Consider the following 57,671-nt stretch of genomic DNA (forward strand, 5'->3'; position numbering starts at 1 on the left):
AGGTACTTCCATTTTACATTGAAAACGGTGGTCTTTTTTATGATTTTGATCTATTTACTACACTAGGCACCAACAAAAACACATTCGCCGCTTGCTCCAATCACAAAACTATTAATGAAAATTCATCTGCAGCTTTTGCTCTAACGAAATCACCTCTTCCTTCAATACAACTATTCGAAGGTTCAACGCTTCCCCTTCAAAATAGACAAGCTCGCAATTCAGTGCATACGCTGCTATCCTTTTCATCTCCTGAAGCTTCGCCTCAATCTCATCCAAAATGCGCGCACGCTCCATACTCCATAAAAGCTGCCCTTCAAGAAATCTTAACCTTTCGTGCTTGTCCAAGCAGATCCCTCCCTGTACTAATTCCCTCAAAAATACTTTCCTTCTTAAATATAACGTAATGGGCGGGAAGTGAAAAACGGGGAAAAAAACTTTATACTTTAGTGCTTTACAGATTGTGGGGTCAAGAATGTGGGGTCAGGCACTAGCTTTAGAGGGACATGATTCTGTCCCTCTTACTTAATTCTTCTTATCCAAAAACATTCCATCCTGCGGAGAAGTGTTATATGGATTTTCATATCTTATACTCTGATGCTTTTTAGCTTTTAATGAAACAATATCCCTCTTAATTTCGCCCATAACGTTTGATAGAAGAACATTTATTTTTTTATCATAAGAAAGGATCTCCTCACCCAGCCGTTTTTCTTCCTCTGTAAATGGAGGCTTAAAAAACTGAAGTGACTGCTGACGCTCTACTAGTAACGCATTGATTTGCCCGATTAGCTTATCTCGGTTTTCCTGCTTCGACTGCAGCAGGTTATAAAGTTTAGCGGTTTGCTGATGAACTTTTTGAACCACACTCATTAAGCTTTACCGTTTTGGACGCCTTTGCGGCTTTGCTGAATCATTTCTTTCCAGGCATCTCTGAATTCAACAAGGAAACCTTCCACTTCGACAAGCAGCTTGACATCGTTTTTGACATTCGCTTCGACAAGCTGGCGGAACATATAGTCATACATTCTCATTAAGTTATTGGATAGTTCAATGTCAGTATTTAATGTGATCATGAGCTCCTGAACAATGCTTTGCGTTTTCTGGATATTGGTGTTTTTCATCTCCATGTTTTGCTCTTCGATTCCCTGCTTAGCCAGCTTTATAAACTTAAGGGCCCCATTATAAAGCATAAGCGTCAATTCGGCAGGAGAAGCTTGGGTAACTGTATTTTCTTTATACGTTTTATATGGATTCGGTATAGCCATTTTATTCACTCCCGCTTTTACTGTTGTTGGAACACACCCAGCTGCTGCATCAGGTAAGATGATTGCTGGTTCATCTTTTGGACTGCCTGCTCCATGGCCGTGAACTGTTTGTAATATTGATCTTCATATTGTTTTAATCTGCTTTCAAAGCTTGTCATTCGTTCGTTTAAATCTTCGAGGTTTTTTCCTATCGTAAACTGGCTTTTTGTTTCGCTTCCCGCTGTATTTTCGATGTTTTGTATAGCAGTTGTCAGCGATTCACGCAGCCGTCTCGCAACCCCTTTTTGCGCGGACGTTGCACCATCTGCCGCAAAAATCTGATAAACAGCTTCAGGGTCTTCATTAATAGCTGCCTTTAATTTCTCTTCGTTGATTTCAAGCTTTCCTTTGTTGACATTATATAAATTGGTGGTGGTAATGCCGATGGCTGTCAACTGTTTATATTGATTTGCCCCTTTAAAATCAACTGAACCATAAAAATCCACACGCATTTTATCTAACACATTCATCAATGTCTGGTCCCGGCGAAGCAGGCCGCTTTTTGCCTTTTCTTCCCAGAGCTCGACTTCTTTTTCACTCATCGCTTCTTTTTGCTCGCTGTTGAGCGGAGTGAAATCACGGTAGCGGTCTTCACCAATTTTCTTATTAATCTTTTCAATTGTCTCATTGTATTTATCGATAAACCCTTTAATGTTTTCAAACACTCTTTCGGTGTCAGTGCTTGTACCAATTGTTACAGGAGATGCATCACCAAAGGTTTCTTTTAACGTAAAGGTAACACCATTAAGAGTAAAATCATTCGTATGACGGCCTGTGTCCAGTCCATTGATTGTGAACTTGGCATCTTCTCCGCCAGCTTCATTGCGCCCGTGAAGCTGCAAAATGTTTTTGAAGAAAGGATCGTTCATAAAATTCATTTCTGTGGTACGGGTGGCCAAAGTCCCGTCCGCATTATAGGCATTTGCATTGTAATCGCCTGTTTCCGTCCGGGTAAATGTAACTTTGTCAGCATATTCATCGTAAAAAGCTGTAACACCTAAATCCGATTTCGAGATTTTCGTTAAAATCGAATCAAATGAATCGCCAGCCTTATAATTAAATGTCTCGGTTACCTGTCCTTTTGAAGTATGCGAGGTCATTTTCGATTCGAACACAGAATAGCCGTATTCCGCTTCGATTTTTGTGCCTTCTGCCGGCTTGTCCGTAAAAATAATCTTACCACTAACTCCATCGAGAGTTACATTCCCATCATCACTCGAAAAAGTTCCATCCCCATTAGCAGTCAATTCTGCTGATGTATACGTCGTTTTGCCCGACTCGACCGCATTTCCGCTGGAATCTTTTTTCATGCTGCCATCTGCGTTTCGTTCATATGTCGTGACGGTAATTTTCACATTTTCTGTTCCGGTGATGCCAGGATGCTTTAGCTTGAACTCATTGCTCGAGCCTGCCGTAAAATTTTCCTTTTGCACATATTTATAAGAAAGGTCGAAACTGCTTCCGGCAGCCAATTGTTTTCCAAATGTCAGCTGGCCGGTCTCTTTGTTCACATATACCTGGTCTTCCGCAAGATTAGCCAGATCATCCGGATTTGTTGTGACCGAAAATGTATCACCAGCCGTTCCATCTGCCTTTTTCACCTGGATCACTGTATTGTCAATACTTTGAATGGTTCCCCCGGATAGGTCCTCTAGCTTTGCAGTTTTACTTGCTGCAGATAGTTTGACATTTTCCGTTATGCCATCTATGTCCGTCCTCTTCCAATTAAAATTGCCTATATCACCCGAAAACTTACCCTGCAAAGAGTAAATGCTGACCTTTGTGTCAATCTTCCCGCCGCTTCCGGAAATTGTATTTTCACTTGCATTCGTCGCCACAGTCGCAAGGCGCTCGACTTTATTAAATGTATAGGATGTGTTGCCTGCGGTTGAGTCTGCTTTTGCAGAAATTCTATTATCATTCGAAGAAGTGGCATTCTTCGCAAGGAAAGTTGTGCTTAAGCGCATTTTCAGCGTTTCTTCACGCAGTGAAAAAAGAAGTGTATTCATTTCACGGTAATTATCCCGCTTCCATTCCAATGTCTGCTTTTTCTGCGCCATTTTATCATATGGTACACGCTTTGCCCGTATCATGTCCTGGACGATGCTGTCAATGTCCATTCCAGTGGCCAGGCCGCTGATTCTTAATCCAGCCAATTGAGATCCTCCCTTTCATCATGGAGATTATCCTTTTCATCATATATCCTTTTTATCGGCAGGAAACTTCAGGTTTCAAGGTTTTCCGCAAAAGAAAAAGAAGAGTTTATCACCCTTCTCTCTCAAGCCTTTTTATCCATTAAAATACCTGTAAATTCAGTAATTCTTGCCATCAAGTCCAAAAATTCCTTTGGAGGGATTTCCTTTACGACTTCCTTTGTTTTCTGATCGACAACTTCGACATAATATCTGTCTGTTTCTTCATGAAGATTGAATTTTAATGAAGTTAAGTTTACTTCAAGGAGCTTGTTCATGCTGTCGACCTGTGTTTCTACTTTGTCTTTTGCTGGAAGAACGGATGCTTGGTCTTTCTCCTGCTCTCTTTTTTGAACTGTTTCATTCCCCGGCATACTTTCTGCTGACTTGCTTAGCTGTGTACTGACTGAAGGCTGGGCAGGGATTTTTTGTGTGATTTCCATTATTATTCCCTCCATAAATAACCCTTTTTTTTTATATCGTCAGTACAGTCTGTTTCTTTTAGAGCCTGTTCTTTTTAAGTTTTCGACAATTATTATCAATAAAATGATGTTTTTTCTATTCAATTTAGCCCGTTGATTTCCGCTGTGGGCACTTGCTTTCCGCGGGGAGGAACAGGAACCTCCTCGGCTTCGCCTGTGGGGTCTCCCGCTCCCTCTCCTCCCGCAGGACATTGAATAAGCTTCCTCGAATGAACACCGCACGAAGGAAATGCGTCAGCATTTTCGAGGATCAAGTGCCCTCCGCTCCAATCAACTCAGCATATTGAACTGAGTATATATAAGAAACAAACTAAAAAAAGGGCTAAAAAAAGCAACCTATCCCGGCTGCTCTTGTAAGTTACCCTTTGAAATCGATATTCCCCCCCAAATGCGGCTGGGCTATGTGCTGAAGGGCCGCGACATCTGCTGAGGCCATCATTTTGGTTAATCCATCAGCACCTTGCAGCGTCTGATCCATCGCTTGCTTCATGACTGAAAGAGAAGCCTGCTGCTGAACCTGGCCCTGACTGAGTGCCATGGAAAGTAGGGCAATGTCCATCCTAACACGTCCTTTTCTTTAATCGATTATGAAACTAAAAAAGGCTGGAATGCTTGCTCAAGTTCTGCTTTTAACTTTTTAAACTGGGGAACAAGCGTAAACTGAAGAACTTCCTGCACTTTCGCATCGTTCTTTTCCTCAAACACACTGACGACTAGCTCAGCTGCCTTGCTGACATCCGCTTGTCTAACCGGAATTGATTCATTGCCCAATTCACGAATGGCTGGTTCAATCGTTCTCCAAATAGTTGTGTACGCAAGCAGCACATCTTCAAACATGAGAATGGATTGCTCATGCTTTCCCTCCCCTATAAGCTTCTGGATATGCTGTAAACCTTCAAGAACCGTCTCAGCAAGTTCCTGAGACTTTTTCATCACTTCGATGTATTTTTCCATTATGTCGTCCTGCCTTTGTAAGATTTTCTATGTATCTTAAACTTAATATCGGTAGAAACTCAATGAAGTTTAGCATGATCAAATAGAAGAGTCCTATCAATCGAAGATGCAATGCTTCCCTTCAGAATATGAAAACTCGCCATCCAGCGCAACCTCCGCTATCCGTTTCATGTCCTGAAGCTTCGCCTCAATCTCATCCAAAACGCGGGCACGCTCCAGCTCCATAACAACTGATCCTCGAGGAATCTTAACCTTTCCTGATTCTCCTTGTCCATGCAGACTCCTCCTTGTACTAATATCAGAAAATATATGAAAACTGGGAAAGTGAACCACTATACTTTAGCGCTTTACAGATTGTGGGGTCAGGCACCAGCATTAAGGAAAGAAGGACTCCAACAATAATGCTGAAGTCCTTCTTATTAATTATATTGGTTTAATTATCCTAATAATTGTAGTACTGATTGTGGCTTTTGGTTAGCTTGAGCAAGCATAGCTTGAGAAGCTTGACCCAGGATGTTAGCACGAGTCATTTCCATTACTTCTTTAGCCATGTCTACGTCACGGATACGAGACTCAGCTGCTTGTAAGTTCTCAGAAGAGTTGCTTAAGTTAGAAATTGTGTGTTCTAAACGATTTTGGAATGCACCAAGGTTAGAACGTTGGCTAGAAATAGTCTCGATTGCATCATTAATAACACTAATTGCTGCTTGAGCCTTTTCATTGCTTGATACATCTAAAGCAAACTCAGTATTGGCAGAATCAGTACCATTTGTAACGTTAGCAATAGCAACAAAACTAGCTTCTGAACCATTACTAGCTTTTATAGTAGCACTTGCTTCATCGCCACTAATTTTTAAAGCTTTAGAACGCATATCATCAATTTCAATAGTCATACCTTGACCTGAGTTAGATCCAACTTGGAAAGTAGCTTGGAAATTGTCTTTTCCAAAATTATTTGTACTAATTTCTGGTCCTTCAATTGATTCTTCACCAGCTTTTTGTTCAAGGTACATTCTGCTACCTGAAATCGTAACATTATACTTGTCTTTTAAATCGCTGTTTGATTCAATTGCATTTTTAAGATTCAATGTTTGTTGCTCTAGTGAATCTGATTTTAGCATTGCTGTTCCATCGGCTAGTCCTGGGTCATTTAATTTATCAGTAACTTTGATATCTACTCCGTCAATAGTGTATTTCCCACCTACTGCAACCTCAGTTACATCAAATGCATATTGACCGGAAATAGCAGTGTTATTTGCTAACACAGCGTTTCCTACTACATCAGCTCCAGTACCAGTGTTTCCAGTAGCTTCACCTATTTTTTCAGTTAAACGAATCGTATCTCCGTCAACAGTTGCATCAAAACGCGTACCAAGAGCTGAATTAGCGTTAATAGCAGCTGCTAAACTAATTGCTTGCTCTTCAGGATTTGTCCCAATATTAAATTGACCATCGCTAGCATTAGCCCCATCAGCTACCGCAGTAAATGTTTCACCACCAATGGTAATTGTAGATCCAACTGCTTGAAATGCATCTTCAATTTTGTATTCATATGCACCACGTACTTCAGCAATACTGGCAGTACCTTGAGTAGTTCCAATGTCACCAGCACCAGTCAATGTATTGGATAATGTTGTTGCATTACCAGTAGCTTGACCTGTTTTTTCAGTTAAAATTACTGATCCTGCTGTAGTCGTAGTGTCTACACTATACCTTTCACTCAATTTATCGTTTGCTGCAATTGCTGCCCCCAAACTATTTGCTAAGTCTGTGGCATTTGCCCCTTTATTTACCTGTCCTAATGAAGCATCTGCACCACTGGCAACAATTGTAAATACTTCACCATCAACAGTAATTGTATCGTTAGCAGCAATTGCAGCATCCCAAGTCACTGCTAATGTTGCTTCCCCAGCTTGTTCTGCTACAGAACCTGTTATCGTAGACATCGCCGAAATAGAACCCGCTTGTGCTCCCGCAAGTCTCTCATTAACTGCAACTTCGTTAACTTCTCCGCCACCGTTTAGTAGTTTTTGTGTATTAAATTCAGTCGTATTACCAATACGGTTAATTTCAGAAGTTAAAGCATTCATTTCTTTCTGAATTTCTTTGCGGTCTACTTCTACGTTCGTATCGTTTGATGCTTGTGTAGCAAGCTCACGCATACGTTGAAGAATGTTATGAGTTTCTTGAAGCGCACCCTCAGCTGTTTGGATCATTGAGATACCATCTTGAGAGTTACGGCTTGCTTGGTCTAAACCACGAACTTGTGCACGCATTTTTTCAGAGATTGCTAGACCAGCAGCATCGTCTCCTGCACGGTTAATACGAAGTCCTGAAGATAGCTTCTCCATTGCCTTTGCACCTTGTGCATTGTTAGCGCCCATCTGACGGTAAGTATTCAACGCCGGAATATTGTTGTTAATAATCATTATTCATTTCCTCCTTGATTTCCATTTCCCCACATCCATGTGGTTCCAACAAAATAATCACAGCGGCCGTCTGCTTTTATTTTGTTTTACAATGATTATATCGGTCTTTTTTACTGGTTATTTAATAGATATTGTCATTTTTTTAATTGTTTTGTAAAACTTTCTAGAATGTTGATGGATAGCTCGGCTGCTTGCTTGTTTTCCTCCTGTATGGCGAGGTAGATTTCCTGGCGGTGGATGTCGATATTTTTTGGTGCATCTATGCCGATTTTGATTTGGTCGCCGTCGATGCTGAGGATTTTGATTGTGATATCATCCCCGATGCGGATGGCTTCGTTTGATTTTCTGGTTAGGACTAGCATGTTAGCGCCACTCCCCTACAGAGGATTTTTTCTGGAACAGTCCGTGTCTTGTGTGGTAATCAGCTTCGTTTAGGACGATTTGCTTTCCGAGTTTTTGCTTGCTGTTAATAATAACAGGGCCTTTTAGGTTGATGGTGGTTTGGTCGAACGGCTCTTTTACCGTCAGGATTCCGAAAATAACGACATCTTCTTTGTTTTCAATTTTCAATTTTTCAATAGCTGAATCTGATAACTCAATTTGATAATCCGGAAAAAAGGTGAATGGACTTGTGACTAAGAAAGCAACTGCTGGTGCAACGGTTGATTGAAGGACGAAGTAAGCTGAGTTTTCACCAAGTTCTAATAGGATAAATTTCTTTTCGTCTTCGAAGCTTGGAATGCCGTCTGCGAACGTGATGATGTTTTCCGGATTGATTTCTGTTTCTCCGTGATATTTCGTTTGTATGTTCATGGTTTCACCGTTCTTTCTATTTTTTATAATCGACATTTAAGCCGGGCATTGAAAAGGAGATGGAAGGTTTTTGCTGGAGATAAATTTTTGTGCTTCCTGTTCTCACCTTTATTTGCGGCTGGTTAGGATTTATTTGAATTTCTGCTCCTTTAGGAGCCGCGTTAACTTTAAATTCACCTGGGGTGTAGTGTATCTTTACTCTCGATGGTGAAGATGGGATAAAGCCGATATTAAATTCCCTCATTGGGTTTTCACTATTGGTTTTGGCAATCTGTTGGATAACTAAACCTTTGTTTTCGATTTTCATCATTTGGTCACCTTGACGTGCTGCTGTGGCCATTGCTTTTAACACCTGCTGCCTGCCTTTGGCCGCCCATTCCTGGATGTGCTGGCTGATTGGTTTTAATCCTGCATCTGCAAATGCTTCAGACTGGTCTATCTTTATTTCCGCATCTCTTTGGATATATTTCACATCCGCATGAGGCTGTCTGATTTTCATGTCCGCCATGGGCTGCTTCATTTCAATGGCAGTTGGGGTTTTCTGAATACCAATCTTCCCGCTGACGGCATTTATTTGTATCTGTGGCCATTTCAATCGTACCACTCCTTTTTTGATAGAAAAATAGCTATCTTACAGAGAAGATAGCTACTAAACTTATCGCAAGAAATCCATTAATGTTGGCTGAATGATTCGTGCTCCCACTGCAAGAGCTGCCCTGTGAATGGATTCTTGTATTTTCAGATCCGTTACCGCTTTTTCAAAATCAATGTCTTCATTTTCTGACATTGTTTTCTTGGCAATGGTGTCCTGTTGGCCCAATCGTTCCTGAATGAGTTCCACGCGGTTGTATCTGGCACCAAGGTCTGACCTTTCTGCTGTTACCTTATCAAAATGGTTTTCGATTTTATTAAGAAAGGCATTAATATCCGTTGCCTTATTGCTTGGTTCTTCAAGAGCCTTGATGAGGTCAGAAACATCTTTGAACATATCTGCTGAAAAGACAGTTTGCGGATCAATATTGACATTGATTTTAATGCCCTTCATTGCTTCAATTTCAAAATTTTCCTGGTTTGTTGAAATTGATTTCGCATCAGAAATAATGATCTCTTGTTCCTCAATTATGTCTCCATCAAGCGCTATTTGATCCGTATTATTATCAATTGTGATCTGATTATCACCATTTTTAAAGACAAATACATTGGAGCTTGTTTCATTATCAAACGAAAATTGCTTTCCGCCATGGTTGATCACAAAATTCCCGCCTGAATCTGCTGTGATATCCGCTGCCGTTTTGCCGATGTTCGCAATGTCTACCGGCTTTGTACTAGTGTTTGTGCCATTAAAAATATAGTTGTTATTAATCTTTGTATTTGCGAGTGCCTCCAGATGCTTTTGAAGTTCCTTAATTTCCTTCGCAATACCATTTCGCTGATCTGCCGTATAGGTTTCATTGGAAGCCTGGACAGTTAATTCTTTGATCCGGTGCAGTACTTGTGTTGTTTCATCAAGTGTTGCATCGGCATTATCCATCCAGCTGTACACTTCACCGAGATTCCGCTGAAACTGTTCTACCTCCACCACTTGAGATCGGTATTCCATCCCTTTAATTGCAATAACGGGATCCTGTGAAGGGCGGGTAATCTTCTTATTGGAGTTCACCTGATCAAGGATTTCACCGTATCGTTCATAATTATTGCTAATATAGGTAAGGTTATTTCGAATTAGCATATTTTGCGTAATACGCATTGTATTTCACCTGCCTTATCTGCCGACTAAGCCCATGCTATTAATAATTTTATCCAGCATTTCATCAACCATGGTAATATTCCGGGCTGCCGCATTATAGGCATGCTGGAATTTGATCATATTGGTCATTTCTTCATCAAGCGAAACAGAGGATACCGATTCCCGTCTTGTAAGCGCAGATTCAGCAAGCACCTGCGTATTTTTTGTCATTTGATTGGCCTGTGATGCTTTCACACCCATGTCTCCGATAATGGATTGATAAAAGCTTGTGACAGTAGAAGTGGCTCCACCGTATTCTAAGACTGCATCTTTCACATTTGCAAGTGCTCCTGCATTTGATCCGCTTCCTGCAAAGGCCTGGTCTGCTGGAATGATTCCATTTTCATCAGCAGCTGAGGAAGCTGCAATATGGTCGGTACTTTCCAAGATGTCCTTTGAAATTATTAATCCTTTTGCTGCACCTGACGGATCTAAATTTGTTGGTGCTGACTCACCTTCAAAAGCGAAGAAATCCTTCCCATCTTTTATTCCAGTTTCTAATTCTTTCGTACTCCAGCCAGTCCGGTGAATATCATTGAATTTCTGTGCAAAAGTAAAAGCCATTTCATCCAGCTTTTTCATCATATCCGGATAAAGACCTTTTGTTGTTCCATCATCGGATTTATACCCGTAGGATTCGATATGAGAAATCAAACTCCCGCTTGAACTATTTTTAAATTTTTCAAAGCTGCTTAAGGAATTAACGGCATTAGCAGGATCAGATGGGTCAAGTTCAAAGCCATCAAAACCTCCGCCATCTTGATGGAGCTTCAAAATTGCTATTTTGCTAACTGGATTATCGGACTGAGATGAATCATAATGAATACTAAAGCCGTAAGATTCTTTAGTTGTACCGTCAACTAGTTTGATAGGGTTTCCAGCGTCATCTTTAAGAACATTCCCATTATTGTCAGCCAAATAGATGTTAAACTTACCCTCTGCACCCGCATCTGCCAAACTACCGGATGGCTTAGCCTCTATTTTTATATTCATGTAGGTCGATAACTCATCTAATAATAGATCTCTTTTATCATATAAATCGTTAGGCAGATAACCATGAACTTCTGTGTCACCAATCTGCCCGTTCACATCATTAATCTGCTTAATAATGGAATTAACCGCCTTTTGAGTGACATCTATTTCGGTTTTATAATTTTCTTTTATGGCGGACAAACTGCTGCTCAGATAATTGAACGTATCAGCGACTGCCTGCCCCCGCTGGCGGACGACCGAGCGCGTCCCAGAATCTTGAGGTGTAACAGATAAGTCCTGAAGGGATTTCCAGAACTGATCCATTGTATTGGCAAGCCCCTGCTCTGTCGGCTCGTTCATAATGGTTTCCATTGAACTTAACGCCTGACTCTTCGCACTCCAATACCCTAGCTTATTATTCTCTCCGCGGAATTGGTTATCGATAAAGCTGTCCCTCATTCGTTGAATGGATCCTGCCTGAACACCTGTCCCCATTTGTCCTGGAATCTGCGGACGATTTAATGATGGAGCAGGATAAGGTTCGGTTTGGGAAAAATTAACCCTTTGTCTTGAGTAGCCTGGTGTATTGGCATTGGCAATATTATGTCCCGTGGTATATAAAGCTGCCTGTTGAGTGGACATGCCTCTTTTGGCAATCTCTAATCCATGAAAAGTAGAAGCCATGAATGTCTCCCCCGCTTATGCTTTCGAATCAAATATAGAGCGTTTGTCTTCACTAAGATCCTGCAAATGATTCGGAGGTTCATAATTAAAGGAATCGATTGCGGGCAAAAGCATATCCAGTGACATATTGACAAACTGTAATGATTGCTCTAACAATTGCTGATTTAGATTATTTTGCTGTTTTAATAAATTGACTTGTCCTGTTAAATCGTTTTTTAAATCAATAAGAGTCTGCTTTTCCTCGATAGAAGAATGCATGATGGAATCACTTAATGAGGGGGTTTCTACTGTCATTCCCTTTTTTAAGAGAAACTGCTTGGCATCGTCCATTAAAAGCTTTTCCCATTTGGTGATCCCTGTGATATGCTTTTGTTCTTCATTTATCAGCACATTTAAAGAATCTGCATTGCCCTTTTTAATCACTTCTGTTTTTTTCAAAGCAATTTGATTCAGACTTTTATATAGAAGCAATAAATTTTGAAGTGTTTTAATCATTTTTTCAGCAGACAAGGATGGTCCTCTCCATTCTGAACATTACTTATTCCAGAACTCATACATTTTTTTTGCAACTTCTTTTGCGTTAATTTCATACTTCCCTGATTGAACTTCTTCTTTTAGCTTCTCCACTTTTTGCTGGCGTTCCATTTCAAGCGGATTCCCTTTTTGAAGATTTAAGGCTTCTGAAGAAATTTCAATCTTATCTCTCTTAGTAACGTTTTGAGCTTTTTCCATTTTGTCCATTTGCTTATTGTACGGATTCATATTGGTGCGGCCGATGTTGTTAATCTTCATTCCCATCACCTCACTTGATTTATAAAATTATATTGTGTATCCTGCGTTCATTCTGTCGCTCTTTTCTTATATCGGTAAACTCTTTTAAAAAGTAAAGAAAAAGTTACAACTTTTTGAAGGCTTCCCTTAAATGAGAAAAAACTACTAGTCCAATCACTAGTAGCAGTCTTATGTGTATATATTGATTAAAAGACCTTTGATTTCCCCAATTTGATTCAAAATGTCGATGCCTTTTTTTTCTTTATCTAGAACGAAGTTGGTTAAGTCAATCAGCTTACGGTCTACCTCTTTGACAATTTTATATATCTTTGTTCTGCCGCGTCGGTTGAATCCGCGCTGTTCTTCAAGCTGTAAGCCGTTTTGAACAGCTTCTTCCATAAACTTTTTTACAAGCTTTTTATATTTCCGCAGCTCATCTACTGTTCGGTTTTCAGAAAGAGTTTTTCCCTGGTCTTCAATTTCCTGAACCATTTTTGTGAATTTATCATATAGCACTTGCTGGCGTCCTTTGGACATAACCTCTTGAAAAGAGATGCTCTCAGCTGGGACATTTTGTTTGCTCTGAATTTGATCAAGGCCAGCTTTACCGACTTTTTGAACGTCCATTTTCATGACCACCTTATGTTCCTGTGTACAATTATTTTAACACATTCTTGACAAAAAAGAGAGATGCGCCATAGTGGCACACCCCCAAAATGATTAACCTTGAAGCAGCTGCAGAACGCCCTGCGGCAATTGGTTTGCCTGGGCTAGCATCGCTTGAGCGGACTGGTTAAGAATATTATTTTTCGTAAAAGAAGTCATTTCAAGAGCCATATCAGCATCGCGAATACGAGATTCTGAAGATGATAGATTTTCATGAGTAACTTTCAAGTTGTTAATTGTATGCTCCAGACGGTTTTGAAGAGCACCAAGAGAAGCACGCTCTCCATTCACTCTTTCGATCGCTGTGTCAAACAGCTTGATCGCAGCAGAAGCTTTATCATGAGAAGTAACATCGATAGAATATTCCACCGCTCCATCATTCAGGCCATTGGTCACATTTTTGATCACGTTGAAAGCAGCACCATCGATCAGATCACCATTGATATCGACAATCTTTGTTCTAGGGTCTGTCGTGGAGATTCCTAGTTTTGGTGAACGAATATCGTTTAGTTCCACTGTCATGATTTGTGACTGGTTCGGTCCGATTTGCAGGTTGGACTTGAACACATCACCGTCTCCTGCATTGGATAGCATGATTTGCGGAAGGACAGCAGATTCATGGGCTGGTCTTTGCTTAAGGACGACTTCATTTCCAGTTCCTTCAACAAAGTATTTAGCTCCTAATACAGGGTTTCTTTCGATTGCATTTCTTAGATTATTAGCCTGTTCAGATAGGATATCACTGTGGCGCATGGCCGATCCTGTATTGACTTCATCATTATATTTAGTTGAGTCATTGACAACTTCGATTTCAATGCCGTCAATTGTGTAGGATTGACCAACTGTGGCACGTTCGATGCTGAAGCTAAATTCGCCTGGGATGGCTGCTACGAGATCAGTTTCTGGTTTTGTTAATGGTGCAGTTTCAGCTCCAAAACTCTTCTCTTCTAAAGTTATTCTTGAACCTGCAATTGAAACATTATAAGTCGAACCGAGTGAAGATGCTGAAATGGCTTGCATTAGACTATTTGCCTGGTCACGGGCATTCCCATCAACACTAAACTCACCTGCTGAGGATGAAGCTGCTCCAGTAACACCTTTTAACGTTTCTCCCCCTAAGTAAATTACTTCATTTTCTCTAAAGATATTTGTAATGTCGATTTCATATTTAGCTTTAATAGTAGAACCATTAGCTTCAGCTATTTGATTGAAGTAAAGGGTACCTTCTGTATTTCCTACTCTTCCGACCTGTGGATCTACTCCAGTTGCTTGCCCTGTTTTTTCTGTAAGCGTTATTTTATTGTCTACAACGCTAGCATCAAATCTACCATTTAAATCAGCATTTGCCTGAATAGCTGCTTTTATATTTGATGCTTGTTCAGATAGGGTATTTCCTACTTGAACTTGTCCAGTTTCGTTGCCGAATGTCAGGCTTTCACCAGCGATTTCGATTTGTTCGCCTTGGATGAACATTTCGGAAATTTCTATTGAATATTTCCCTGGCTGTTCTACAACTCCATTTGTAATTCCAGGATCAGCAAGAGGAGTACCAGTAATTCCATTCGCGTCCTCTACTAACTGAATAGTAGCTCCAGTTACAGATCCACCACTTGGAAAACGAGCATCTGCTGTCTGTATTTTCGCCAAGAGAGCTGTTGCCTGTAGTTCTTTTGTATTGTTTGCCGCAATATCAATTTCATTGGCACCCGTACCACCTGCAGTGAACGTATATTCATTACCATTGACTGTTATTACTTCTCCTTCAGTGAACTTTTTGTTGATTGTGAAGGAATACATACCTTGCTGTTCTGTGACTCCATTGTTATCTAACGTTATTGTAGGGGCTGGTGTAACAGAACCTCCAACTTCTAAATTGTTGCCTTGAGCACCTGCAAATGCTTTTCCAGTTTTTGCTTTTATGGTTATTGTGCCATCACCGTTTCCTGTTGCTTCCCAATCCGTATTGAATGGCGCATTCCCATTTAGATAGGAAGCAATTGCGTCACCATCTGTTCCAGCTGCACCTGCACCAGTAAATTCGTTTCCTTCTGTTAATGTAACATCCGGAGTATTATCTCCGTCAAAATCTAATATGAACGTATCACCTGAACTATTAGTGTATGCTGGTACAGTTATTGTATATTCTGCAAGCTTTTCTTGAGTACTAGTCTGGTCAGGTGTAACCGCCGAGACCTGTCCGCCGCCCTCAATACTTGTAGTAAGTGTTTCAAACTTTACTTCCCCAGTAGCCAAAGCTACCCCAGCCTTATCAACTTCAGGTGCAATTTTAGTGGCCCCGCCATTAAGAAGCTTTTTGCTGTTAAATTCAGTAGCATTACCGATACGGTTAATTTCCGAAGTTAGCTGATCGATTTCTTTTTGGATTTCTTTACGGTCTGTTTCTGTATTCGTGTCGTTTGCCGCCTGTACAGCAAGTTCACGCATACGGTGAAGCATGCTATGTACTTCTGTTAGAGCACCTTCTGCCGTTTGGATTAGGGAGATTCCGTCTAGAGAGTTTCTCTCTGCCATTTGCAGACCGCGGATTTGGGCACGCATTTTTTCTGAGATCGCTAGACCCGCTGCATCATCTGCTGCACGGTTGATGCGCATACCGGAAGATAATCTCTCTAGATTGCGCGAAGTGTTCATTTGATTGGATGAAAGATTACGGTATGCATTTAGTGCTTGAATATTATTATTAATTCTCATAATTTGTTATCCCCTTTAGTTCATTGTAAGAATATGTTTTTCATATGCTAAGTTCTTTTGACGGACTGTGTTAGGCAGAACACTGGTCTTATTTTTCAATGCTTCATTCCAGGACGTGCTTAGTTCTGTTATAATTTTCAGCACCTCTACTACCGCTGAAACATCTTTCTTTATATTGGCTTCAATCAGCTTTTCTGACATGTAATCATATAGGGCATCAAGCTGATCCGCGATGATGCCGGCTTCATAGTTAATACCCGCATCCAAACGATAGAGAATATCATTTGATTTTTTTAATAATTTATTTGAAGTAAAATAATCTTTCTTTTTTAGAGCTGAGATAGCTCCTTCCAAATTATCAATACATGCTTCATAAAGCATGGATGTAATTTCCTGCGGCGATTTCTTATAAATCAGCTCATCAGTCAAGAAGTCGGTCACTTATGTGCACCTCCAAATGATTTAACTATTTATCTTATCGGACTTTTTTCAATGTATTTAATAGTTTTTTTCCATTTCTTCTATTAATAATAAAATCTCTGCCATAACCGAGTAGAGCTGAGGGGGGATATTATCTCCCAAATCCATATCGAGGAGGTTTGCCACCAGATTTGAATCCTCCTGCATATGGATATTGTTCTGTTTTGCCAAAGCTATAATTTGTTGGGCTACCTGCCCTTTTCCCTGTGCAACAATGGTGGGTGATTTCCCTGTTTCTTCATCGTATTTGATGACAGCTGCGGACGGACCGTTTAGCTCCCTACGCTTTTTTTGATTATAGTAAGTGGATACCATCATATTTTGAAGTCCATTCCTTTCTCGGTAAAGACAGGTCTTAGTGGTTTTTGGTCGTTCTCGTGAGCCTGTCCCCCTTGATCCGGTGCCAGCTTCGGCTGAGGGGCACTCATCCTAGTAAAATTAATGCTGCTGACGTTATAGCCGACCTCCTGGAGCTTTTCCTTTGTGAAGCCTGCTAATGGCTCCATTTTTTCCTTAAAGCCAGGAAGGTCATTTTTTATCGTGATAGACAAGTTACGGTCTGTCGAATTAAGCAGAATGCCGACATCTCCGAGTTTTTTGGTTTCTAATAAGAAATAGAGGTTGCAGTTTTCCCAGTCCACTTGCTGACCTTCGTTTTTAGAATTAACGAACACTTGCAGGTTTTCTGGTTTTCCGCCTAACAGCATGGGCAGATTAAAAAACATGCTCTGCAGTGTTCCGCTGGCATCTGATTTGCTTAAAAGCTGCTGGCCCATTAAGTTTGTGAGTGCCTGCTCTGCCTGTTGGGCGATTTTAGAATTCGTCTCCTGTCCTTCTCCGTAGGCAAGCTTCATGAGAGCAGCCTTAAAATTTTGCTTTTGCTCCAGCTGGGCTTGATCGTTTTTATTGAATACAAGAGAGTTTGCTATATCCCTATCGTAGTTTAGCCCCATGGATTTTACCATCTCAAACATTTGTCTGGCAGATGGCTCACCGCTTAAATATCCGCTCGCAGTTTCATTGAATTGCTTAATCACATGCTGGGCAGCTGGCTGTTTCTCGAGCATCATACTTTCCTTCGCCACAAAATGAACCACTTTTTGCTCAGACGGTTTGAAGATGACTTTATCTATTAGTGTCTTTACTTCACTGACAATTTTCCCGGCCAGTGCGTGGTCGCCTTTTGCCAGCAGTTTTTTGGCTTCCGCCAGCTGGGAGCTTGCCTGCATCAGCTGTTTTTCAGTTTTCATATCCGTGAAAAGCATCATTTCACTTTTTAAAATGGCATTGTCCAGCTTGCTAATGGCTGTTTCCAGCATCTGTTTTGCCTGAGGGTAAGCATTTTTCTTAAATGCGTTGATCAGATGCTCTACGTTATCCAAATTTCTGGTTATTTCACGCTTTAATTCGCGGAAATCATGGGTCGCCTGTGCAAGTTTTTGGGTTACCTTTGTAACAAGAATATCCTTTGACTGAATTCCCATTGATTGAAGCTGTTCATTAAGGTCGTACTGAAGGGCCTCTGCCGCAGGCTTGGCTTCCGTTGACATTTTAGGCTCTGATTTAGCTAAAGTTTGTTCAATATCTGAGAGTTCTTTCGCCATATGCTGACGCGCTCCCAGCTCACGGCCTTTCTCCTGAAGCTGTGCAGCATGGCTGATGGCTTTTTCTGCTTTATCAACGGTGCTCATATTCATGCCGGGATTGCTTGTTATTTCTTTACGGACAAGGTCCAATGCCCGTGCCAAATCCGGCTCTTTCTGGAATTGCTTTATTAATTGCTTAATTGCTTCAGATGGCAGTCTTTCTGCTTTTTGCTCATTCATTCCTGAGCCCTGAGCCAGGCTATTCTTTTGGTTTTTATTCATAAGCTGTTCACTGTCTGCGGCAGTGTTTTCTGCTAGATTCCCTGTTTGCTTTAAAGCCGCTTCTGCCTGCTGCAGTACTTTAATAATCCTGTCACGGCCCGCCTGATCTAATTGACCTGTTTGTTTTGCAAGTTTTTCAATCTCTTTCGCTATAGAAGGATCAATTTGTTTATTATTTAAAAGCTGTTCCTGGACTTTTTGCAGCACTTGTTTTGTATTCGCTTCAGTCTGTATTTGCTCACGCACCTGTTTGATTGTTTCTCTTAGCGGAACTTCATCTTTAGCTCCCTGGACTTCCAGGCTTTTTAAATCTGCCTCAGCTTTAGTTAAAGACTTTTCAAGAACTTCTCGCCCGGCTGATTCCCTGCCGATCCGCTGAAGGAGATCTGCCTCGTTTAGTGCTTTTTCTACATTTCTGGCAGTTTCATTATCTATTGAAGGGTTGTTTACTATTTGGCTTCGGACTTTTTCAATAGCGCGCTGAAGATCAGGTTCGTTTTGTATTTGTGTTTTTACTTCTTTTACCGCTTCGCTTGGACGCTGTTCAGGAACATTTCTATCAGGCTGCACCGGCTGGCGGGCCTCGATTTGTTTGAATTCCGTTTCCGCCTTCGTTAAGGCTTGCTGGAGACGCTCCCGGCCTGCTGTCTCCTGGCCTATCTGCTGGAGGCGCACTGCTTCGCTTAATGCCTGCTCCACTTTTTGAGATACTCCTCGGTCCATCCTCGGATGCTGGACTACCTGTTCACGGACTTTTTCTACTGCACGCTGAAGATTCGGCTCGTTTTGAACCTCGGCTTTTACCTGCTTGACCGCTTCACTTGGGCGCTGCTCTGGAATCTTCTGCTCTGCCTGCACCGGCTGGCGCGCCTCGATTTGTTTGAGTTCAGCTTCTGCTTTCGTTAACGCTTGCTGGATACGCTCGCGGCCCGCTGTCTCCTGGCCCATTTGCTGAAGGCGCACTGTTTCGTTTAATGCTTTCTCCACTTTTTGCGCCACTTCCCGGTCCATTCTTGGATGCTGGACAACTTGTTCACGGACTTTCTCCACGGCCCGCTGCAGATTCGGTTCGTTCTGGATCTCCGCTTTTACTTGCTTCACGGCTTCGCTTGGGCGCTGTTCTCCAATGTTCCGCTCAGCCTGAACTGGCTGACGGGATTCAATTTGTTTCAGTTCCGTTTCTGCTTTTGTTAAGGCTTGATGCAGACGCTCACGGCCGGCTGACTCCTGCCCAGTCTGCTGTAACCGAACTGCTTCATTTAACGCTTTCTCCACTTTTTGCGCCACTTCTCGGTCCATTCTTGGATGCTGGACAACCTGTTCACGGACTTTCTCCACGGCACGCTGGAGATTCGGTTCGTTTTGGACCTCCGCTTTTACTTTATTCACGGCTTCGCTTGGGCGCTGTTCCTGGATATTCCGCTCATATTGCACCGGCTGGCGTGCCTCTAGTTGTTTTATTTCGGTTTCTGCTTTTGTTAAGGCTTGCTGGAGACGTTCTCTGCCTGCCGATTCCTGTCCATTTTGCTGAAGTCGCACTGTTTCGTTTAACGCTTTTTCTATCTTTTGCGCTACTTCTCGGTCCATTTGCGGGTGCTGGACAACTTGCTCATGCACTTTCTCTACTGCCCGCTGAAGATTCGGTTCGTTTTGGACCTCGACTTTTGCTTGCTTGATCACTTCTATCGGTCGCTGCTCCGCATGATTTCTCTCAGTCTGCACAGGCTGGCGTGCCTCGATTTGTTTTATTTCAGTTTCCGCCTTCGTTAAAGCTTCAGTCATAACCTCCTTTGCCGCTGTTATCCTGCCCTGCCTTACTAAAGAGGTGGTTTCATTGACCGCCCGTATTAACATATCTGAAACTTCTTTTGCAATTTGCGGATTCTCTATTAAGCGATTTTTTACTAGTTCAATCGATCTTCGGATATCAGGACTTTTTGCCGCTTCATCTTTTACCGCTCTTATGATTTCTGCAGGTTTATCTTCTATTTTTGGCGTTATCCACTTTTCTTTCGCTTGAGTACTTGTCTGAACTGTCTGCTGTTCTCTTCTCAGAAGATGATCTTCTGTATTTTTTAGAGCTTGTGCTAGCCTTTCCCTGCCAATTGACTGAAGTTTCTCAGCTTCTGCTGCTGCTTTCACAATACCTTTGGCCATTTCCGGATCTAAAGCCGGATTGTTAATGACAGTTGATCTGGTTTGCTGAATGGCTTTTTTAAGATTTGGTTCACTAACCAAAGTCTCCCGGCTGCTTTGGATCAACTTGATTACGTCAGAAGAGCTTGCAGACTTCATTTTGTTCTCGCTATTGCCAGAGCTTTGTACATTCCGGTCTGGCGGAGAAAAACCATTCACAGCCGCATTTCTATTATTTTTATGAACAGTGTAATCTTGTTTTTGGACAGGCGTTTCAGCCTTTTCCAGCTTGAAATTTGGATCAATTTCTTTTGCTAGACTAGACAGAACTTCACTTAAGGGCTTTCCGTGAAGAGCTTCATGCACAGCGCGCAGCTGTGTGCCTGTTGCTTCAAGGCGCTTGTTGGCAAGCGCTTTAACCGTTTCAATTTTGGAGTCGATTGTTCCTTCCCCCTGATCAATGAACGCCTTTAAGTCTCTTACAATCTCTTTGGAAACCGGCGACCCCTTATCCAATAAGATTTGCAGTGCTTTTTTTAGCTCAGGCTTTTCATTTCCTGTTAGCCCTAGACTTTGCAGCACCTTCAATTCATTGGAGGGAGCTGCTGGGCTTTTTGAATTTTCAACTGCAAGGGTTTTGACGTTGACTGAACCATCATGTTCACCGGTAATCTGAACCGTTACCCGATCTGCGGAAGGGACCCCGCCTTCAAATTTTGCCTGAAACTCTTTTCCTCTTATATTAAGAACGGCCTCTGTGTCCGATAATCTCTCTTTAATTTGCGCACCGCTTACTTCCCCGGTTTTCAGATCCAAAGAAAGTTCAGCAGCTGGTGTATTATTAGGAATCTGGCTAGTAACTTGCATCATTTCCACTCCCGTACCTATAGCCTTATTACCTTATTTATCGGATTGATATGAACAATCTTAATCATTAGGATAAACAAAGATTCCTTTAGTAATTATTTCCTTAATCCCAAACAAAAAAGGACATCCCGAAAGATATCCTTTAGCGTCAAAACTTCTTATAATTTCCATCTACTACAAAATAGGTTCCTTGTTTTTCACGTTTCGCCGATTCCTTCCTGCGCTCTTCATCTGCTGTAAATTGCTGAAGATCTTTTTTGAGCTCCCCAGCACATTTCACGCAAATCTTCCCTTCCCTAATCCCTCTTCCGCATTTTTCACAAGGATAGCTAAGGTTCGGAAACTGCGCCAGCTTCAGCTTCCCATTTCGAATGAATTTCAGAATCAGCTCTTCTTCAATATCTGTAGCTTCCACCACTTGAAGGATTGTCGCCGTGCGGTTTTCGCGCTTGCGGATATATTGATAGACTGTTTCGTATGCCTGTTCTTCCTCTTTCCAGCAGTCCTGGCAAATGTCGCGGAATTGACTTTTGACAAAAATGGCATCGCACTTCGGGCAATTTGATAATTCAGCCATAGTAAGTTCTCCCCTTCTACACTCTTTTGACATCATTATAGCTGGAAGAGCAGGAGAATTATAGAAAAATTATTGAAAATAAAGATGGCTGCTGCTTATTTGAATGAAACGGCATTCCGGCACCATTGAGTTTTTCTTGAGCTGGATTTGCAGTTTAATAAGGAGCGTCACGATTTCCGCTCGGCTACTTTCCTCGATAATAAATTGAAATCCGTAGTTGGCAAGAGGATCTGATAGCTCTTCTTTCCATACGATGAACCCTGTAAAGGAAACCAGCTTCCCCAGTAATTCTGTTTCAATTTTTAAAAGGATGTCCTGTCTGACAGGGAGTTTGATTTGGGATACAAATTTCAATCCGCCCGGCCCCATGTCCTCAATCAGGATCTCTGTCGATCCCATTTCAACTCTTTTGTTATTGAGCTTTAGGATTGTCATATCAGCCCCCAGCGGATATGGGAATTCAACTCGGAAAAATCTCCTCAGCTTTTTATAGCCATTCTCTTTATGGGCATCTTTAGGCTTGATGATTCCAACAGCCAGTTTTTGTTCAAAAAGGTTAGGCGGGACGGGCTTGCTGAACAGGAATCCTTGAATTTGGTCACACTCCTTTTGCCGTAGGAACTGATACTCTCCGAAGGTTTCAACGCCTTCAGCCACAACCTCCATATTCAAGCCATGGGCGAGCTGAATTAGATTGGCCGTAATGACTGCATCCTCAGGGCTTTTATCCATATTTTGAATAAAGGATTTATCAATTTTTAGCACATTGAACTTGTGTTTCCTCAGCTGGGTGATGGATGAGTAACCTGTGCCGAAATCATCCAAAGCCATCTTCACGCCCATCCCCCCCAGCTCAGTCAGTACTGTAATGACATTTTCCGAGTAATTAATCAGGGAGGATTCGGTTAATTCCATCTCAATTAAATGGGGGTCAATCCTATGCTTTTCCAAAGCTTTCTTAAAAATGGAAACCAGGTCATTTTTTAAAAAACGCTGCGGAGAAATATTGACTGAGACCGGAACGACATGCAGACCTTTCTCCATCCATGTCCGCAGCTGATTGCAGACTTTTTCGATTACATAATCACCGATATCCAGGATGAGGCCGGATTCCTCGGCAACGGGTATAAATTCCGCCGGCGAAACTCTTCCCCAATCGGGATGATTCCATCTAAGCAAGGCTTCAGCACTCAGGATTCGGCCTGTTTTAGTCTCAACTCTCGGCTGATACTCCAGATATAGTTCATTATTTTTCAAAGCAGCCCGCATATCACGTTCAAGGGTAAATAGCTTGTAAGATTCAATATCCATAGAGGAATTGTACACCTGATAGCTATTTTTCCCTCTTTGTTTGGCATGGTACAAAGCGGCATCCGCGTTTCTGAGCAGCTCTTCCGCTGTTTTCCCATTATTGGGATAAATGCTAATGCCTGTAGTGGAAGTGATAAAAAGTTCATAGTCTTCGATCAGGTAGGGCTTTGAGATAGAACGGGTGATGGCCTGAGCCAGATTAGTAGGCTCTTCGATGTGCTGAACATCTTCCATCATAATCGCGAATTCATCTCCGTTAATTCTCGAGGCCGTCTGACTGCTGTTTAATGATTCTTTCATTCTTTCAGAAACCTGCTTTAACAATTCATCCCCGACTGCGACTCCCAGTGTATCGTTGATCTGTTTTAACCTGCTCAGCTCTACGAACATCACCGCAAATTTGTGTTGCGGTCTGCTCTCCAGCATGCTATTCAGTTTGTGGTCAAAAAATCGGCGATTCGGAAGTTCAGTTAAATAATCATGAAAGGCCATATACCGCATCTTCTGTTCAAGCCGTTTGGATTCGGTAATATCCGTTATAAACCCGTCCACACGGACAAGAGAACCCTTTTCATCGAAATAAGGAATGGAATGGGCACGTACCCATTTCTGTTCGCCGGATTTGTGGAAAACACGGTATTGATACCGGACATTCTTCCCTTCATTCAGCCTGGTGCGCTCCTTCTGGACTCCTTTCATGTCCTCAGGGTGAATAATTCTGTCCCACAGGTCAAAGTCATCAATGAATTCCTTTGCCGTATAGCCAAAGATTCCTTCTACCCCTTTTGAAAAATGGAGTACCTTTCTTTCTATCAGATCAGCAGAATAGATGCCTATGTCCAGGTTTTCATAGAGCTGCGCAATCTTTCGTTCATTTTCATAGAGCTTCTCTTCGATTGCTATTTTCTCTGTGATATCCTGAACGGTGGCGATTACCTTAGGTGAGCCTTTCTCATCGATAAAATAATCGGCTTTATGCTGAATGCAGCGGACCTCCCCATCTTTACGGTAAATGCGGCACTCGATCCATGCACTTTTTTTATCAGCCAAAAGCCTGTCAAACTGATTTTTAAAAGAGTCCCGATCTTCAGGGTGCACATAATTTACATAACGATCAAGAGTAGGAACAAACCCCTGTTCGGGATCAATGCCAAAAATTCGAAATAATTGCAGGGACCAAAAGCCCCTGTCTTTTTCAATATCATACTCCAGGCTCCCGATATTGGCGACCAGCTGGGCCCGATTCAGGGCATCCCGCGTTTTCTCCAGTTCTTTTTGCTGCTTGCGGAAACTTGTAATATCCTTTGCTATACCAAAAACACCCATAATCGTACCGTTAATCTTCATTGGAACATTTATAACTTGTAAATCTACTAAATCATGATCTTTATTGATCCCCACGCTATGGTAGGTTTGCGGGTTGCCTTGAAGTGCTTTTTGAAAATGTTCCATTGTCTTTTTCAAATGCTTTTCAGATATAACTTCCCGGAAAGAACCGGATAACTGACTTGGTGAGTATCCCAGCAATTCCTCTAAAGACTCATTATACTCTGAAAACTTTCCTTCTGAATCAAGTGTATAGATCGCATCAGGATGATGATCAAAAAGCGACTTGTATTTTTGATTTTGCAGCTCCAGCGTTTCTTTCAGGGTCTCTTCTTTTGTAATATCCTTGGATATCCCAATGGCGCCTATAACTTGCCTGTCCTTATAAAGAGGGATTGAAATATTATGAACCTTTATTAAATGGCCTTGTTTATGGAAAATGGAAAAAACCGTATTTTGGACTTTTCCTCTTAAAACTTGCTGAAATGACTTCATAACCGCTTGGAGCTCTTCCTCATTAATAAAAGAGGCCATATTGGCTCCGATTATTTCATCCTTTGAAAACCCTGTGACTTCATAAGTACTGTTATTGACTTCCAAAACGTTTCCTTTTAGATCAGTAATAAAAGTCATATCAGGGTTGTGAATAAACAGAGTGCGGAAGATACGTGGATCCTCAATATCCAAATGGATTTGCTCATCACTAGACTTCCTGCTAAATAGAGTAAAAAGGTTGTTCAATGCAATCTCCTTTCCTTTAAAAGGCAAATGAGGAAAGTATTTATTATCTAAATTGCAGCCCGGCTGCCGTGGCAGATATCTTACTGCTTTAGGCCCGCGGCTTTGCGTCTTTTACCTTCGTAAAATTTGCCCTTGATTAGAATATGTTACCATATGAAGTTAGCACTATGGGTGAATTGTTAACATTTTATTACAAAGGAAATTTTGCCATTTATTATCGTGCGATTGTCAGGAAGCATATGGAGCCAGTCCCTCTTTCTATTATCGGGCGATCGTCAGCGAGCAAACGGAAGCAGCTCCCGCCTCCTTCAGGATCTTTGCAGCATGATATAGCGTGGAGCCTGTGGTGTAGATGTCGTCGATTAAGATGATTTTTTTATTCTCGGCGTCGTGATCCGCGATTCGCTGAAATACCTGCTGAAGATGAATCCGCTCATTTCGGGCCTTCTTCGACTGTTTTTCAGCATGGGTCCGCTTAAGCATTTCTGCAGCGGTGAATCCTGCTTCACGGATCAGGGCAGCGGACTGATTGAATCCGCGTTCATAGAGTCGCTCAGAGCTTAGCGGGATTGGGACGAGCAGGTCAAAGTCGAGGGTTTGCAGTTTGCTTTTTATAAAAGGGGAGAAAGCTCTCGCAAGGATATAATCTCCCCGGAATTTATATCGGGCAATGGCCTCTTTAAGAAAGTCATCGTATAGGAAAAGAGACTGGTTTCTTTCGAGGCTGCTTCCCCATTCAGGATCCTCATTCCACCTTGTACAATCATGGCAAAGATTGCCTGTTCGATAACGCGGATCCAATCCGCTGAACGGGCGGCTGCATTTTTCGCAGGCTTCTCCTTCGATAAAATTGAGCTTCTCTGAACATTTTTTACAAAGATCATTCTCCTCCGGCTTGGACCACAGAGACGACCAGGTAACAACAGGAGAAATTTCTTGGTGGCAAATTAAGCACTTAATAAGCAATCAGCCCTTTCTTCTTGGCTTCTTCATTCATCTTAAGAATCTGCCTGCGTGCCTTGACCATGCTTTCGGTTTTGCCGTAATGAAAAAATGTAATATTGCCACTGGGAAACTGTGCGCTTCGGCCGACTCTGCCGGCAATTTGGACAAGGGCACTTTCGGTAAAAATGCGGTCCTCCGCTCCAAGAATGGCTACGTCTACATTTGGAAACGTAACGCCCCTTTCAAGGATAGTCGTTGTAATGAGCATCGGAACCTCTTTATCCCGCATTTTTTGAACCTTGCTTTTTCGGTCCGGATCTTCTGCGTGAACGGATTCAATTTTCGGTTCGAGCTTCCGGAGGATAGGAAGAACTTTGTCCATTTTATCGATGTTGGGGAAGAAGAGCAGACATTGCTTTTGAGTCTCAAGCCGTTTTTTGATCCATTGTGTAACTGCAGAGGGGAGCTGATCTTTTTTGAGTGCCTTTTCCCAGTTGCCGCACCATTTGAAGGCGGGAACTGGCAAAGGATGACGGTGATACCTGGCAGGGATGGTGACGTACTCTCTTTTTCCGTTATGGCAATCCTTTTGCCATTTTTGATTGGGCGTTGCGGTGAGGTAAATCATAGATGAGACAGGTTTGCGGGATTGGCGGACAGCATACTGGAGGCTATCATCAGCCGTGTATGGAAAGGCGTCGACTTCATCGAGGATGACGGTGTCAAACGCTTTGTAAAAACGGAGAAGCTGATGGATAGTGGCGATGGTAAGAGGCGCTTGAAGATGGCGGTCTTCGCTGCCGCCGAAGAGGACAGCGACCGGGATTTCTGGAAAGACAGCTTTTAAGCGGGGACCAAGCTCGAGAACTACGTCAATTCGAGGTGTGGCGATGCAAACTCTTTTCCCAGCTGCCAGTGCTGTGTTGATTCCCTCGAAAAGAACCTCCGTTTTGCCTGCACCGCAAACAGCCCAGACGAGAAGCTCAGTATTGTCAGTGACAGCCTGCTTCACTCGATCCGAGGCGAGCTGCTGTCCGGGTGAAAGTGTGCCGTTCCATTTTAGCGGACGCTGATTGTCACTTTGAGTCTGCACTGGACCGCTCCAGCTGACCAAAGGCGTGCATGCACTCACCCGCCCCATCATCAAGCACTTACGGCAATAGGTGCAATGCTCCTCATCGCAGCGTGCACAGGGAAAGCATACAAAAAGTGCTCGATCTTCATTGCCGCACCTGGCACAGGTGGATTTGTTTTTCTCTTTCGTCATGCCTTTTCGGTATAGGATATAACCATTTTCGTAATGTTCATGGATTTCTTCAATAGGGAACGGGAGGTCATCAAGTAAAAGCTGTTTTCCGTGGAGGAATTGCTGAAGTTTTTTGTTAAAAGAGTAGGTTTCATTGAGCGGCGGCTGCGGAATGGCCTCGAAGGAGGAAATTGGGCGGCTTTCTTGGGGTTTTTCAATTAAAAATGGGGTCAATATGTTATTTTTTATGGTAAATCTCAATGTGTTCACCTCTATGCAGGGATAAATTAGGAAACGAACCTTTTGTTTTCGCATACTCTGACACTCTATTTGCAGGTTTAGCGGTTCTATTTGCAGATTTAAAAGTTCTCAATTCATTCAACCAAATGTGCCGCTGATGCCGCTCGACAGATGAATGGAAATCACTGCATCATAATCCTGAGAAAGCTTCTCAAACAGCTCCGCAAACTGCCCGACCGGCGGCTGTGAAGTCGTAGGAAGCGCCTTATGCTTCACTTCTTTATAAAAATCCGCAGCCGTCATTTCCGCTTCTTCCTGATAGGTCTCGTTTCCGAAAATCACGCTAAGGGGAATCATATGTATCGTTAATTTTTCTCTTAATTCCTTTGGGATGTATGCTGTACTATCCGTTACAACAGCCGTTTTCATAAATAGAGTTACCATCCTTCTCTTTTTTCTCTACTGTATGTTCATGTTCATTTTATATGATAGAGGAGGAAATTGCATTAAGATTAGGGAGTGTCTTTGAGGATCTTACGGCTAAACGGAAAGTGTTTATAGGTGATTGTCCTGGCTATTATTCGGAATAGCCCAATCCTCTTTTTTCAATTTCATTCACTAATAAATCAATGAGTGCTGGATCGAGATGGTATTTTAGAGCTTCATTATATACTTCAAGAAGAAGTTCAGTGGATAAATGATAGTAATTGGACATATCGGGTCCCTCCTGCAATAATTCCTTTTACCTATATACTGCATTCATTTACACATTTTGTAAATGAAAAATGTGTAAAATGATGGATTTATCTCTCAATGGTACATGCATAGGAAAATTTTTGTTAAACTATCCTATGCCTATAAATTGTATAGAAGGAGTAGAACAGCATGCACCAAGCTTCGTCTCCAGAGGCAATAAACCAGTTCAATGATAGCCATTATTACGCAAATAAAAAAATACTTATTTTCACATTAAAACAATTTAAGTACATAAAGGTCCCCACGAAAAATTATTCTATCGAAGGATTAGAACTGGCAAACTGGCTTCTGGAAGTAGCATCACCCAAGGAATTACATGAACTGATTACACTAATCAAATACGCCCAAATGAGAAATGCTGATATCAGGCCCATTCTGCAAACCGCAGCAGCTGGCCTTCTTTAAAAGCAGCAAAGAGATTAAAGAATACCAAAATATAAAAAAACACGTGATGCCTTAGGCTCTCACGTGTTTTTTGGAGAAATTGCTATTTTACCGCACTTCCACCCAGCCATTTTTAATCGCAACGACAACAGCTTGTGTTCTGTCGTTTACGTTCATTTTCTGGAGGATGTTGCTGACATGGTTTTTAACCGTTTTTTCACTGATATAAAGTGCTTCGCCGATTCCGCGGTTGCTTTTTCCGTCAGCAAGGAGCTGAAGGACTTCGCATTCCCGGCGCGTCAGTAAGTGAAGCGGGCGGCGGATTTCCGGCTGTAAGTATGAGCTGCTGCTTCCTGCGCCCACGGTGGCCAGACGGCGGTATTCGTTAACAAGATTGTGTGTAACTTTTGGATGAAGATAGGATCCGCCCTCGGCTACCACTTTAACAGCTTCAACCAATGCGTCAGCATCCATTTCTTTCAATAGATATCCGCTTGCGCCAGTTTTAAGGGCATGTGTCACATAATTCTCATCATCATGAATGGATAGGATGATGACCTTTGAATCCGGATGCTTTTCAATTAATTGGCGCGTTGCCTCTACACCGTTCACATTCGGCATGTTGATATCCATGATCACAACATCAGGGTCATATTCTTCCACTAATGTGATGGCTTCCGTTCCATCATCGCCTTCTGCTACTACATTAAATGATTTTTCAAAGTCTAAGATGCGTTTTACCCCTTCTCTGAATAATTGATGGTCATCAATTATAATAATCTTCGTAGTCAATTGTTTCGCCTCCCTAAGCTGTTCCTGTTATTTATCTCTTTTTTTAAGTGTTAAAGGTATTTGAATAATCACAATGGTGCCTTTTCCCATTTTGGAATCGATTGAAAGCTGGCCTTCGAGCAGTTCAACCCTTTCTCTCATGCCGATAATCCCAAATGACTCTGCTCGTTTCTCCTGAATATTAAACCCTTTGCCATCATCTTTGATGACGGCTGCAACTCTAGTTTGATTTATTTCCAGCTTTACTGTAATTTCACGCGCCTCTGCATGCTTTAGTGCATTTGTAACAGATTCCTGAATTAATCTGAAAAGCGCCACTTCATACTGGGAAGGAAGCCTTGTTTCTGAACCCAGGTTCGCAAATTTAATCTTTGTCGTACGATGATACTCTTCGATGGTTTGCAGGTATTTTTTGAGGGTTGGAACTAACCCTAAATCATCAAGTGCCATTGGACGCAAATCGTATATAATTCTTCGCACCTCATAAAGAGCACTTCGGACCATTTTTTTGAGGTCCTTGATTTCGGATAGAGCCTCATCGCCGCCCCTCTCGTTATAAACACGCTCAATTAAATCGGAACGCATCATCACATTGGCCATCATTTGCGCCGGGCCATCATGAATTTCCCTCGATAGCCTTTTACGCTCTTCTTCCTGCGCTTCGATGATCTTTAACCCAAAGTCAAGCTTGAGCTTGGCATCCTCAATGATTTCCCCCATTTGCTTTAAGTCACCCATCAGGTAATTCATCACAACTGTAATTTGCAATACAAGGGTTTCAGCCCGTTCAATCGTCTCATTTAATCCGAGCAATCTTCTTTCAATATCATCCCTGCGGTCACGGAGCTGCTTTTCCAGCTGCCTGTTCATGGAAAGATCCATCTGGAGCTGGTGTGCTTTTTCGTAAGCCTCCCGTACTTCACTTTCCGAATAATCTTTAAAATGCATGCTCACTTCAGACAGCCGCTTCCGGGCAAATTTCGTCTGGATCTCCAGCTTGTCCCCTTCATCAATAACATTCAATACCAGCCGCTTTACTTCCTTCAGCTCATCCGTAAGCGTTTCATGGTCCGTGCGGCATTGTTCGCTAATCCGAAAGATTTCATTCTTGCTTGTCCCTACAGTATCTATCATTTTTTGCAGAATAAGGTCGAGTGTCTTTGTATCAAATTTCTTTATATTCATTTATATCCCCCAACATTTTCAGCCCTTATGCTTTGTACCATCATTTTAGCGCGAATGAAGGAAGGATACTATCACCAAAGCATGAAAACTATACCAATACACATAAAATTCGGTAAAATGGCATAGATCCGGCTTGCATATCCATGTCTTATATCCTATATTATTAATGGTTAAACCTTCCTGCAATCTATTAATTTAAGGAAGATTACACTCTTTAAGACCTAGAAATTATTGTGCGATAAAGAAATTTCTACTATTAGAATATTAATTATTATAGCACGCATAAAAGGCACCTATATTAAAGTTTCATTACAATCAGTTGAAATTTTATCTCTTCCGGCGCTGTCGAATTATAATAAAAACTGTCATCATTTAAGTAACTCTATTTAAAGGAGCGGTAAAATGCTGCCACGCTATTATACGGTAAAAGGCTATGGCGAACATGAAATTACTATTCAAAAATCCAGATTCATCGCTTATATCTCCCGTGCTGAATCTGAAGATGAAGCACAGGAATTTATCCAATCGATTAAGAAAAAGCACCGGGATGCTGCCCATAATTGCTCTGCTTACCTGATCGGCGAGAACGATCAAATCCAGAAAGCGAATGATGATGGCGAACCAAGCGGCACTGCCGGCGTTCCCATACTCGAAGTTTTGAAAAAAAAGCAATTAAAAGATACTGCAGCTGTCATAACCAGATACTTCGGCGGAATAAAATTAGGGGCAGGAGGCCTGATCCGCGCTTATGGCAAAGCTGCTTCAGAAGGAATGAAAGCGGCCGGAATAGTCGAAAGAAAGCTAATGAAAGTCATGCACACCAAAGTCGGCTATCCCTGGCTCGGAAAACTGGAAAATGAGCTTCGTTCCTCCCTTTATTCCTTAAAAGAAATTCATTATCTTGATCAAGCAGAGATTGAGACCTTTGTGGAAGAAGGCCATGTTCAGGACTTCACCAGCTGGATGACGGATCTCACAAACGGACAGGCTGAAATCTTCGAAGGCGAGCTGCTTTACCTGGAAGAAGAAATATAAGTTAAAAATAGAATTTACGAATTGGCAAACAAACGATAAAATAAATCTTGTTTTCCATTACTTTTTTTAAAGGAGCTAGCCTATGGCTGATAATTATAGAACGACCTATAAAGCTGATCGAAAGAAAAAGAAACGAAAGCGCATTTTTTTCTTTTTAATTGTCCCGGTGCTGGTGTTAATCCTGGGAGTCACTTCCTATGGTGCATTCTTATACAGCAAAGCCCAATCCGTAATGGATGAATCCTATAACCCGATTGAACGTGAAAACGCGAAACGCGAAAAACCCGTGGATCCGGATATTGATAATGTTTCCATTCTTTTCATCGGAGTGGATGACAGCGACACTCGTAACTTTAGTGCAGGCTCAAGGACAGATGCTTTGATGCTTGCTACCCTGAACGAGAAACAAAAGTCTGTTAAACTATTGAGCATTCCGCGTGATTCCTATGTTTATATTCCAAGCAAAGGCTATGAAGATAAAATCAATCATGCATATGGAAGCGGCGGAGCTAAATCAACCATTGAAGCTGTCGAAGAACTGCTTGATGTCCCGGTTGATTATTACGTCAATATGAATTTCAACGCCTTTATTGATGTGATTGACGCTTTAGACGGCATTGAAGTAGAAGTACCCTATGCGTTAAGCGAGCAAGATTCTGGTGACCGCAAAAATGCAATCAATTTGCAAGCCGGCTTACAAGAACTGAATGGTGAAGAAGCATTAGCCCTCGCCCGCACCAGAAAGCTTGATAATGATATCGAACGCGGAAAGCGCCAGCAGGAAATCCTAAAGGCCATCATCAGGAAAGCTGTGTCGGCCAAGGGTGTCACCAAATATTCCGATGTGATAGAAGCGGTAGGCGATAATATGTCCACAGACCTTTCTTTCAGTGAAATGAAGACCTTTATCGACTATGCCACTGCAGGTACAGGAATTGATATAGAAACCTTAACCCTTGCCGGCGGCGACAGCTATATCAACGGTGTATACTATTACCAGCTTGACCCGGCCGAACTGGAAACAACAAAACAAACCCTTAAAAGTCATCTCCAAGTTCCTGGATACACATCAGACTTGGTTAATTCAGACCTTGAAAATGATGAGGAAGCGTACTGATATAGCTAATCGTCCGGTTTCAATGGAAACCGGACGATTTTTTATACACTTAATTCAAGCTGATGCTCTGTATTCTCTTTTTTGAACATATAGTTTTGGATGCCGATCACCTTTAGAAACTCCAGCACATGTTTTAACGATTTTGCCTTATACTCCTCAATCACTTCGAATTCTCTAATATAAGCTATCTTCTGTTTAAGATTGAACTTACTGTTTTTCGATGGTGATAAATCCTCTGGCTGATATCCTTCGGAGCAAGTGTAAATGATCGCCTCACCAATTTTTTGTTTTTCCAATTTAAAATGGACCGAAAATATTATTGCACATTTCTCTTCACAAAAAGACGGCAGAATTCTCATTTCAAGTTCTTTTTCCATAGGACACCTCTTTCAGTAGGATTTACCTATACTATAACAGAGTTAGAAATTTTCTGGATTTGCTTAATTAAGCTTAAAAACCTCTATTTTGCTTCAAATTTTCCTATAACTGCATCGGCATGATGAAAAATATAACTATAAGCATATTTTGGGGTTTGAAATTGCCAAACGTTCTAGTATATTCATTAATATAGAGAAAAAAAGAAGGCATCCTGCAGCCAGGATGCCAAAATTGGAGATTTCAGATGCAAGATATGGTTCGTAAAACCGATAAACTAGTACATAAGTCATTAATATTAATGCATGGAAGGAAGTTCTAAAGTACGAATTCCGCCATTATCCTTGCCTGCAGCAGCGCTAACGCCTGCTCCAGCAGTCAGAATCAATGTTACAGCTGCAAAAATGGCAATTACACGTCTTTTCATTTACTATACCTCCTAAAATTCAATGTCTTGCTCTATTTATTTAATTTCATTAAAACATATTATCAACTGGCATTAAGAGGCGATGAGAGACCATTTCGTGTTGTTTTCCTTAGTTTTTCGGGTCTTTTCTCTCATTTTTTTATAAAAATATAACTTTAGGAATATATCGATAGGGGTGGAAAAATGGACTTTTCAGCTATTGGGGGGAAAATTAAGGAATTAAGAAAGCTATTGGGACTTTCGCAAAAAGAGCTCGCAGAGGGAATTTGTACCCAAGCCCAGATAAGCAAAATCGAAAAGGGCGATGTCTATCCGTATGCATCCACACTTTATTTAATATCACAGCGCCTGGGGGTGGATGTCAACTACTTTTTTGATATCGGGACGACTCCAAGACTGGATTATGTGAAAGAAGTCAGCAGACAGCTGGTTATTGCCAGGCGGAAGCTAGATTATGAAGAAGTGAAGCAAATTGTACAAACCGAAGAAAAAAATCCGCTATTTTCTCAGAATAGAAGAAACTTTCAGTTACTTTTATGGCATAAAGGAATATATATTTACCACATGACAAATAACGTTAAAAAAGCCATTTCCCTTTTTGAAGAAGCCATCGGGCTTACCCATGATAAAATATGGACGGAACGGGAGCTTGAAATCTTGATCAGCAAGGGAATCATCTATTTTGAGGAAGGCCACTTGGAAATAGCCCTCCAGCTTTATGAACTCGCCCAGGAACAGCTTAATCATCTGCCCCACATCCAGGATGGCACCATAAAAACAAGGCTCTATTACAATATTGCCCGTGTTCTTACCAGGCTTGGCCGCTATAGCCGCTCCATCACCTATTGCAAAGAAGCGATTGACTGGTGCATCGAGAATGAGGATTTATTCCTCCTTGCAGAACTTCATTACCATATTGGCTACAATTATGAGCTCCTCGAAGATATTCCAGAAGCAAAATCCTTTATGGAAAAGTCACTCATTATTTTTGAGCTTCAATTGGATACCAAATATATCACTTTCATCAAGAGCAAAATTGAAAATTGGTCTGGTCAGCTTGCCTGAAAAAATGGCGGGCTTTTTCTTTTATTTACCAGATCAAATAAGCTTCTTAAAGAGCTTGATCATTACTTATGCTTTAAAAATAAGGATATTGTACCATTATCATCTATGTTTTGGTTTTTATTTCAAGTTAATAGCGTTATGCTGTAAAATAGATACAGTTGAAAAAAATAAGATGATGGAGGATTTTATCATGTATTATCGAATCAGGCTGTTAAAAGGAGTCCTCTTTCCAAGATATTTGTCCTATCAATTAAAGGAATCGGAAGCTATGATCGGGCTGCTGCCCCGTCTCGTTCTGCTATTTATAGCGAGTTCATGCATTTTTGCACTCGGCTCCCTGTCAGGAATTGGAACTGAAACACTCTCAAGGGAATTAACCGCATCCCTGGCCCATGAATTTGAATTGAAAAAGCTATTGTTTGCCATAGGACAAGTTGTGTGGGGACTTGTATACGCAAGTCTTTTCATTTTTTTGCCGGCATTATTTTTTTGGACTTTAACGGAGATCGAATATAAAAAACTTCTTATTATTCAGGCGTATTCCTTTTTAATTTTAGTCTGTGGAAAAGCGGTAAATATGGTTGTCTCTTTCCTGCTAAGTGTTGATCCCATTTACTCGCCTTTCTCTTTCGGTGCATTATTCCAATATTTAACCGTTAATGAATGGATCATTGCTGCATTCGGAACCATTACCCTTTTTCATCTTTGGGCCATTTTTATTCAATATTATTATTTAAACGAGCTTACAGAGAAAAACTCGAGATTTATATTTTGGATTGTGTTAGCCTTAAATATTTTCTTTTGGATTGTGAACACTCTCCTTTCTTATATAAAAATTGAAAACCTAGTATAAAGGTGTTGAACATGTTGAAAAAATGGCAGCTGGTTTTACTTATTGCAACCATCCTATTATTTGTTTCTTTTAATATTTTCTTAATTAAGAAGGAACATAGCAAAGTAGAAAAAGTGGAATATATTGAAAGCTGGACATCTGTTAAACAGGGAGATCTCAGGAACGTGATGAATAAACCAGGCGTCGCTGTTGTATCAGATGAGTCCCACGTCTACTTTGATGAGAGGATGGGGGCATTTAGTCAGTTTTTTGTAAAAGAAGGAGATGAAGTAACGAGAGGAGACTCCTTATTCGAGTACTCCCCCAAAGAGATTGTCGATGAAATCTCAAAACTAGAAGCCCGGTTAGAGGAAATCAAAGACAAAATCAGCTCTTTAAATAGCCATATGTCAGATTTAACAGATTACAAAGCTGAATTGGATATGGAACTTCATAAAGAAAAAGAGCCGAATTACATGACAAGCTATCATGATCTTGAGCGGGAGATTTACCATAAAGAACTGGAAATGGATTTGCTTGAAGATGAAGCCTCAAGGCTGGAGGATGAAATGGATGAACTTGAGGAAAACATGGAAAGCTTGACGGTTAAAAGTGAAGTCGACGGCATTATAAAAGAAATCAATCACGATTTGAACAGCCCGCTTATGACAATCAGTGCCAAAACGATATCTGTGGCAGGCATGATTCGAGAAGGGGAAATAAATAAAGTCACAGAAGGCTTAAAAGCCATTATATCCTCACATAATTGGGAAGAAGACCTGAACGGCACCCTTGCAAGTATTTCAACATTGCCAGCTGATGAACCTGAAGTGGAGAAGGAAACGGTTTATCCTTTTAAGGTGGATCTCGAAGCAGCAACTGATGAGATATTGCCTGGAACACATGTGGCGCTTGAAATTATTACGGAGGAAGCAAACGGAGTATTAACGGCTCCTCAGGGAAGCATCTATAAAAAGAAAAATAAAGAATATGTGAATATCCTGACCTCAAACGGCACCATTGAAAAAAGGGAAATTCAAACAGGCATGAAAGTGGTTGGCAAAACCGAGATCCGCTCCGGCGTTGAAGCTGGGGAGTTTGTGGTTATCCATAAAAAACCGCAATCTGTGAAACACGCCAGCCAATTTATCACACCGCTTAAACTAAACAAGCTGGATAAGCCTAATCCAGCTGATATAAAAAAGGAATGGACATACATCCTTGAAGGCTTTTTATCCCGATAAACACCTATGACAGCCCATATCTGGGCTGTTTTTTTGATGATATCAGAATTTATATCCTTTTGAACTGAGAGAACTGTCAAGTGAGGTACCCTGTGCTGTTCTTAACGAAACACCGGTCTGTACCTGCTATAGATACCTGGCACGAGTCTTTTATCCAATTTTAAATCCTTATATGCTAGCTTTTTTGTACTTATTTAGTGCCTGCCTCACCTTTTAAAGAACAGAAAAAAAACCGCCTGCTGGCTTTTAGTTTGTGCCAGCAGACGGTCTTTATTCATGCAGCTATTTGCCGCTTAAGTCCCTTACTAATTTGTGAAGCGGACGATGGTCTTTGCCCATAAGCCCGACTTTTTCAGCAAAAAATTCAATTAAGATGAGGAGTACGGCAATAACAACGAATGCTCCCCAAACTTTTGCCTGAGAAAAGATCACAGCCGTTAGACCGAAGAATGCTGCAAGAGCATAGATAATTAATACGGTCTGGCGATGTGTAAACCCTATACCCAGCAAGCAGTGATGCAAATGTGATTTATCCGGTGCGGATAGCGGCTTTTTATTCACAATCCTGCGGATAATCGCAAAGAATGTATCAGAAATCGGCACACCGAGGATAATAATAGGAACTATAAACGAAATGAGTGTTACGTTTTTAAAGCCGAGCAAAGCAAGTACGGAGATAATATAGCCTAAAAATAGCGCACCTGTATCTCCCATGAAAATTTTGGCTGGATGGAAGTTATAAAACAGGAATCCCAATGTGCTCATTAATACGAGCGAAGCTACCGTTGCTACATAGCCATCACCCATAATAATCGCCATTAAGGAGATCGTAATGAGCGCTATTGATGAAACGCCTGCTGCAAGTCCGTCCAGGCCGTCAATCAGGTTAATTGCATTGGTGATACCGACAATCCAAAGAATGGTGAGCGGAAGACTTAGAAAACCAAATTCAATTTGGCCTCCAAACGGAAGGTTAATGAATGGAACAGATACCCCTCCGTAGAATACGACAATAAAGGCAGCTGCCAATTGTCCAATAAGCTTATACTTGGCAGAAAGCTCAATCATGTCATCAAGCATGCCGGTCATAATGATGATCAAGCTTCCCAGGACAATTGCGAGAGCAGCATTTGGTTCATTTGGATCTGTTGGCCGCAAAATGACTATCCCGATGATAAAACTTACATATATCGCTAAACCGCCCAGACGAGGCATTATTTTTGCATGAACTTTTCGGTGATTCGGCTTATCCGTTGCTCCAACCTTAAACGCCAATTTTTTAACAAGCGGGGTAAGAAGGATTGAAGCCATGAAGCAAATGAACAAGGTCAAGTAAAACATACAGACCCTCCTTAGAAATATCATGCCCATTTCGATTTCCGTAAAAGCAGGCATTTCATACTTTATTCGCAACAATGTGCATTTTTTTGAATTATTTTCCACTTAAGACGTTCTAGTAAATTCCGAAAATACTAATATGGTAGATAACAAGCCTATGCCAGATTGAATTATAACACACGGAATCACTTATTGGGAATAGAGAAAAAAACCTATCACCTATCTGTCATTTTTGACACATTCTTCGTTATTTCTGCTAAATTCCCAAATTTACAAACTCTAAAACTAGCATAATTTGTTATAATACCATTTATAGCATATTATTTAAAAAATTGGGGGATTTTTCTATGAAAAAAAAGAAATCATTTTTATTGGCTGCTGCCCTTGTCGTTTCGCTAAGCTTTGTGGCCGGAACAAAGGCCTTTGCTAACACCGATCCTGTTATCGCGAGCGTTGAATGGGTTATGGCGAAAATCAACCCGCTAAGCCAGAAAGTGACCAATCTAGAAAAAAAGGTTTCTGAACTTGAAGCACAAGTAAAATTGCTCAAGGAACAGGCAGACACTAATTAAGGATGGAATCGTTTATGAAAAAATCACCTTTCTTTCTCTTGTTTTTGATCGTTTTCCTATGTATATCATCTATAGGGTCCGCATCAGGGACAGGCTCCCCCTCTGCGCCTATCAGTTATAAGACGGAAATAAAAGTAAAACTGTTACCATATTCAACAAAATTTTCTTTAACTCCCCGAGGAAGTTACGAAATTGTGAATATGGATAATCAGTCACTCGTTCCAGTAAGCACCCTTGCCACCTTTGAAATGAAAGATGGCAAGGTATTAATGACTTCTGGAACAGCAAGCATTTCTTCTTCTAAAGGCTTTCATGTGAATGAAGTAAAAGCCGCAGAAACAAATGAGGTGCAAATCAGCAAAATCCAAACAGCATATGGAATTGCCGATGTCCTATACAGAGGTTCTTTCGAAGTCAAACCAGGCCAATCAAGCCCGCTTCTTTTCAACCGTTTAGACGTTGAAAATTACCTAAAGGGCGTGGTACCAAGCGAAATGCCTTCAAGCTGGCATATGGAGGCTCTTAAAGCCCAGGCGGTTGCAGCCAGAAGCTATGCCTACACGCAAATCCAAAACAATAAAGCAAAGGGCTATATAGAAATGACTGTAGCCAGCCAGGTTTATGGGGGGAAGTCGAAAGAAGATGCACGGGGAAACCAGGCGGTAGCGGAAACGAACGGGCTATATGCCACATACAATAATGTTCCCATCAACGCCTTTTTCCATTCAAGCTCAGGCGGTCATACCGAAAACAGCGAAAACGTGTGGAGCAGCCAGGTTCCATACATCAGGGCTGTAAAAGACCCCTATGACAAGCATCCCGGAAATTACCATTATGGATGGGAAACGGTTGGGCAAAATTCAGTTATAAGCCAAAAGCTCAAGCTAAACACAGCACAGGTATTAACCGGCCTAAAAATAACAGAGCGCGGGCCAAGCAGCGCAGTTAAACAAATGGCTGCTACTGTCTACGATAAGACATCAAAAACCGCAAGCGTGATCACTTTAAACCCTGCTTTTGTGTCATCGCCTGACAGATACCGATCATTTTTTGGCGTATCACTGAAAAGCATTCATTATAATGTTTACAGCGACACGTACGCCTATATCAAACTGGCCAATGGCACGGAAACGAAATCCGGCCACCTGGTAGGTTATCAAGTCCAAAAGGCGGATGGTTCAACAGAATATGTTGAGGACTTGAACCTGAACGTACGGACAAAAGATGGATCCACTCAAGTGAAAACCGCTCCGTCAACCTTTACTTTCAAAGGAGATGGCTGGGGCCACCTCCTCGGCATGAGCCAATGGGGCGCCCGTGGCATGGCCGAGGCAGGCTATACTTTTGATCGGATCCTGAAGCATTATTACACAGGGATAGAGGTTAAGAAATTATAATAAGCGTTTGGACCAGGCTTCTGAAGTTTAGAGCCTGGTTTTTTGTTGTTTGGATTATTTAACGGAGGGATCGCTTAAATGTGAACTTTGCAAATGAATGAACAAACCTGCAAATAGAAACGATTTTCTGCAAATAGAATAGGCGAACTTGCAATTAAACCCGGATTTCTTGCAAATAGATCCGGACTTTTTGCAATTAGATCTTTCCATTTTGCAAATAGGCCAATAATATAGCTGTGAATCCGGCTTTTTCACTTCTTTTTAGCCCTAATTGGCATACTCCAGCCGGCAATAATCAATAAAGCGCAAAAAACCGGCTTTCTCTCAGAGAAATGCCGGTTTGGTCTATATCCTAGTAGTTCAACGCACGATATAAAAAGACGGAGAATTGCGAGCGTTTCGTTGGTTCGGATGGACGGTAATAGCCGTCGCTTCCTCTTGCCACATCATGCTGGCTGATTGCTTTGATGTAGAGGTACCCATCATCTGTTTGAGGGACATCCTTATAATCCTCGTATGGCTCTGTTGTGACCTGCAGATCGAAGGCTCTTTGCAGGACAACAGCCATGTGCTTTCTGGTCATGGGGTCATTGGGCAGAAATTTGCCGTTGCTGCCTCTGAAGTACCCTTTTTCGGTGACTGCCATGATCTGCTGATAAGCCCAGTGATCACTGTTTATATCCGAAAAAGGAGATGGAGCCTCGCTTAAAGGAAGCTTAAGTGCTTTTACAAGCATGGAAGCAGCCTGTGCCCGTGTAATCGAATTCTCCGGAAGGAACTTTTGAATAGCTGGATAGCCGGAGATCACCCCATCATGATAAATCGCCATGATTTCATTAAAAGCCCAGTAATCAGCTTTCACATCCAAAAAGACAGGCTCACTGCTTCCGCCAGTTCCAGGAGTCTGTCCTAATAGAGCATTTACTTCTTTCTGAAGTTCATTTGCGCGCGAGGAGAGACTTGAAACTTGGTTATCGACTTTTTCCAATTCAGCCTCCGTCCATTCTACACTGGCTGCCTCAATGGGAGCGCCTGCATTTGCCTCCTGTTTTGAACAAGCAGACATTAATCCGGCCAATAGGATCAAAAACAAAGGCCAAACAATCTTTTTCATCAATCTTACCCTCCATCATATAGACATTCCGATGCCGTCTCTCTTTTTACTTCAGCTCACAATCCGGCAGCGAAGATGATTTAAGCTTTGCCCCGTCCGAGAATCAGCTGTAATTCTGGCAGTCTTACTATTTTTAATAGGACCAAAAAGACTGCTAAGAATAGAACTCCTCCAGATATGAGGTCAATCCAAGGATTGCCGAATGCGAGAAACCTTGATGACAAAAACATAACGATAATAATAGCCGCATATAAAAAGAGAGATTTACCTGCAGAGCCAAAGTTTTCCGTTATTCTCAATTTTAGCATAAATTTTGCCAAAATAGTTAGAAGGATAAAATTAACAATAGAGCTAATGGAAGTTCCCCACGCAATCGCTTCTGCACCTAGACGGTCAAGCAAAGCCAAAGTCACAATGATATTAATGCCAAATACACAAAGGATGCTGATGATTACCGGCATATAAGAATTTTCTTTCGCGTAGAAAAACCTTGAAATATACACATTGCCGGCAAGGGCAAACATGGATAAAGAAAAGATTTGCAATAATGGGATTGTCATTTTAGACGACTCTTCTGTAAAACTTCCATATTCAAAGATAATTTGCACAATTTCTTTTGAGTAAAAGAACACGAATATGGTTACAGGGATTAGCAGCAGCCCCAATGCACCCAGTCCTCTTTGATAAAGAGAAGTAACACTCTCCTCCTCATTTGCAGCCACTTTTTTTGCAAGCATTGGATAAATAACCGTCGTGACGGCTGTCATTAAGACAGCCTGCGGAAACTGCGTGAGCTTCGAAGCGTAGTTCAGAGCGGCTATATATCCTTCTGAAAGATCTGAAGCAAACATCCGCTGAATCAGAAAATAGAATTGAAGGGTGGCTCCGCCTAACATAATCGGCATCGCAATAAGAAACAGCCTCTTCATTTCACCGGAATACGCAAAATTCGGCTTAAGGAATTTCAAGTGTGTTTTTCTCAGTCCAAATAGAAGTATGGCAACCATAATGATGGAACTCAGCATTGCTCCGAGACCATAAGAATCAACATACATAAGCGGCGTCAGCAGAACCGCCAGCACAACAAAACCTAAATTGTAGATAAAAGTGGACATCGTTGATAATTGAAATCTGTCATGGACATTCAGGATTCCGCTCAGCCACATGGAAACCACTAAAAAGAAAGTAGACGGCGCCATCCAATAGAACAGCCTCAGTGTGGTTTCAAACTGCTCCCTTTCCATCCCGCCAAACAGCGCCTTTAAAAGCGGCTCTGCAAACACAATCATCAGAACGGTAATAACACCAATAATCATGATGATATACGAGAATACGGATGAAATAAATAGATCTTTTTCTTTTCCGTCGAGCGTTTTGCTGTAAACAGAAATAAATGCGGTAGTAATCGCCCCGCCTACAACGATATACAAAAAGTTCGGGATGGTATACGCCGTAATAATGCTGTCAGCAAGATGCGAAGTACCATACTGATACCCGATTATAACCTCTCTTGCAAATCCGATCAGGCGCGCCAGTATATTAATGACCGCTACCGTTCCAATAATTTTTAACAACTTGCTCTTCATAGGTTCACAACCTTTTTACCAGTGCGCAATTGCCCCAGCGTTTATTCGTAAACAACATGGAAAAAGAGAGAACATCCACAGATGACCCTCCCTTTTTCCATTAGCTGATTGTTTCATATATATCCTGCAATTTAAGAATGAGCTGCTCCTCATCATTTTCAGCCGCTTTAGCTTCTCCTTTGCGGACAAGCTTTTTCTTCGCATCTTCACTGCTCAATACGGTTAGGATCCCTTTTGCCAGACTATCGGCTTCCTTCGGCTCAACAAGAACCCCATTCCCATCTTTGAGCAGGTAGCTTAATCCCCCGACATCACTGCCTACAACAGGCGTCAGGCAGGACATGGCTTCAACCGCCACAAGGCCAAAGCCTTCCAAATGGGAAGGAAGGACAAAGACCTCGGCTGCAGACATCCATTTGGCCAATTGGGCTTGCGGAAGGGGGTCTTTGAAACACACATCTCGCGCCAGCCCTTTTGCTGCAATCAAATTCTCCAGCTCCTGGCGATAGGTTTGATTGCGGCTTGCACCAATTAAATAAAGCGCTGCTTCCGGCTGAGACTCTTTGACTTTAGCAAAGGCCGTGATCAATTCAGTTAACCCTTTTTCACGTATAATATTTCCCACAAACAAAATAGGCTGCTTTCCTTCAGAAACGCCTAACTCAGTTCTTGCTTCTTGTTTGGGATAGGCTTTAAATACGTTGCGGTTTACCCCCATGTTTAAAATAGAAAGCTTATTCGCGCCTATTTTGTAATCCTGGTGTATTTCTTCATATAATGCATTCCCAACAGCAATCACATAATCTGCATCCCGGAGAATCATCTCCGTCCAATTTCGGATTCGCTGATTCTTTTTTGCCATGCGGTCGATATCACCGCCATGCGCAGTCACCACATACGGCGTTTTCCAGACCTTTTTATAAAAACGCGCCAGCAGGCCTGATGGGAACACATAGTGAGCGTGCACCACATCATATTTTTTTCCGTTAAGCCCCAAATTCACAAGTGTTTGAAGGAACCATAAAAAATACTTCTTAATCACATTAGCCTTTCCGTTTTTCGGATCAGTAATTGCGATGACATCCACCTGATTTCCCAATGCTTCCAATGCCTTTACCTGATTTTTCACAAAGATCCCAAACGTCCTATTCTCCTCGGTCGGGTACATATTGCTGATAACCAGAATTCTTTTTCCCATTAGGCATTCCCCTTTTTCGGAAGCATATGGAATTGCTTTAACCCTTTTGCTGCCTTTTCTTTAAGTTCTGCAGACGTTTTTTGTGCCGCATCCTGAACCTTGTCCCAATGATTATCCATCTTCTCGATCGTATTCATAAAATGAAGATTGCTCGAAGACAATTCATCCATGGAAAGGCATTGATCTTCCTTCCCGACCATTTGCATGAAATGCTCAACTTTATGATGGTAAGCAACGCCAATAACAGGGGTCTCAGCATCCAGGGATAGGATGATGGAATGGAGACGGGTCCCAATCACGACATCCTGCTGGCCGCATAGATCAATGAGCTGGGAAGCGGATAAATGTTCTTCATTCAAAACCGCTTTGTCCTTATGCTTCATCACGTCATGAATATCCTTTGTCACCCAGACATCCTGCGGATATTTGGTGGAAAAGAATGTTACTTCCATTCCCTTCTTCTCGATCAGCTCGTCCAGGTTTTGAGCCATGCCATTGACGTAGGCCTGATATTTTTCCTCATCTGCCTCTGGCCAATATTTAATATTATAGTAGGGAACAGCTGTCACACCCACTTTTTTAATCGAATCGGTTCTTTGGTGTTTGTTGGCTGTTGTCAGAGTGAAAGCAGGATCTCCAATGATTTGAATGTCCTTACTCACCCCAACCCTTTCGAGCAGGACTTTCGATTCCGGATCTCTGACAGAAATGGAGTCTGCCACTTTAGCTAAGCGCTTAATAAAGAACTTTCCAATTCCTGAAGTTAACGGCCCAGCTCCACAGCCATATACAACCACTTTGGCACCTGCCCGGTGTCCAAGAATTCCATAAGTGCCGTATAAAGGGGCTTCCCTCTTGTACAGGTCCATCAGGATGCCTCCCCCGCCGATAATGACAACGTCCAGGCCCTTGATATATTTTCTGCTTTGTTTGACAGTCTCTAAGAACGTTTTTGGTGCAGAGCCCTTTTTATAATAAAGCGGATAAGATTGGACACCATATCTTTCGCTTGTTTGCTCAGGGTTATTGCTGAATACGGTGATATCTTCACTTTTTATATCAAAATTTGTGGTTAACTGTGTGATGATTCCAAGTAAAATGGCTTCATCCCCATTATTGTTATTGCCGTAATTTCCTACAATGCCAATTTTCATTATCCGACTTCCTTTTCTCACATTTTCACTTCATCCTTCTTACTATATAGAAGAATGCAAAGGTAATTATATCACATCAGAAAAAAATGGCGAAAATACAAGTAAATTGTTTTATTCTTGTAAAATCAGGTTAATAAAAAACTGTCCGTGTACTAGCCGGACAGTTTAAAAGATTTACTTTAGGTAGTAGTTTTTAATTCCCTGATAGATGGCCTCAGCATATTTATCCAAGTACGTGCTGGATGTCAGCTTTTGTCTATCGCCGCTATTTGTTATAAAACCAAGTTCAACAAGCACGGCAGGTACTTGGTTATACTTAATCACGTAAAAGCCATTATCCTTAATGCCCCGGTCATACATATCGGCTTGAGCAACCAGCTGTTTTTGAATTTCCCATGCTAGCGTTTTGCTCTCGTCACCGTTCATGTTATTGGAAGTGTCATAAAAAACTTCTGATCCTTTTGCTGCGGAACTGCCGGCGGCATTCACGTGTACACTCACAAACAGTTCTCCATAAACAGATTGAGTAAATTTAACCCTTTCCTCCAGGGTAAGGAACTTATCCGTCTCACGGCTTAAGATTACCTTTGCACCTGCCGCTTTTAGCTTCTCCCCTACTCTTTTGGAAACATTTAAAACAATATTCTTTTCATAAACTCCGCTGCTTGAAGCACCTGGATCATGTGCCCCATGACCTGCATCTACCACTATAATCCGATCTTTCAGCGGATAACGCTTGTCATTTGAGTAAAGCTTCAAGTAGGATTTATGTACATATCCAATCAACCCATTATCATTTACTTTAGCCCAGAAACCGCTAATTTCAGTTACTTTTACTGTTGCTCCAGCCTTCACGCTGCCAATAATGGCAGTACTTGAAGATGGGCCTTTCCTAATATTTAGGGATGTGGATGAAACCACTTTGCCGAATGCAGTGACCGTTTCATTTACGGGCGGTCCTGTTACGGTCAGTCTGAATTGGTCATCAATAGCCCTTGAAAGAAATGCAGAGAATTGGGCTCTAGTAATCTGGTCTTCCGGCATAAATTTATAGTTGCTTCCATTTGTTATACCGTTATAATGAAGTTTTTGTATTTGTTCGTATGCCCAGTAAGTTTTAGGAACATCACTAAACACAGGAGCAGTGGATGTGTAGCCATTATAGTCAAAACCAAAACCTGTCACAATAACGGCTGCCATTTGGGACCGTTTTAGAATATCAGATGGGCCAAACCTTCCATCTGCATAGCCTCCGAAAATACCCAATTGATAAGCTCTTTCAATATAACCAGCTGCCCAATAGTCGGATGATACATCTTTAAAAGTACTTCGGGACACTTCAGCAGGTTCATAGCCTAAAGCCTCAATAATCATCTTTGCAGCCTGTGCCCTCGTCACCTGACGGTCAGGCTGGAAATAATAGGTGCCATTGCTGCTTTCATACCCGCTGATAATTCCTTTTCCGGCTAAGTGTGTAATGTTTAGATAAGCCCAATAGCTAGCAGGAACATCCGTAAAGGAAACGGAGGAATTCTGGGTCAGCGCCTTTGTGCTCATCTGCCCTTCATAACTGTCAGCATTAAAGCTTCCGGCAGCTTCCGCCTTTTCCATTTCTTCTTTCAATTCTGGGTCATCCATATTTATTTCTTCTAACTCCACTCCCTCATATTCGATTATTTCGGAAGTTTCATTTTGCTCCTGTGACTGTGCAACAACAGACTTTTCTGCCATCATATTGCTTTCTTCTGCTTTAACCCAAGATGATGCCAAAGGGGAAAAGATAAGAAGGAAACATAATGAAACATAGACAGAAAAAGTTTTTCTTAACATACTTTGCCTCTCCCTCCTTCAATTGCTGGCATAATAATAGAATAACAGAAGTTTTTGTCAAGTAAAATGATTTTTTGGAGAATGATAGTGTATAATAATGTAAAAATTTATCAGATTTTCTGATAATCCATGTAAATTAAGGGATTTACAGAGAAAACATCCTATAAATTACCAGTGGGCTCTTTTTTATAGAGTAAGACTGTCTAACGCCATGCGCAAGGCGCTTTTGCTTTTGTTATTGATTGATAATTCTATATAGAAACGCACTATATTGTGCTCTAGTAACCGTATTGCCCGGCCGGAATGTGTTGTCAGGATAACCTGTTGTAATCTCATTGTAAGCAAGAGAGCCAATTGCTTTGTATGCCCAATACGTTGGCTTAACATCGGCAAAGTCCTTTTCAGGCATTCCCTGAAGATGATAGGCATTCTGCAAAATAGCCGCCATCTGTGCTCTTGTTAAATTGCCTTCCGGATCAAACCTATTCCCTTCTTTTCCTCCCATGATTCCAGCATTTTGGACTGCTGCAATAATGGAATAGTAGCGATGATCCGTCGGCACATCACTAAATCCAGGATTTGTTACATTAGAGGTTTCAAGCTTCAGCGCCCTTTGAAGCAAGATCGCCGCATGAGCCCTTGTCAGTTTATCACCAGGTTTGAATTCTCCGGATGGATATCCGCTAATGATGCTGTTTTTACTTAAGTACATGATTTCCTTGTACGCCCAGTACTCAGAGTTAACATCTGTAAATTCGCCTGGTGCAGGAGCAGGCGCTGATCCGGCAATTTCTACCGGGATGGATGCTGTTGATTTTCCTGCGGCAGCAATGATTTTGCCTTTAGCAGTGGTTTTGCCAGCCGTAAACTTACCATCCTGAGTAATCGTTCCAATATCTCCGCTCACAGACCACTTCACTTGTGATTGATTATAAATTACTGGCTTGCCAGCATTATCTAAACCCGTAGTGGAAAGCGCCTTAGTTTGTCCGGCTGAAAGCTTCAAGCTAGATGGTGAAATGGAGAACTTGTCAATCGAGTCAACAACTGTGACCGTAAGACCTCTTGAAGCATTTCCGTATTTGCCTGTTACCGTTCCTTGCCCTGCCTCGTTAGCTGTGAATTGATTCCCATTCATAGTACCAATACGATTAGATACAGAGAATGCAATGTTTGCAGGGTCAAAGCTTAATGGATTATAATATTGATCCAATACATAATTGGCTGTGATATCCACTGAAGAACCGACTAGCACTTTGCCTGCTGTTTTTTGTGTAATTCTCATAAATGCCGGCTGACCAATTGGAGCAGTGCTAATCGCCTGCAATGTGGAGGATATATATCGCTCCCGCCCGTCTGACGGCCTATTCGCTAATACCACCTGATTGCTTCCATAATTTCGAATCCCCATTGCCGTCGATCCGCCGCCATCAAGGTTCAGCGCACGGTCTGCACCAATAGAAACCAAGTATTGTGCAAATTCTGTCAAGTTCATTCCATTGCTGTAGCCAGGCTGTCTGCCATCAACGGTTACAAAAAACACTTTTTTCTTTGTTTTGTCAATCGCAACCGCCGTTCTGGATGTTCTTTCTTTTGCGCGGGAACTGTTTGGATCCATTGTCATGGATACTTTGCCGTCCTTAACAAGCATAGGACCGCTTGCCATCATATATTTAGAATTCTGCCATTTGGAATCGATGCTTACTTTTATCTGCACGGAATCTCCAATTGCCATTCCTTGTAGAGGATCTAGCCACTTGCTGCCGTTTAACGAAAGAACAAAACCATTTTTTGGAATAAGGGTATTGGTTTTATCACCATATTTCCTAATAGCCGTAACTTTTCCGCTCAAAACGTCGCCAAATTGCAATGGCTGGCGGATCGTGCTATCTGAAGTAATGATGTACTCCATTCCATAGCTGTTTGTATTTGTATAGCCATTTTCATGGCTAGAAGTATAGAGGATCGCTTCGTTGGAATCTCTCATTCTATTTAATCCTGAAAGGGTAAATGTCTGATCTTTATAAGTTAAGGCTGTTTTGAAATTGTAATGATCGATCTCTGCATTGCCATTACTTAAAATTCCAAACGCAATTGGTTCACTCACATATTTATCTTTTTCCTGAGAGATAATCCCGCCATTGACAATCTGATTATTCTTAGATAATAAATAAAGGGGCATTCTTGTCGTCATATCAAAAAAGGAACCATTAATTGCGCCCACGACCCGATGGCCTTCAAAACTATTAGCATTGGCTGCACTTGTAGTCGTTGCTGTTTTATGAATAGGCTCAGGAATTCCTACTTCTAAAGAGGTATAAGAATCACCCAAATTCACTTCAAGGGTGTTGACAGCTTGTTTCAAATCAGAATTTGTGATTGTTATATTCTTATAGTCAACACCAGGTGAAACGTTAAATTGCTTGTTAACCAGAGTAGCTGCCTCCACCTGATAATCGCCTAGTCCAAAACCCATTAGTTGTACAAAAAGCATAAGAGCGGCGATCATGGAGATTTTATTCCGCACTATTATTCCTCCCTTGGAAAATATAAGATGTTGCGTCAATCTTTTGACGCTATTACATATATTAACAAACTTCCCCCATATTCTCTATCATTCTATTAACCTTTTCGACATAATGGCATAAATTACCGTATAATATTACTTATTTTGCAATAAAAAAACCCCCGCTGTCTTGCCAACAGCAGGGGTTTTAGCGGGATTAAGCTTTTTTCTTATAAAAACCTTTCATTGCAGCATATGCTCCGAAAATCATAAAGAAGTACATGGTATATAATTTCAGTTCCCAGATGTTATAATACATGCCGCTTACTCCTGTAGCAAACCATAGAGCAATCATTACTTTGGGAAAATGTCCTTCATTCCGATGCTTCCAGAAGATGGCCAGCATAAGCAATAAAAAGGCAGCAAACAGGATCACTCCAATAGTACCTGTTTCCGCTATTACCTGGATATACTGGTTATCTGAATAAAAGTATTTGCCGCCGTAAATATCTGATCGGATTCCGTATTCATCATATATAGGCGAGCCATACGATAAGGTCGCGGACCCTCCAAATGTACCGAAGCCTGTTCCAGTTATAGGATGGTCCCTAAATACTTCAAACCCTTTTTTAATATAAAAAAAACGGCCGCTCTGTGACATCAATTCGAGATTTTCTTCATCAAAGGTTGATTTAAATCTATCTTTCAGGCCGCCTGTACCAAGACCGTCTCCACCCTCAATTCCAAGTGACTGGATAAATCCAACCCCGGCATTGACAGGTAGATAGACGAGGACAAAACCAAGAATACCTGAAATCAGTAAAGGTTTCAAAACCCTCCAATATCTGCTTAATAGGAAGAAAACAGCAAAGCCGACGGCAATGGCAATCCACGTTCCTCTTGAATAGGTCAGCAGAAGGATCCCTGTGAAAAGGGTCAGAAAGGCATAGAGCCATTTTCTTTCTTTTCCTTTTGCTGTTTCCAGCAAAACCAGCACCAAAACAATGGTGAATCCTAAATATAATGCCAATGAGTTAGGATTGCCCGGCAAGCCATAGATACGGACAATATTTGTAGCAGATAGCATTTTCTGGCTCCATGCTTCAGGCAAAAGCCATTGCCTCATGGAAAGTTTCTCAATAATTCCGTGTATGCTGACTAAAACGGATAATCCAATCGTAACCCAAGAGAACTTCACGATATCTTTGTAGTCGATATCCATTCGTGAAACGATATAGTATAGAAGGTACATAATCACAAATGTACGGACCTGAAAAATAATAGCCGCAATCGAAACGCCACTTGTCAGGGCAATTACCGAACCGAATGCCAAGAAAATAAAGAATGCCCACTCAAATGTTTTAAAGCGAAATAAACTCTTCCAGCCGTGCCTTGCAGCTATGAAGATTTTAAGTAGCAGAATAAAAGTTATTGCATCACCGGCAAGCATTAATCCTGAATTCACTTCAGTCAAAAAGGGCCTTATTGGCACATATAAAATAAGCAGAAGCAATCCGACTTTCGGCCGCCAAAACGCCATAGCGGAAAGAATCACAGTAACCACAACTAAACTAATTTTACTCGGGAGCAGAAGCCCCAAAAATAACAGCGCAAAACCCGCCATTAACAAAAAATATGGCTGTAACTTCGATTTCATTGTCAAATCCCTTTCCTGGATGTATATTAAACCTATTTTTCGCATGCATTCTTTCTCATATTACAAAATATAAAGAATACAGTCAAAGATAAATTCAGGAAAAGGACAATAACGGAAAAATTTTTCGACTATATTAATTGCCAATTCCATAAGAATATAAGAGTTCCTGCGTATGAGAAGGAATTTTAATCCCATTATTCTTTAGATAAGACGATTTAGACTCCAGAAAAGTTTCAATTATAGGTAAATTCTCCTGATTTATTTTACTCCATAATCCATAAGTTTTCAGCAGATCCTCTAATGTGAGCAATTCATAGTCTCTGCCAATAAACGTCAAATCAGGGTTTACTTTATACCAGGTATCTCCATCCTCGCGGAGCCACTGTGTGTCTAACCCGCTTATCCCTTCCTGCACAATCTCTGCTCCTCTCAGATACTTCTCATCTGAAGTAGAAAGATAAGCTTCTAATAAAATATTGAGTCCGCCAAGTCCGTGGTTTAATGAGGTATGAGTAAGAACAGGATCATAAACGGCGAAATAATCAGGGATCAATGCACCTTGTTCATTAACAGGAATTACATTCCCGGTTTCGATTTGGCTAAGCAAAAAGTCTGCATAAGAAAGCAGCGGTTCCCGTAAATGGCTGACTGCTAATGCCTCTCCAACATCCCTTAAATAAAGTGCTATGTACTCGTTAAATCTTGTATCGATAAAGGGTGCCGTCATATTGTAAAGGTCCAGCAAGTAAGTAGAAGTGACTTCTGTTTCCCAGAACGTTTTTTCACCTCTGAAGTTCAGCAGATCAGCAACAGAGTTGGATACTAAATTATAGTAATATCGTTCATTTGTCTTGTTCCATCGGTCAAACGCTTCAGCTTCTCTGAAATTAAGGAGTGTTCTTCCATATCCCATTTTAGAGCGCGGCTGCGGTTCAACCGTTAATACCATTTTGTTATATGGGCCATCAGAGGTATACCATTTATTTGTTTTTCGATAGTTAAGGGAACTGTATTTCATCCAGCTTAATAACTCTTTTTCACTTTCGAAAAGCTTGCTGTCAGAGAACATAAGCCATTGCTCGACAATATCTTTACCCGTTGATTGCAGGGAAATGGCTACGTTTTTCCCCTCTTCTGTTTCCGTTTTTGTTACCGCATCTGCTTCCGCTTTGAGTTCGCGGATTACACTTTTATTGGCATATTCATATCGTTTAATATGCTCAATCGACTGATACGATTTGCCTATCATGATTTGCTTAATCGTTTGTCCTGCCTGTTGAATATCCAATAATCCTGTAGGATAAGAGGTTCTATCCTCCCCCATTGCAGCTGATTCTCCAGCCGGTTTTGGAAACTGGCTGAATTCTTTAAGCTCCAGCTCTGCGTCTGGTGAAAAACTCCAGTCAAGTTCCATATAAAAATGAAATCGCTTGTTATTATCTACTTTAGTAAACAAAAAGAAATCCCCATTAGCAAACTCGCGTTTGACAATTTCTAAAGTGCCAGCTTTATAGTTAAACCGCTTAATATTATATGAATAAACGGTTTCCTCAGCCAGCGGATAACTCTTTTTCTTTACTCTTAATGCTTCGATCGGATGTGAAGTTTTGATAAGGACTCTATTATTCTCAGATAAATCCAAAGTCGTCACGTGATACGTCTCACCGGAAGCAGCTGCCTCTGACGAAAAGATTCCCATACATAAAAATACCCCTAACAAAACGGCTAATCTCTTTAATCTCTTTAATCTCATTATGTACCCCCTACTATTTACCTATGATAATAAGATTAAAGGATTTTGGGCTGAAATTCAAATAATGTTTAAATAATCCAGCAGGTTTTAATTAAGTGACGGGTTTCTTCTATATTATATAAACTTTATTTCAATAAAAAAACAGAGGGCGCGAGTGCCCTCTGTTTAATAATGCTATTTTATTAAACTAAATTATGCTTGGTAAGCATCTCTTAAAGCTTTTAATAAGTTTACAAGCGTTTCAGTAGCTTCTTCTTCATTCGCAGCTGCTAATTTTTCGATTTCTTCATTTGTAAGATTTCCAACAAATACAGCGATATCTTCTTCAGTAAGTTCTACATCGCCAAATTTTTCTGTTAGAACTTCAACGTCTTCAGCAGTTAAAGCATTAACAGCATTTTCAATTGCTTTAATTTCTTCAACAGATGCATTCTCAAGCTCTAAAGCTGGAAGGCCTGCATCTTCCCCAGCAGCAGCTTTAATTGCATCATTCACTGCTGCAGCAAGAGCATCCTGGTCCTGGATTGTTAAATCAAACGCATAAGTTCCGCCACCATAGTTATCATCTAGCGTAACGACCACAGTAGTATTAACATCAGATGCTACATCTGCAACTGTCAATGTTTGAGCAGCTGCATTATAAGAAAGCTTGCCTTCTGCATCAACAATAGACTTAATTGCTACACCGTTTTCAAATGGGTTGGCTTCATCATCTGCAAGTTCTGTAGCAAAAGTAGCTTCCAGGTCATCGACAAACCCTGCCAGTTCTTCTGTTTCAAGGATAGTAACTGCATCCACATCTTCTGCTAGATCTACAGAAGTGATTTGCGGAGTAGAGTTTTCTATAGTAACGGTTGCAGTTGCACGTACAACACTGCCTTCTAGAAGCTGGATAGTAGCAGTACCTTCAGATACAGCTGTAACTGTTCCGTTTTCAGTATTAACAGTTGCAACATCTGTATTTAAAGACTTTAGAGTGAAACCAAGATCTGCAGCAGTAGTTACACCAGACTTCACATCGCCCTTGTATTCTTCTACAGAAAGCTGAACTGTGTCATCTGCCGCATCGAAAATATCTAATGTTAAATCATCAGATTCAGAATCACTATCAGCAACAGCTAACTTATAGCCATCTACATCTTCATCAGAAACATCGATAATTGTTAGTGATACAGTTCCAATTGTAGTTTCTCCAGATTTAACAACTAATGTTTCAGTTCCTTCAGCAACCGTCAGGCCATCTACTACTAGTTTGGAATCATCAGTAGTGTATGAAGCTTTCAAGCCCTTTACAACTTCTGAATCTTCTGTTTGTGTTTCAACTGTCAATGTTTTATTAGAACGAAGCTTTTCTCCGTATTGGTCTAAAACAGTTAATTCTACAGACTGATTAGAACCAGCTTGGATTGTTGCTGCATTTTCTTCAACACTGTAAGCTTTTTGTGGTGCCACAACGGTAAGATTATATGATACAGACTTATCGTTTACTGAAACTGTAATAGTAGTGCTGCCAGCTTTTAAAGGTGTGATCTTACCAGAGCTGCTGACAAGTGCTACCGTTGGGTTGCTAGAAGAATAGTTGATTTGTCCTGTTACATTTTCAGGAAGATGAGCATTGTCACCAGTGTTCTGATCAATTGTTTCACCTTGGAAGTTAACACCTTTCGTAACAACTACATTAGGTGTCTCTTCTATAGTAATATAGTCAAGACCCCAAACTTTACCATTTTCCACTAAAGATAGTTCAGTTGGAGCTACTACAACATCTGCGCTTGTAGCTGTTACAGTTTGAAGATCTGACTCAAAAGTTTTTCCTTCAGCGTCAGTTACTACCACCTTATATTGGAATGAGTAACCTTCTGTAAGTTCGTTTTTAAGCTGACCAGTTTCACTTGCTGACTTTCCGCCTTCAAATACAGCTTTAGTGGATTGGAATTCAACTTTATACCCAGCTTCAACAAGCTCTTGAATAGAGATTGCTTCACCTTTGTTAATTTCAAAGCTTACAAATTGAGGGTTTTCAAGTTTTCCGCTGGCAACTTTTGTTGTTGTAGCTTCTACACTATCAACAATTAGTTCACCTTTCTCAACAATTACTTTAACTGAAGCTTTAAGATCCGTGCCTTCTACAGTACCTTCAACTACATACTCACCAGGAGCAGAGAAGTCTGTTTCTTCCCAAGCAACCGCAACATCTTCTTTGCTGTCATCAGAATAAGTAACTTCCACCACTTCAGGAAGGACAACTTCTTCACCTTCAACCACAGTGATGTCAGCTACTGGAGAGATAGCAGTAATTTCTGTTGCTGGCATTTCCATTGCACGGTATAAGAATGTAGCAAAGTGTCCTCGGCTTACGTTGCCTTTAGGATCGAATGAGCCGTCAGCTTTACCCGTTGTGATTCCGTACTGAGCAAGGATTTTTACGTTTTCTTTATGTGATTCACTGATTTTTTCCGAGTCAGTGAAAGTAACTTCTTCACCAGTGTCTTCTAAGTTAAATGCACGAACAATTACAGAAGCCATTTGCTCACGAGTTAGTTCGTCTCCAGCTCCGAAGATTGTTCCGTTCGCTTTACCGCCGAAGATTCCAGCTGCTTTTGTAGCTGCTGCTGCTTCAGCAAATACTGATTGATCACTCACATCTTCGAAAGCGTCAAGATCAGAAGGAATATCTAAATCTAATGCTGCAGTTAATAGGTTAGCAGCTTGTCCGCGGTTAAGGATGACGGAAGAACGGAAAGTTCCATCTGGATAACCGTTGATGATTCCATCTTGAGCCAGAGCCATGATTTCAGTGTATGCCCAATGTCCTTCTTTAATATCAGAGAAAGATTTTACATCTGCACTTGCTGCTGGAGCGATTGCAGAAGCTACTACTGCAGCTGTTACAGATCCAGCGATGAATTTACGCATGTTAGTTTTTGAAGCCATTTTAAACAATTCCTCCTAGTATATATAGATTAGTAATCTACTAAAATAATGATCGCAATGAAGATGCTGTTAACTTTGTATGTATTATCCCATTGCTGACATTTTTATACTAACATGACATTTAGAGATAATCATACAGGTTAATCTTGGCAATAGTGGAATCATTAATCAAATTAGTCTTACTAATTTATCATCTACATGTATTTTTAGGCATTTTTATATTATTTATTTCCTATTATCTTAAAAATTACCAACCTTGCTGCATCAAGGATTTTCCATCAAAAGATAATCTAAGTGGACTATTTTTCTTTAATTTTCTAATAAAAGGGGTTATTTCAAAAATGATGAATTAGTCCTGTGTTTTTTCCATTTAATATTTCTGTAACACTACTTGGAGATATAGATTCATTTTTAATTTTGATAGATTTAAAACTAATTGAAGGTGGAAGAACAGAATAAAAGGGATCTTTAAGATGGGAGTTTTAAAGTTTCGATGGGATGAAAGACGGTTAATTGCCAGAAAGAGTTAAAGGTACCTGAAGGGAAATAAAAAAGGAGCTATTCCACTGAAGAAAATAGCTCCTAAAGGACGAGGTCATCTATATAGGATGAATAGATTTCCTCGGCTGGTAATTATATTTTACCGTTTTAGCAACTTTATGAATACTTGAAAAATATGGTACGAGTTCATTCGAGACAATGAACTGGATTTATTTACCTTTACTTGTATCCTTATATCTATTTTTCTGCTTATGACCAAAATCATTAATTTAAACCAATTCACTTACATTTTTACATAATATTTACTAACAATAAAATTTTTGGTATTTATTCCATAAAATATGGGTATTTTATTTAAAAAAATATGGATATAATAATCATGCGATAAGCTTTTGGCTGGTAAACCAGCCGTAACCCACTGGTGGTTCGGTGGGTCTTTTTTTTTGTCTTTTTCAGGCACCCTTATTTGTTTTGGGTGCTTTTTTTTCATCACATTGGTTCATTTGCAACCAATAAGCCAATAGAGTGGTTTTCTTTCCATATTCGATCAAAGTTTTTTAATGGAACTGGCCTGTTTCCGGCATAAGGTTATATTTCCGGAGTAAATCCCGGCCTTTTCTGCGACTGGATAAACCAGTCTGTATATCCGCCGCCGCTCGGATTAAAAGGATATGAGGAAGAATACGATTCTATTTCCAAATAAAAAAAAGAAGGAGGTTATCTATATCGTTCTTTTACAAGAGTAAAGCTTGGCTTATAAGCCTTGCTTATTTGTGAAACACTGGTAAAAAACATTGTCTGCAGACTTACAGAATTTCCATCCAGTTGATTTTCAGACAGCAGATTTTGATCCAATGAGTTCTCTTCTATAAAACTGCTCTTTGCTTCACTGGCTTTGTCTATAGAAGTGGGAAATGTTCCGGCAGCCAATTCTTCAACATGCTGTTTAGCACTGGCGTTTTCCTGAAAATACGGATTCTCATGCCACATATTTTGCTCAAACTTACCTTGTGATAGAACAAGTGAGGAGTTCCACTTACTGTCAAAATACTCATCCCCTGGTTCAGGAACTCCATACCGGCTGGCAAGTTCTGATGTATGGTTCAACCCGACAATATAGGGTACGATTCCAGGTGCATGATTAAAGTCATTGATAGCTTCTTCTAAGCTCTTCTCCCACTTTAAGATCTCCCCCTGATCAGCTGAAGCTTTGGCTTCCTGAAGGGATCGAATCTTTGACTCAATTAAATTCCCATAGTAAATCTTATTTTGGACCGGCCTCCCATCGACCTGTTCATACCAGGCAGGATGCTGCTTCGCTTGAAATTCATGGTACCTTGTCCAGTCATCACTTCGGATTGATTCCATTATCAAGTCATTCCGTTTTATCTTTATATCAAAAAGCGGATTCACTTTTCTG

General features: G+C 41.1%; 49 protein-coding genes, 1 pseudogene and 1 riboswitch (1 of these 51 running past the window's edge). Of the genes and pseudogenes, 8 read left to right on the plus strand and 42 right to left on the minus strand.

The features are described from left to right. Window positions 1-111 precede the first annotated feature (111 nt). The 27 genes and pseudogenes from NCCP133_RS11805 to sda all read right to left on the minus strand — a co-directional run bounded on the left by NCCP133_RS11805 (window position 112) and on the right by sda (window position 28,214). Window positions 112-345 (minus strand): hypothetical protein, encoded by a 234-nt coding sequence (locus NCCP133_RS11805; protein WP_264805197.1) that lies wholly within the window; start codon window positions 343-345, stop codon window positions 112-114. Between the two features lie 177 nt (window positions 346-522). Then, complete coding sequence (locus tag NCCP133_RS11810) at window positions 523-867, minus strand: hypothetical protein (RefSeq protein WP_264805198.1); 345 nt, start codon at window positions 865-867, stop codon at window positions 523-525. Beyond that, complete coding sequence (fliS, locus tag NCCP133_RS11815) at window positions 867-1,262, minus strand: flagellar export chaperone FliS (protein WP_264805199.1); 396 nt, start codon at window positions 1,260-1,262, stop codon at window positions 867-869. Before fliS (NCCP133_RS11815) ends, NCCP133_RS11810 begins: the two co-directional genes overlap by 1 nt. A 17-nt stretch (window positions 1,263-1,279) precedes the next feature. Further along, on the minus strand, window positions 1,280-3,457 hold the full coding sequence (fliD, locus tag NCCP133_RS11820; RefSeq protein ID WP_264805200.1) for a flagellar filament capping protein FliD: 2,178 nt from the start codon (window positions 3,455-3,457) through the stop codon (window positions 1,280-1,282). 122 nt (window positions 3,458-3,579) lie between these two features. Continuing rightward, window positions 3,580-3,936: a flagellar protein FlaG gene (flaG, locus tag NCCP133_RS11825; protein WP_264805202.1), complete on the minus strand. Its 357-nt coding sequence runs from the start codon at window positions 3,934-3,936 to the stop codon at window positions 3,580-3,582. 397 nt (window positions 3,937-4,333) lie between these two features. After that, the gene (locus tag NCCP133_RS11830; RefSeq protein WP_264805203.1) at window positions 4,334-4,534 is read right to left on the minus strand and encodes a YjfB family protein; all 201 of its coding nucleotides are present in this window, start codon (window positions 4,532-4,534) and stop codon (window positions 4,334-4,336) included. Between the two features lie 26 nt (window positions 4,535-4,560). Further along, a complete protein-coding gene (locus tag NCCP133_RS11835) occupies window positions 4,561-4,929 on the minus strand; it encodes a hypothetical protein (protein ID WP_264805204.1) in 369 nt (122 codons plus the stop codon). Window positions 4,930-5,025: 96 nt separating this feature from the next. Next, a complete protein-coding gene (locus tag NCCP133_RS11840; RefSeq protein ID WP_264805205.1) occupies window positions 5,026-5,154 on the minus strand; it encodes a hypothetical protein in 129 nt (42 codons plus the stop codon). 212 nt (window positions 5,155-5,366) lie between these two features. Then, the gene (locus NCCP133_RS21860) at window positions 5,367-7,358 is read right to left on the minus strand and encodes a flagellin N-terminal helical domain-containing protein (protein ID WP_309298060.1); all 1,992 of its coding nucleotides are present in this window, start codon (window positions 7,356-7,358) and stop codon (window positions 5,367-5,369) included. 134 nt (window positions 7,359-7,492) lie between these two features. Further along, window positions 7,493-7,720, minus strand: coding sequence for a carbon storage regulator CsrA (csrA, locus tag NCCP133_RS11855; RefSeq protein ID WP_264805207.1), 228 nt, complete (start codon window positions 7,718-7,720; stop codon window positions 7,493-7,495). A 1-nt stretch (window position 7,721) separates the two neighbouring features. After that, window positions 7,722-8,171 carry a flagellar assembly protein FliW gene (fliW, locus tag NCCP133_RS11860; protein ID WP_264805209.1) on the minus strand — a complete coding sequence of 150 codons (450 nt, stop codon included), beginning with the start codon at window positions 8,169-8,171 and terminating at the stop codon, window positions 7,722-7,724. Window positions 8,172-8,187: 16 nt separating this feature from the next. Further along, window positions 8,188-8,766, minus strand: coding sequence for a DUF6470 family protein (locus tag NCCP133_RS11865; protein WP_264805210.1), 579 nt, complete (start codon window positions 8,764-8,766; stop codon window positions 8,188-8,190). A 60-nt stretch (window positions 8,767-8,826) separates the two neighbouring features. Further along, window positions 8,827-9,918: a flagellar hook-associated protein FlgL gene (flgL, locus tag NCCP133_RS11870; RefSeq protein ID WP_264805212.1), complete on the minus strand. Its 1,092-nt coding sequence runs from the start codon at window positions 9,916-9,918 to the stop codon at window positions 8,827-8,829. A 15-nt stretch (window positions 9,919-9,933) separates the two neighbouring features. Then, complete coding sequence (flgK, locus tag NCCP133_RS11875; protein ID WP_264805213.1) at window positions 9,934-11,613, minus strand: flagellar hook-associated protein FlgK; 1,680 nt, start codon at window positions 11,611-11,613, stop codon at window positions 9,934-9,936. Between the two features lie 15 nt (window positions 11,614-11,628). Continuing rightward, a complete protein-coding gene (locus NCCP133_RS11880) occupies window positions 11,629-12,123 on the minus strand; it encodes a flagellar protein FlgN (RefSeq protein ID WP_264805214.1) in 495 nt (164 codons plus the stop codon). Window positions 12,124-12,147: 24 nt separating this feature from the next. Continuing rightward, window positions 12,148-12,405: a flagellar biosynthesis anti-sigma factor FlgM gene (gene flgM, locus NCCP133_RS11885; protein WP_264805215.1), complete on the minus strand. Its 258-nt coding sequence runs from the start codon at window positions 12,403-12,405 to the stop codon at window positions 12,148-12,150. Window positions 12,406-12,573: 168 nt separating this feature from the next. Then, window positions 12,574-13,011, minus strand: coding sequence for a YaaR family protein (locus NCCP133_RS11890; RefSeq protein ID WP_264805216.1), 438 nt, complete (start codon window positions 13,009-13,011; stop codon window positions 12,574-12,576). A 93-nt stretch (window positions 13,012-13,104) separates the two neighbouring features. Then, window positions 13,105-15,762 (minus strand): flagellin N-terminal helical domain-containing protein, encoded by a 2,658-nt coding sequence (locus NCCP133_RS21865; RefSeq protein WP_309298061.1) that lies wholly within the window; start codon window positions 15,760-15,762, stop codon window positions 13,105-13,107. A 15-nt stretch (window positions 15,763-15,777) separates the two neighbouring features. Next, on the minus strand, window positions 15,778-16,203 hold the full coding sequence (fliS, locus tag NCCP133_RS11905) for a flagellar export chaperone FliS (RefSeq protein ID WP_264805217.1): 426 nt from the start codon (window positions 16,201-16,203) through the stop codon (window positions 15,778-15,780). Window positions 16,204-16,260: 57 nt separating this feature from the next. Beyond that, window positions 16,261-16,560, minus strand: coding sequence for an EscU/YscU/HrcU family type III secretion system export apparatus switch protein (locus NCCP133_RS11910; protein ID WP_264805218.1), 300 nt, complete (start codon window positions 16,558-16,560; stop codon window positions 16,261-16,263). Next, a complete protein-coding gene (locus NCCP133_RS11915; protein WP_264805219.1) occupies window positions 16,557-21,116 on the minus strand; it encodes a hypothetical protein in 4,560 nt (1,519 codons plus the stop codon). Before NCCP133_RS11915 ends, NCCP133_RS11910 begins: the two co-directional genes overlap by 4 nt. Window positions 21,117-21,261: 145 nt before the next feature. Further along, window positions 21,262-21,690 carry a TIGR03826 family flagellar region protein gene (locus NCCP133_RS11920; RefSeq protein WP_264805220.1) on the minus strand — a complete coding sequence of 143 codons (429 nt, stop codon included), beginning with the start codon at window positions 21,688-21,690 and terminating at the stop codon, window positions 21,262-21,264. A 69-nt stretch (window positions 21,691-21,759) separates the two neighbouring features. Beyond that, complete coding sequence (locus NCCP133_RS11925) at window positions 21,760-25,068, minus strand: EAL domain-containing protein (RefSeq protein ID WP_264805221.1); 3,309 nt, start codon at window positions 25,066-25,068, stop codon at window positions 21,760-21,762. A 50-nt stretch (window positions 25,069-25,118) separates the two neighbouring features. Beyond that, window positions 25,119-25,209: riboswitch (cyclic di-GMP riboswitch) on the minus strand. Window positions 25,210-25,329: 120 nt separating this feature from the next. After that, on the minus strand, window positions 25,330-26,034 hold the full coding sequence (locus tag NCCP133_RS11930) for a ComF family protein (protein WP_264805222.1): 705 nt from the start codon (window positions 26,032-26,034) through the stop codon (window positions 25,330-25,332). Next, entirely contained in the window at window positions 26,024-27,520 is a 1,497-nt protein-coding gene (locus NCCP133_RS11935; protein ID WP_264805223.1) for a DEAD/DEAH box helicase, read from the minus strand. Before NCCP133_RS11935 ends, NCCP133_RS11930 begins: the two co-directional genes overlap by 11 nt. Window positions 27,521-27,643: 123 nt before the next feature. Further along, window positions 27,644-27,928 (minus strand): annotated as a pseudogene (locus NCCP133_RS11940) (DegV family protein); the annotation flags it as partial. Window positions 27,929-28,076: 148 nt separating this feature from the next. After that, on the minus strand, window positions 28,077-28,214 hold the full coding sequence (gene sda / locus NCCP133_RS11945; protein ID WP_264805224.1) for a sporulation histidine kinase inhibitor Sda: 138 nt from the start codon (window positions 28,212-28,214) through the stop codon (window positions 28,077-28,079). Window positions 28,215-28,384: 170 nt separating this feature from the next. On the opposite strand from sda, the gene NCCP133_RS11950 reads away from it, so the two are divergent. Beyond that, window positions 28,385-28,660, plus strand: a complete 276-nt coding sequence (locus tag NCCP133_RS11950) for a hypothetical protein (protein WP_264805225.1) — start codon at window positions 28,385-28,387, stop codon at window positions 28,658-28,660. Between the two features lie 87 nt (window positions 28,661-28,747). Here the strand turns inward: NCCP133_RS11950 and NCCP133_RS11955 are convergent, their stop codons facing one another. Together NCCP133_RS11955 and NCCP133_RS11960 are read right to left on the minus strand one after the other, a co-directional pair. After that, entirely contained in the window at window positions 28,748-29,431 is a 684-nt protein-coding gene (locus tag NCCP133_RS11955) for a response regulator (RefSeq protein WP_264805226.1), read from the minus strand. 27 nt (window positions 29,432-29,458) lie between these two features. Next, window positions 29,459-30,616, minus strand: a complete 1,158-nt coding sequence (locus tag NCCP133_RS11960) for a sensor histidine kinase (protein WP_264805227.1) — start codon at window positions 30,614-30,616, stop codon at window positions 29,459-29,461. Window positions 30,617-31,018: 402 nt separating this feature from the next. Between NCCP133_RS11960 and NCCP133_RS11965 the strand changes: the two genes are divergently transcribed. After that, window positions 31,019-31,651 (plus strand): YigZ family protein, encoded by a 633-nt coding sequence (locus NCCP133_RS11965; protein ID WP_264805228.1) that lies wholly within the window; start codon window positions 31,019-31,021, stop codon window positions 31,649-31,651. Between the two features lie 82 nt (window positions 31,652-31,733). Next, window positions 31,734-32,768, plus strand: a complete 1,035-nt coding sequence (locus NCCP133_RS11970) for an LCP family protein (RefSeq protein ID WP_264805229.1) — start codon at window positions 31,734-31,736, stop codon at window positions 32,766-32,768. Window positions 32,769-32,809: 41 nt separating this feature from the next. Here NCCP133_RS11970 and NCCP133_RS11975 read toward each other — a convergent pair whose 3' ends face one another. Next, complete coding sequence (locus NCCP133_RS11975) at window positions 32,810-33,145, minus strand: hypothetical protein (RefSeq protein ID WP_264805230.1); 336 nt, start codon at window positions 33,143-33,145, stop codon at window positions 32,810-32,812. A gap of 296 nt (window positions 33,146-33,441) precedes the next feature. Further along, window positions 33,442-33,570, minus strand: a complete 129-nt coding sequence (locus tag NCCP133_RS11980) for a hypothetical protein (RefSeq protein ID WP_264805231.1) — start codon at window positions 33,568-33,570, stop codon at window positions 33,442-33,444. A gap of 183 nt (window positions 33,571-33,753) precedes the next feature. Between NCCP133_RS11980 and NCCP133_RS11985 the strand changes: the two genes are divergently transcribed. From NCCP133_RS11985 to NCCP133_RS11995, 3 genes are all read left to right on the plus strand, one after another. Beyond that, window positions 33,754-34,635: a helix-turn-helix transcriptional regulator gene (locus NCCP133_RS11985; RefSeq protein ID WP_264805232.1), complete on the plus strand. Its 882-nt coding sequence runs from the start codon at window positions 33,754-33,756 to the stop codon at window positions 34,633-34,635. Between the two features lie 190 nt (window positions 34,636-34,825). Beyond that, window positions 34,826-35,488 carry a hypothetical protein gene (locus NCCP133_RS11990; protein ID WP_264805233.1) on the plus strand — a complete coding sequence of 221 codons (663 nt, stop codon included), beginning with the start codon at window positions 34,826-34,828 and terminating at the stop codon, window positions 35,486-35,488. An 11-nt stretch (window positions 35,489-35,499) separates the two neighbouring features. Beyond that, window positions 35,500-36,711, plus strand: coding sequence for an efflux RND transporter periplasmic adaptor subunit (locus tag NCCP133_RS11995; protein ID WP_264805234.1), 1,212 nt, complete (start codon window positions 35,500-35,502; stop codon window positions 36,709-36,711). 282 nt (window positions 36,712-36,993) lie between these two features. On the opposite strand, the gene NCCP133_RS12000 is transcribed toward NCCP133_RS11995, so the two are convergent. Next, the gene (locus NCCP133_RS12000; RefSeq protein ID WP_264805236.1) at window positions 36,994-38,052 is read right to left on the minus strand and encodes a glycosyltransferase family 4 protein; all 1,059 of its coding nucleotides are present in this window, start codon (window positions 38,050-38,052) and stop codon (window positions 36,994-36,996) included. Between the two features lie 344 nt (window positions 38,053-38,396). On the opposite strand from NCCP133_RS12000, the gene NCCP133_RS12005 reads away from it, so the two are divergent. After that, complete coding sequence (locus tag NCCP133_RS12005; protein WP_264805238.1) at window positions 38,397-38,621, plus strand: hypothetical protein; 225 nt, start codon at window positions 38,397-38,399, stop codon at window positions 38,619-38,621. Window positions 38,622-38,821: 200 nt separating this feature from the next. After that, complete coding sequence (locus NCCP133_RS12010) at window positions 38,822-40,018, plus strand: SpoIID/LytB domain-containing protein (RefSeq protein WP_264805346.1); 1,197 nt, start codon at window positions 38,822-38,824, stop codon at window positions 40,016-40,018. Window positions 40,019-40,370: 352 nt separating this feature from the next. Here the strand turns inward: NCCP133_RS12010 and NCCP133_RS12015 are convergent, their stop codons facing one another. From NCCP133_RS12015 to NCCP133_RS12060, 10 genes are all read right to left on the minus strand, one after another. Further along, window positions 40,371-41,132: an S-layer homology domain-containing protein gene (locus tag NCCP133_RS12015; protein ID WP_264805239.1), complete on the minus strand. Its 762-nt coding sequence runs from the start codon at window positions 41,130-41,132 to the stop codon at window positions 40,371-40,373. A gap of 80 nt (window positions 41,133-41,212) precedes the next feature. Next, window positions 41,213-42,718, minus strand: a complete 1,506-nt coding sequence (gene murJ / locus NCCP133_RS12020; protein ID WP_264805241.1) for a murein biosynthesis integral membrane protein MurJ — start codon at window positions 42,716-42,718, stop codon at window positions 41,213-41,215. 100 nt (window positions 42,719-42,818) lie between these two features. After that, the gene (locus NCCP133_RS12025; protein WP_264805243.1) at window positions 42,819-43,916 is read right to left on the minus strand and encodes a glycosyltransferase; all 1,098 of its coding nucleotides are present in this window, start codon (window positions 43,914-43,916) and stop codon (window positions 42,819-42,821) included. Further along, window positions 43,916-45,070: a polysaccharide pyruvyl transferase family protein gene (locus tag NCCP133_RS12030; RefSeq protein WP_264805244.1), complete on the minus strand. Its 1,155-nt coding sequence runs from the start codon at window positions 45,068-45,070 to the stop codon at window positions 43,916-43,918. Before NCCP133_RS12030 ends, NCCP133_RS12025 begins: the two co-directional genes overlap by 1 nt. Before the next feature lie 174 nt (window positions 45,071-45,244). Further along, window positions 45,245-46,900 carry an N-acetylmuramoyl-L-alanine amidase gene (locus NCCP133_RS12035; RefSeq protein ID WP_264805245.1) on the minus strand — a complete coding sequence of 552 codons (1,656 nt, stop codon included), beginning with the start codon at window positions 46,898-46,900 and terminating at the stop codon, window positions 45,245-45,247. A gap of 235 nt (window positions 46,901-47,135) precedes the next feature. Then, window positions 47,136-49,427 (minus strand): S-layer homology domain-containing protein, encoded by a 2,292-nt coding sequence (locus tag NCCP133_RS12040; protein WP_264805246.1) that lies wholly within the window; start codon window positions 49,425-49,427, stop codon window positions 47,136-47,138. A gap of 196 nt (window positions 49,428-49,623) precedes the next feature. Next, window positions 49,624-51,063: an O-antigen ligase family protein gene (locus NCCP133_RS12045; protein WP_264805247.1), complete on the minus strand. Its 1,440-nt coding sequence runs from the start codon at window positions 51,061-51,063 to the stop codon at window positions 49,624-49,626. A 133-nt stretch (window positions 51,064-51,196) separates the two neighbouring features. Next, entirely contained in the window at window positions 51,197-52,816 is a 1,620-nt protein-coding gene (locus NCCP133_RS12050) for a hypothetical protein (RefSeq protein WP_264805248.1), read from the minus strand. Window positions 52,817-53,008: 192 nt separating this feature from the next. Further along, window positions 53,009-55,750 (minus strand): S-layer homology domain-containing protein, encoded by a 2,742-nt coding sequence (locus NCCP133_RS12055; protein ID WP_264805249.1) that lies wholly within the window; start codon window positions 55,748-55,750, stop codon window positions 53,009-53,011. Between the two features lie 1,218 nt (window positions 55,751-56,968). After that, window positions 56,969-57,671, minus strand: partial view of a hypothetical protein gene (locus NCCP133_RS12060; protein ID WP_264805251.1) — the 3' portion only. 128 nt of this gene lie beyond the right edge of the window; 703 of the gene's 831 nt are visible here — the last part of the coding sequence; its start codon lies beyond the right edge, outside the window — the gene reads right to left on this strand; it ends in the stop codon at window positions 56,969-56,971.

The sequence above is a fragment of the Cytobacillus sp. NCCP-133 genome, from assembly GCF_026011715.1.
Taxonomy (GTDB): Bacteria; Bacillota; Bacilli; order Bacillales; family Cytobacillaceae; genus Cytobacillus.

Bases quoted from the DNA above. Each gene is read 5' to 3' on its own strand.
- NCCP133_RS11890 (WP_264805216.1), bottom strand. From the start codon at position 13,011: ATGGACGTTCAAAAAGTCGGTAAAGCTGGCCTTGATCAAATTCAGAGC.
- NCCP133_RS11840 (WP_264805205.1), bottom strand. From the start codon at position 5,154: ATGGAGCTGGAGCGTGCCCGCGTTTTGGATGAGATTGAGGCGAAGCTT.
- NCCP133_RS11910 (WP_264805218.1), bottom strand. From the start codon at position 16,560: ATGATGGTATCCACTTACTATAATCAAAAAAAGCGTAGGGAGCTAAAC.
- flgK (WP_264805213.1), bottom strand. From the start codon at position 11,613: ATGGCTTCTACTTTTCATGGATTAGAGATTGCCAAAAGAGGCATGTCC.
- NCCP133_RS12005 (WP_264805238.1), top strand. From the start codon at position 38,397: ATGAAAAAAAAGAAATCATTTTTATTGGCTGCTGCCCTTGTCGTTTCG.
- NCCP133_RS11975 (WP_264805230.1), bottom strand. From the start codon at position 33,145: ATGGAAAAAGAACTTGAAATGAGAATTCTGCCGTCTTTTTGTGAAGAG.
- sda (WP_264805224.1), bottom strand. From the start codon at position 28,214: ATGTCCAATTACTATCATTTATCCACTGAACTTCTTCTTGAAGTATAT.
- flaG (WP_264805202.1), bottom strand. From the start codon at position 3,936: ATGGAAATCACACAAAAAATCCCTGCCCAGCCTTCAGTCAGTACACAG.
- fliS (WP_264805199.1), bottom strand. From the start codon at position 1,262: ATGGCTATACCGAATCCATATAAAACGTATAAAGAAAATACAGTTACC.
- NCCP133_RS11920 (WP_264805220.1), bottom strand. From the start codon at position 21,690: ATGGCTGAATTATCAAATTGCCCGAAGTGCGATGCCATTTTTGTCAAA.
- NCCP133_RS11995 (WP_264805234.1), top strand. From the start codon at position 35,500: ATGTTGAAAAAATGGCAGCTGGTTTTACTTATTGCAACCATCCTATTA.
- NCCP133_RS12025 (WP_264805243.1), bottom strand. From the start codon at position 43,916: ATGGGAAAAAGAATTCTGGTTATCAGCAATATGTACCCGACCGAGGAG.
- NCCP133_RS11965 (WP_264805228.1), top strand. From the start codon at position 31,019: ATGCTGCCACGCTATTATACGGTAAAAGGCTATGGCGAACATGAAATT.
- NCCP133_RS12035 (WP_264805245.1), bottom strand. From the start codon at position 46,900: ATGTTAAGAAAAACTTTTTCTGTCTATGTTTCATTATGTTTCCTTCTT.
- NCCP133_RS21865 (WP_309298061.1), bottom strand. From the start codon at position 15,762: ATGAGAATTAATAATAATATTCAAGCACTAAATGCATACCGTAATCTT.
- NCCP133_RS12030 (WP_264805244.1), bottom strand. From the start codon at position 45,070: ATGAAAATTGGCATTGTAGGAAATTACGGCAATAACAATAATGGGGAT.
- NCCP133_RS12055 (WP_264805249.1), bottom strand. From the start codon at position 55,750: ATGGCTTCAAAAACTAACATGCGTAAATTCATCGCTGGATCTGTAACA.
- NCCP133_RS11990 (WP_264805233.1), top strand. From the start codon at position 34,826: ATGTATTATCGAATCAGGCTGTTAAAAGGAGTCCTCTTTCCAAGATAT.
- NCCP133_RS11960 (WP_264805227.1), bottom strand. From the start codon at position 30,616: ATGAATATAAAGAAATTTGATACAAAGACACTCGACCTTATTCTGCAA.
- murJ (WP_264805241.1), bottom strand. From the start codon at position 42,718: ATGAAGAGCAAGTTGTTAAAAATTATTGGAACGGTAGCGGTCATTAAT.
- NCCP133_RS12015 (WP_264805239.1), bottom strand. From the start codon at position 41,132: ATGAAAAAGATTGTTTGGCCTTTGTTTTTGATCCTATTGGCCGGATTA.
- NCCP133_RS11835 (WP_264805204.1), bottom strand. From the start codon at position 4,929: ATGGAAAAATACATCGAAGTGATGAAAAAGTCTCAGGAACTTGCTGAG.
- fliW (WP_264805209.1), bottom strand. From the start codon at position 8,171: ATGAACATACAAACGAAATATCACGGAGAAACAGAAATCAATCCGGAA.
- NCCP133_RS21860 (WP_309298060.1), bottom strand. From the start codon at position 7,358: ATGATTATTAACAACAATATTCCGGCGTTGAATACTTACCGTCAGATG.
- csrA (WP_264805207.1), bottom strand. From the start codon at position 7,720: ATGCTAGTCCTAACCAGAAAATCAAACGAAGCCATCCGCATCGGGGAT.
- NCCP133_RS11915 (WP_264805219.1), bottom strand. From the start codon at position 21,116: ATGATGCAAGTTACTAGCCAGATTCCTAATAATACACCAGCTGCTGAA.
- NCCP133_RS12045 (WP_264805247.1), bottom strand. From the start codon at position 51,063: ATGAAATCGAAGTTACAGCCATATTTTTTGTTAATGGCGGGTTTTGCG.
- NCCP133_RS11950 (WP_264805225.1), top strand. From the start codon at position 28,385: ATGCACCAAGCTTCGTCTCCAGAGGCAATAAACCAGTTCAATGATAGC.
- NCCP133_RS12000 (WP_264805236.1), bottom strand. From the start codon at position 38,052: ATGTTTTACTTGACCTTGTTCATTTGCTTCATGGCTTCAATCCTTCTT.
- NCCP133_RS11980 (WP_264805231.1), bottom strand. From the start codon at position 33,570: ATGAAAAGACGTGTAATTGCCATTTTTGCAGCTGTAACATTGATTCTG.
- flgM (WP_264805215.1), bottom strand. From the start codon at position 12,405: ATGAAGATTAACAACATCGGCCGCACCAATATGAATCCGTACAATAAG.
- flgL (WP_264805212.1), bottom strand. From the start codon at position 9,918: ATGCGTATTACGCAAAATATGCTAATTCGAAATAACCTTACCTATATT.
- NCCP133_RS11970 (WP_264805229.1), top strand. From the start codon at position 31,734: ATGGCTGATAATTATAGAACGACCTATAAAGCTGATCGAAAGAAAAAG.
- NCCP133_RS11810 (WP_264805198.1), bottom strand. From the start codon at position 867: ATGAGTGTGGTTCAAAAAGTTCATCAGCAAACCGCTAAACTTTATAAC.
- NCCP133_RS12050 (WP_264805248.1), bottom strand. From the start codon at position 52,816: ATGAGATTAAAGAGATTAAAGAGATTAGCCGTTTTGTTAGGGGTATTT.
- NCCP133_RS11830 (WP_264805203.1), bottom strand. From the start codon at position 4,534: ATGGACATTGCCCTACTTTCCATGGCACTCAGTCAGGGCCAGGTTCAG.
- NCCP133_RS11985 (WP_264805232.1), top strand. From the start codon at position 33,754: ATGGACTTTTCAGCTATTGGGGGGAAAATTAAGGAATTAAGAAAGCTA.
- NCCP133_RS12010 (WP_264805346.1), top strand. From the start codon at position 38,822: ATGGATAATCAGTCACTCGTTCCAGTAAGCACCCTTGCCACCTTTGAA.